The following is a 52,077-nucleotide window of genomic DNA, read 5'->3' on the forward strand; positions in this document are numbered from 1 at the left end:
AGCGGCCTCCCGACGCAGGGAGATCAGAGCGAATCGGATGGGGAGCGGGATTGCCTCGACTGCCTCGACTGTTTCGATTTTCTCCAAGGGGCCGGGCCGAAGGGAACGGGTGATGAACCCCATTGATGCCGCTGCGGTGGCGAACATGAATCAGACGGCGGAGGCGAACAAGCTGATCCGGCTCCGCTACGAACTCCTCAAGCTCGGCATTGTCGCGGAACTGCGCGACAACAACACCGCGCTCATGGTGAGTCCCCCTGGCGGTCGTGGGCTGCCGGTGTGGGTGTTCGTCGGGTACGGCGGGGCGTACTTCTCCTGGCAGTCGGCTGAGAAGCGGCACCCGGTCTCCGACGTGGAGGGCGCGGCGCAGGTGTTGGCCGCCTACGTGCGGCGCTGAGATCGGCGCGGCGGGGCAGTGAGCCGACTGGCGGGGTAGGGGCCGGTTGGCGTACATGAATCCTGCTCCGTCGCGCCTTTCCCCGGCAGGGCCGCGTACGCCCGCAAGCCCCCGTGGTCCGTGCGTGGCCCTGCCGTCTTCCCTCCTTGACCCCCACTCCCTCTCTTCGTGCGGCCGGTGCCGGATCGGGTGGAGGAAGTGACAGAACCGCTGAGCCGGTCTAGGCTCAAACTTGGTAAAACAACCTGTCGGCTGCTGGACGGTCGTGATGTCTCTAGAGTCCGTGCCCCCGAAGTATGCACAGCTTGTGCAGACGCTTCAGCGGCGTATCGAGGCGGGACACTACCCTCCCGGATCGCTTCTCCCCAGTGAGAACCAGTTGATCCAAGAGTTCGGCGTGTCTCGGCCGACTGTCGTTGCCGCCTTGCGCGTGCTCCGCGAACAGGGGTGGATCGAATCCCAGCAAGGCAAGGGCCGGTTCGTGCGGGGCCGTCCTGCGCTCGCCTCGGTCGAGCAAGCTCGCCCCGGTCACGCCTACTTGACCACCCCGGAAACAGGGTTGCCCGGTGAGCTCCTGGAGGCCGGGGCGGTAGCCGTACCCAACCGGGTTGCCGCGCTGCTCGACCTGCCGCCCAAGAGCAAGGCATTCCTTCGCCGGCGCCTCGTATCGCGCGGGGATGAGCCGTCTGAGATCGTGTCACTGTGGCTGCCGCTGGACCTGTCGGAGGGCACCGACCTGACGAGCGCCCAACCCCTCGCGCAAGGGGCACGCGATCACGTCCAGGCACGCAAGGGCGTCCGCTTTGATCACGTAGTCGAGCAGATCACCGCGCGCATGCCGAGCACGGAGGAAGTCAAGCAGCTTGGCATGCCAAAGAACACGCCGGTTCTCGACGTGTATGCGGCCGTACGCGATCCCGGCGGGCGTCCCCTCGCCGTGCTCGCCGTGGTGCTCCCCGCCGACCGTCATGAGCTGGAAGACGCCTATCCGCTCAGCTGATCATGTGAAGTACGCCGTTAATGTGGCGATCACCCATCGGCGTTCGGCATCTGCACGCGCTTCCGGTATCCCTCTGGCACCATTTGTCCCATGGAGATCCTCCCGGGCATTGGCGTGGCGCTCGTCAAGATCGGAGAATCCCGGTCGGAGGTGGAGCGTCGAATCGGCCCTCCGGTCCATGAGCGGCCCAGCCAGAGGGACGTCTACGCCACCACGCCCATGCTCGTCGTCCATTACACCCCGGAGGATCTCGTGGAACTCGTCGAGATCGGATACTCCGGCGACGGGCAGGAGGAAGTCTTCCTCGATGGCGTCCAGCTGACCTTCCGCTTCCTCGATGACGTTGTGCATGACCTGACAGCGAAGGGCTACACCAGCACCCCTTCGGACATCGGTTTCGATTTCCACGCCGGGTTCGCCGTCTGGTCGATGGACTCGCGATGGGCTCGTGACCTTGATCCGAATGCCGACGAGGACGACGAGCGCAAGGTGTCCGAGGGTGTGTCGGTCGCTCCGTACGCCTACTTCACTCAAGAGATCTAGCCTCAAGAGTGAGGGCACTCCCCGGCCGAACGGAGATAGATGGCTCCTCATCGTCTGACAGCGCTTCGTCGGCTCCCGCGTCCGGAATGACTTCTGGAACTCCTACCTCTTTCGCTCGTTTCGCTCCTAGGCACTTGACCTAGCAAGTGGGCTCTCTTATTGTCGAACCCTTGATAGGTTAAGTGCCTATCAGTCGAGAGAGTAGGAACCACCATGGCTCTTCAAGGTCCCATCCCCGTCACCTTCGACAAGGTGTTTCCGCACGGCTGCTACCTCGTGGGCGCGGTCGAGCAGGTCAAGGACTTCGACGCCTCGACCAACGGCAGGTTCGTCCAGGCGCGCGACAAGGAGACGGGGGAGCTCGTCTGGCAGATCGCCGTCATGGACGCCGACCCGGAGGTCAAGCCCGCTCAGAAGACGGTCGCCGTGAAGATCGTGGCCCCGGTTCAGCCGGTTCCCCCGGCCCAGATGCCGGGCCTGCCCTTCACGCCGGTCGAGTTCGACGGCATCTCGGTCACCCCGTACGTCAACGGAAACGGACGGCTGGCCTACTCCATCCGAGTCCGCGAGATGCGCGCTCCCCGCTCCGCTGCCGTCGCCGCGAAGAACGGCAACGCCAGTAGCAAGGACGGGGCGGCGGCGTGACCCGAGATCCCTACACCTACGCTCCACGGGTGAGCTGGTGCTCGGTCCACCCAAGTCCAAAGCGGGGCTTCGGGTCGTCGGCATCCCGCAGGCCATCGTTCCCGCGCTACGTGAGCACCTGAGCACGTACGTCAAGGACGAACCGGGCGCGCTGCTCTTCCCTGGTGCCAAGGGCGGGCCGCTGCGGCGTAGCGGCTTCAACACCCGTACGCGCTGGGTGGACGTGGTCAAGGACATGGGCATGCCTGGCCTGCACTTCCATGATCTTCGCCACACTGGAAACATGCTGGCGGCTGAATCCGGCGCGGGCCTCAAGGATCTGATGGCGCGGATGGGTCACGACAACGTGCGGGCAGCGATGATCTATCAGCACGCAGTCCGCGGTGCCGACAAGGCGATCACGGACGCGATCGACCGGCACATCGGCGCGGCCGACGACCCTGGCGGCGAGGACGACGACGGCGCGGCCGGGGTGTTGGCTCCGGTGGGCTGATCAACGGCTAATGGCACGCTAATGGCACACGAAGATCAAAGAGCCACAGGAACAGTCAAGGCCCGGGTGGGGATGTACTCCCTGACCTGGGCCTTTGCTCTTGGAGCGGGTGACGGGAATCGAACCGGACCGGTAATAGGGTTCTCACCTGCGGGTTTGCTGTTAACGCTGGTCGCGCCTATCGGGTTGAGCCGGGTTCTGCGGCGTTCTACCCACTCCTGCCAGTCTGGTGTGCCCAAGTGGGCACACCGATGATCTCGCTCGATGGGGATTCAAGTCGGTGGGCGGAGGCGAGCCACAAGAAGAGCAGAAGGAGGACGCCGACTTGCCTGCCGAGCACGACGGGAACGGCCGGGTGCTGCAGCGAGAGGCCTGGCGATGGGCGCAGCAGAACCGCCATGCCGACGGAGACCTACCGAGCGGTGTGGCCATCGCCCAGGCCTTCGCCCGCAGTTCCCGATGGGGCCGCATGGTCAAGAAGGCCGGACTCACCGGTGAATTGGGCTGATGCCCGCATATGATCGGGATGAACCCGCTGGATCCTACGTAAGAACCGCCGCCAAGCTCGATATCCAGGGATAGCCAGGGTGACTACTGCCCCATTGGATCCAGCGGGCGTGGAACTGGTCCGTACGATGCCGAGTTTCCGTGACACCTGACCGGCTCCGGGCGCCTGCTGATCCCGATGCCGCGCCCCACCTCTCGACGTACAGTGCTCCTCTTCAGGGCTTTTGTGGAACCTTCCAGATCGAGGTGATTTGACCGGTCGTCACCAGGTTCTGCTCCGGCAAGAATGCCGCATAGTGTGGTGCCCAGGAGTGCCCCGGCTGATCGGTCGCGTTGGCGATCGCATCGAAGGCCACAATCGGGTGGAAGTCGAGCTCGAACGCATCGCGTGCCGTGTATTCGACGCACCCGTTGGCTGCGAGACCCGTGACGATCACCGATCGTACGCCTGCCTTCCGCAACGACTGCTCCAGCCGCGTGCCGCGGAAGGAGCTGCGTCGCCTCTTGACGTGCACATGATCGCCCGGCAGTGGACTCAGTTCGTCGACGATCTGAGCACCCCACGTACCGGCGATGCATTGCCTGGGCTCGTATCCCTTCCCGAGCGCCTCCGAGATCCACACCGCTGATGCGCTGGAGCCATCGGCCTCCTGCTCGATGCGGATGAAGTGGACACCGGCACCTGCTGCACGGGCTGCTACGGTCAGATCCCGAATTGGCTCGACGATTGCCTGCAACGCTGGGCTGCCACCGAAATAGCCGTCCGGGTGTACGAAATCGTTCTGCACGTCCACGACCACCACTGCGGTCTGCCGGGGTGTGATCTTCTCTTCGATAGTGGCGGGCAGAAGGTGCCCGAGGTACTCGCGGTTCATGTCAGACCCTCAGCGGGTGGCCGCCGCCGACGATAAGCGTCTCGCCGGTGATGAAGGACCCGGTGTCCGAGCAGAGGAAGCGCATCGCTTGGACCAGGTCGGCGCGTGTTCCTTGCCGTTTGATGAGCTGTTTGACCTGGATCAGGTCAGTGAGCAGATCCGACGGCAACTCGTCCATGGCGTTCTCCGAGTCGATCGCGCCGGGTGCGAGCGCGTTGACACGAATGCCGTCCTCTGCGAGTTCTTTGGCCAGCGCGGTGGTCAGCCCGCGCACGGCGAGCTTGCTGACCCCATAGGCGTTGTACGATTCGAATCCGGCGATCGAGGATATGTTCAAAACCGCCGCTCCGGGCCGCTGGGCGAGGTACGGGCGACAAGCCCGGGCACAGTTCACGATTCCGAGCACGTTGACGTCCATGAGTTGACGCCACTCGTCGACGGTCAGGGTCGTGACCGGACGATTCCACGTCATAAGGTGCAGGGCGGCGTTGTTGATCAGCACGTCCAGTCCGCCGAAGGCGGCCACCGCAATCTTGACCGCAGCCTCGACCGACGTGACGTTGCTGACGTCGCATTCCACCGCGAGGGCACGATCCGCGGGTAGCCCGCGGACCGTGCCCTCAGCGGCTGCCAGGTCGATGTCTGCGATCACGACGCTACCGCCGGCGGTGACGATGTCGGTCGCCATCGCTTTGCCGATGCCGCGGGCCGCACCGGTAATGAAAGCGATTCTGTTAGTGAAGGCCATGTGTTCTAAACTCTCCTGACTGGGACATGTCGGGCTGCGTTACTTACGGTCACTGATGGGCTTCTTACCCTTGGTGATGTAGACGCCGTCGAATTTGAGATCGGCGCGTGTGGCACCGACCTTCACCCCGCCCACATAGTCGGCGTAGGCGGTCACACCCGGCACGAAGTACAGCGGAATGCCGCCGGCCAGTTCGTCGTTGACCAGCTTCGCTGCCTTCTGGAACAGCTCGGCGCGCTTTTGTTCGTCCTCGGTGCCGTCGGCTTCCTCCACCAGCTCCTTCAGTCCGGAGAGCTCCTTCTTAGACGGGTTAAGGGTGCCATCGGCGTACAGGTACTTGATGAAGCGCTCCGACGGCTGATCCACAGCGGCGACCGCCAGTGGCGAGGAGCCGACCTTGATCTCGGCGCCACCGACGCCGTAGAGCCGCCCCACCATCGCGTTGCGATCAACGAGTTGCAGATCCATCTCGATGCCGACCTTGGCCAGCTCGGACTGGATGATCTCTCCCATCCGCTGGTATGTGGCGACGCCGGTGCCGATCTCGGAGCGGAAGCTGAGCTTCTCGGTGTCCGTGTATCCGGCTTCGGTCAGCAGTTTCTTGGCCTTCTCCGGGTCGTAGTTGTACTGCGAGTCCAGGGACTTGTCATAGGGAAGCTGGCCCTCGCGGAACCACTGGTAGGCCGGCTCGGCAAGCCCGTTCGTCATCACGCTCGCGAGGGTCTTGCGGTCCAGTGCGTACGCTATCGCCTGCCGCACCTTCAGATTGTCGAACGGAGCCCAGGCCATGTTCATCACGAACATGCGTAGTTCGTTGGTGGGCGAGATCGTGACCCGCATCCCGTCGTCGCCGCACAGCGTCGCGACCTCACCGGTGTCCACGATCTGCAGATCCAGGTCGCCGGACTTCAGGGCACCTACGCTCGCGTCGAAGGACAGCCGCTTGAAGTCGATGCCGCCGAGCAGGCGGTTGTCGGCGTTCCAGTAGCCATCCCAGGTCCGCACCTTGATCGATTCAACCGGGTGCCAGTCACCATCGACGCGGTACGGACCCGCACCGACTGGGTGCGCGTTGTAAGCCTCGGAACTGCCGGTCTTCTTGACCGCGGTGGGGGAGACCATCATGCCGGCCCGCCCGGCGAGAGTGATCGGCAGCGCACCCGGGTTCGGCGGCTGGAGGTCGAATTGGACCGTCAGCGGGTCGACGACCCTCACCTTCTGCACCGTCGCCAGCAGCGACTTGATGGTCGACGTGTCATCGGTCTTGGCCCGCTCTATGTTGAACTTGACCGCATCTGCATCGAACGCGGTGCCGTCCTGGAACTTCACTCCGCCACGGAGCTTGAACTCCATCGTGTCGTCGTCGATCATCTTCCAGGACGTTGCCAACTCGGGCACCGGCTTACCGGTGTCATCCAGCTTCACCAGCGCGTCGTAGATAGTGTGCAGGACGGTTATCTCACTGCCCTCGACCTGGCGGATCGGGTCCAGCGAGCTGGCGGGGGCATCACCGTAGTGCAGGATGGCGCTGCGGTCCGCGTCGGCCTTCCCCGCGTCGGGATTGGCCGTGGGGCAGCCAGCAACCTTGTCCCGTTCACCACTCGAGGATGGCGATGACTTCGAACTGCAGGCGGAAACGGTCAGGCAGGCTGCCAGGGCAGCGGCGCCGAATGTCACGTGCATGCGTTTCATGCGCGAAACCAGCTTTCTAGGGGGCGGGCACGGGCTCCACTGACGGGCCTTGTGGAGGTTCGGCTGACTTGTTGCACAGACGCTAAGATGTGGCGTGAGCGGCGCCACGAGGCCACGCTCGACATTCTCGGCTGCAGAAGGTCAGCGGCTAACGGTGTTAGGCAGCAGGCGATCGTTGGGCAATCGGGCGACCTGATCGCGTAGGACCTGCTTGGCGACCTTACCTCCGCTCGACATCGGCAGGTCATCCATCACCAGCATCCGCTCGGGAAGCCACTCCACGCTGACTTCGCGCTCACGTAGGTGCGTGAGCAGCTCGTCGAAGGACAACTGCGCGCCGTCGTGGAGCACCACGCAGATACATACGCGCTCGCCGAAGGTCTCGTCCGGTACGGCGACCGCCGCACAGCGAGCTACCGCTGGGTGGGTGGCGACCTCTGCCTCGACGGCTGGTGCGGAGATGTTCTTGCCGCCGCGGATGATGACGTCCGAGGTGCGCCCCACGACGGTCAGGTAGCCCTCGTTATCGACGGTGACCAGATCTCCCATGAGCATCCAGCCGTCCGGCGTGTACAGCTCGGAGTTGGCCTCGGGATCGTCCAGGTACCCTAGGGATCGGATGTCGCCATTGTTCGCCGGCTGAGCGGTCGTTCCGGTGAGGGGGACCTCGTTCCGGTGTGCGTCGAACATGCGCACTCGGACCTCCAGGATCACCTTTCCGGCTGTAGTCAGCCGCTTCTCTTGCGGGTCGTCAATCGTGGTGTAGCTGAGCGCGCCAGATTCGTTGGAGCCGTAGAACTGGACGACCGTGCAGCCGGTCTGTTCCTCGAAGAGTTTGGCCTTGTAGGGTGGAATGGCCTCACCGCCGGTGAACATGGCGCGGAGCCGGCTGAGATCGGTCGAGGCGAAGCGCGGGTGCCCGAGCAGCATGATGAACTGCGTGGAGACCGCCATCAGAACGGTGACCCGGTGCTGTTCCAGCATGGTCAGCGTCTGCTCGACGTCGAAGCGCGGCAGCACCAGGCAGGGTGTCCCGAGGAACGACGGTGTGTAGTGTGCGCTCCACAGCCCGAAGCCGTAGGGCGCTGGCACGACGCTCATGCAGACGTCGTCCGGCGTCAACCGCGCGGAGTCGACGGAATACTCGTGGAACTTGTGCCAACGCAGTTCGTCGTGTGCCACGCACTTGGGCAGGCCGGTCGTGCCGGAGGTCGAGTTGACGAGGACCAACTCGCCCGGACGGCACGGCCGAGGTGGGAAGAGTTCGTTGGTGCTGCGCACCAGATCCTCTGGTCCTGCATCGGTGAGCGTGCCGTTCAGCGGCGACAGCGCGTCGTCGATCAGCACGTGCTCGGCCAGGTCCGGCAGAGTGTTGCGTAACCGTGCGAAGACGTCGTGTGCATCCACTCCGCGCAGTTCACGCGGCGTGATCAGCGCCCGCGCCCGGCTTCGCCTCAACACGTGCTCAAGCTCTCGCTCGCCCGAGCGGGCCCCTAGGCCGACGGCGACCAGCCTGGCGCGGTTGCAGGCGGCCAGCGCGACGTGCACGGCCGCGCCGTCGTGCATCCAGACACCGACGCGATCGCCGGGCCCGAGCCCCCGCTCCAGCAGTTCCTTGCCGAGCAGGCTGATGAACCCGTCGTACGCGCGCCAGGTCAGGCTGCCGCCTGGTTCGATGTAGGCCGGTGACAGGGGCGCAGCTACGGCGTTCTCCCGGATAGCATCGTCGATGCTGCGCGTTGCGGGTGGTACCTGCTCGCGCACATGTCCTCCTGGTGGCAGTGGGATGGGTTCAGATAAGGATGTTCGCGTGGGTCTCCGGGGCGAACAGGTCCTCCGGCTGCAACACGTGCGGTGAGAGACCCTGCTCGTAGGAGTAGCGCAAGAACGTCTCCAGTACATGCCGGTTGGGTTCCAGGCCGTACGCCCAGAAGTCCGGTCCCATGAGTTGGCGCACCTCCTCGGCCTGCTGCACCCCCCACGGCAGCATGTGCTTCAGTGCAGTGACCTCATTCAGTTCGGCGTATGCGAGATCGCGTGCCTGGCAGAACGCGTTGAACAGTTCCCGTGCGACCCACGGATGCGCTTCGTACACCTCTCGCTTGATCACTACCGTGTGCATGATCGGGAAGATCCGGGTCTTCTCGAAGAACTTCTGTTCCTCGCGCATCGGATCCTTGATCAACCGCCGGATCGAGTCCGCACCGGTCGCGTCGTAGGGACGGAAGGCGCGCGGGGCGCGTGCGCTGTAGAGCGCATCCAACTCGCCGGCGAGCAGCATCTGCTCCAATGTCCGGTCTTCTGGTGCGGGGCGGACGTCGAGGTGATCAGGCAACTGCAGTCGAACCTTCTCCGTTCGCCCCGCGTCGTGCAGTCCGCCAGTGCGGTAGGAGATGGACTCGACGGGCACACCGTAGTGCTCGGCGAGGATGCCGCGGATCCAGACGGATGCCGTCATCTGGTACTCGGGGATGCCGACAGTCGCGCCGACGAGTTCATTGGGTTGGGTCAGCGGCGAATCGCCGCGAACGTAGATCGCCCCGTGCCGGAACGCACGAGAGGGAAACACCGGGATCGCCACGAAGGGCTTCGGGTCGCTGAAGACGGACATCACGTAGGAGGAGAGTGACATCTCCGAAATGTCGAACTCGCGCCATCGCAGCATCCGGAAGAACGTCTCCTCCACTGGGTGGATCAGCGCCTGTAGTGTGACTCCCGGGACGCTGACCTGGCCGTCGAGCAAACGGCGGGTGCGGTCGTAGTCCCAGCAGGCCAGGCTCAGCACCAGCGGCGTGGCCGTCATCTGAACACGCTCCCGCCGTCTACCGTGAGCGTCTGCCCCGTGATGAAGTCGCTGTCGGCGGAAACCAGGAAGGACACCGCACCGACAACGTCATCGCTCACCTGGCGCCGATGGATGGCCTGCCGGGCGATGATCTGCTGCACCTGGTCGGGCGTGACGGTCGAGCGTGGCACCTCCGTCTCGGTCGACCCGGGTGCCACTGCGTTGACAGTGATGCCGTCATTGCCCACTTCGGACGCCAGTGCCCCGGTCAACCCGATGAGCGCTGCCTTCGAGGAGACGTAGTGTAGGTAGTTGGGCCGCCCCTGGAAGACCGCCGCGGACGCGACGTTTACGATCTTGCCGCGGCCCAGCTTCCGCATTGCGGGGACCGCGGCCCGGCAGCAGAGGAAGGCACCGCGCACGTTGACCGCCATCACCATGTCCCACTCCGCGACCGGGATCTCCCCGAACGGCTTCATCGACAGCGAGGAGAACACCGCGGCGTTGTTGACCAGCACATCCCATCGTCCGGCGTCGCGCTGGACCTGCTCGGCCAGCGCACCGACGCTGTCCTCGTCGGAGACGTCCACCGGTGCCGCCACGGCGGCACCGGTGCCGTGCAACCGACACAGCTCATCGGCGACTGCTGCCGCGGCATCGGCTTGCACGTCGGCGACCACGATGCGGAAGCCATCGGCTGCCAGTCGCTGCGCGAAGGCGCGACCCAGGCCCTGCCCGCTGCCGGTCACGACCGCGACAGCGCGTTGTGCCTCAGCCATCGGTCAAGCCTGCCAACTCGGTCTCGGCATTGAGGGGGGTCCACCACGGCTGCAGCCCCAGATCGTTGGCGATGATGCCGGCGGTGATGTAGCCGGCGCCGCCGGTGATCGCGCCGTTCGGGTGCGCGCCCGAACCGGCGTAGTAGACGTTGGGAACCGGCGTCCGGTAGCCGAAGTGGTTGTGCAGTACCTGGTCGCTGGTCAAGGCGCCCATGAAGATGTCGCCGTTGCGCATGTTGGGCAGGTGCACGCTGTAATCGGCAGCGGTGTAGGTGTACGAGGCGATCACATTGTCGGGCGTCATATTCGGCGCGTACTCACGCCACTTCGCCATGATCGCATCGGTCATCTCCGTCTCCGCGGCCTTGAGGTTGGCGGGGTCACCGTCCGGCGCGAAGGGTGCGATGTGCCAGGCATAGGCGGTGTGCCGTCCGTCCGGCGCCTGTTTCGGGTCCAGCACGGACAGCGCGCCGGCACCGAACTGCACCTCTCGTGGAATACGACCATCGATGACGTCCTGGTGGGCGGCGTTCAGGCTGGCCAGCGTCTCGGACCCGATGTTGTACTTCAGGGCCTGATTGACGTTCGGATCGAACTCCGCGGACCGGTACTGCGGCGCCTCCTTCAGTGCGAGATGCACCCCCACCAGCGTCCAAGCCGTGTCCTTGAAGTCGTTGACCTTCTGGACGAACGGTGCGGGCTGATGTTGGCTGCCGAGCAGATTCTGGAAGGTCTGATGCACGTCCAGGGCGCTCGCCACGAAACCGCGCACCGCGACGGCGGGGCGGTTGCGGAACTCCACGGTGGTGGCGCGCCCGTTCTCGACCACAATGTGGTCGACCTCGGTCTGGTTCACGTAGTGCCCGCCGTGCTCGAGGAAGGTCTCCATGAGCCCGCGGGCTAGGTTGAAGCTGCCTCCCTCGCACAGCTCGTAGCCCGTGGCCAGATCAAAAGCGCGAATGAGTGACCCGAGGGGGCTCGGTGCGCCGAGGGCCTCGTGCAGCACGGTGCCGAACAGTGACAGCTTGAACAGGAACAGCACCTTGACGCGCTCATCCTCGAACAGTTCCTCAACCACGTCACCAGGCTGACGCCCGGTGAGGGCGAGGAACTCCGAACCCAGCGTCGTCTTGCTGAGCAGCTCAGCCCGTGCGGCCTCGCTCAACGGCTCACTGAAGCGTTCCTTCAAGAAGATTCGACGCGTCATCTCCTCCGCCTTGACGTTCCATTCCTTGAACGTGGCGGCGTCCTTCTGGGAGAAGCGGGCGATGTTGTGCACCGTCTCGTCTAGATCACGCGAGAAGACCAGTGCGGTGCCGTCAGTGTGCGGCTGCGCGAACTCGTAGCGCGGCGTAATGTAACGCGTCTTCGCCTGCAGGTTCAGGTCACGGAACCACGGCGTGGAGCTGATGCTGAAATGGTTGATGGAGTGTAGATTGTGGTAAAAACCAGGTGCTGTGACCTCTTCCGTGGAGAGGCCACCGCCGTAATTCAGCCGCCTCTCAACGAGGAGGATCTTCAATCCCTGACGGGCCAGATAGCTGCTCAGGACCAGACCATGCTGTCCCGCGCCGATCACGACACCGTCGTATACCTGCTTGCTCACTTCCCTATCGACCCTTTCGTTTCAGCTGCCAACCCGGACAGTCACCGACTTGGTTTCGGTGAACGAGTGCAGCTCGTCGACGCTCTCTTCTCGCCCCAGACCGGAGTTCTTCACTCCGCCGAATGGCAGGCCCGCAAAATGCTGAGACGCGGTGTTGACCCAGACGTAGCCGGCCTCCACCTGTCGTGCCATGTGGTGTGCGCGGCCCAGATCCTGCGTCCAGATGCTCGCGGTGAGTCCGAATTCGGTGCCGTTGGCGGCATGAAGCGCTTTCTCCTCGTCGGAGAAGCGGGAGATGGCGAGCACCGGGCCGAAGATCTCCTCCGAGGCGAGCACCGAATCGGCGGGGACGTCGAGGAATGCGGTGGGTGCAACGAAGGCACCTCTACCGTCCACCTCCTGCCCGCCGTCGATGCGCACCAGCCCAGCAGCGTCACCCCGCTCGATGTAGGAGAGCACATGCGCGCGATGCTGCTGGCTGACAAGGCAGCCCATCTCGGTGCTCTCGTCCAGCGGATCTCCCATGCGCAACGCGCGTATGCCTTCGGCCACTCGCTCGATGATCTCGTCGGCGACCGAGTCGTGGACTAGCAGCCGTGAGGTCGAACCGCAGGACTGGCCTGCGGTCCAGGCGAAGTTCATTCCGGCCACGGCACCCGCGCCAGCCGCGTTCACGTCCGCGTCCGACAGAATGATCATGGGGTTTTTTCCGCCGAGTTCGAGCGAGACCGATTTGATTCCCGTTGCCGCAGCCGATCGCAGGACAGCCTGGCCGGTGGCCACGCTACCGGTGAAGGCGATGCGACGGACGCCCGGGTGCGCGACCAGGTCGGCACCGACCTCGCGCCCGTGCCCGGTCAGGATGCTCAGCAGTCCCGTAGGTATAACACCTGCCACCAGTTCACCGAGTCGCAAGGCCGACAGGGGCGCCTGGTCGGACGCCTTGAGAATCACTGCGTTGCCCGCCATCAGCGGCGCTGCGATCTTCGTTGCAGCGAACATGATCGGGTGGTTGTACGGCACGATGCGGGCTACTACGCCGAACGGCTCACGCACCGTGTAGTGCAGATGTTGAGAATCGGAGACCGGGCTGATACCGGAAAGGTGATCTGCCCAGTTGGCGAAATGCTGGAGAGTGGACGCGGCCTCCATCACATCGCGATACATGGCCGTGATCGGATTACCGCAATCCAGTGCATCCAGCCTGCTCAGCTCGTGTGCGTTGTCGATGACAATCGTGGCTACCTGGCGGAGTACGTCAGCGCGCTCTCGCGGGGCGACCCGGCGCCATTGACGCTGCGCCTTCTGGGCAGCTTGCACGGCGATCTGGACGTCTCGTCCGTCCGCTGCGGGTACCTTCGCCAGTGGTTTACCTGTGGACGGTGAAGTCGTGAGATAGGTATTTCCGCCGACAGCTCCGGTGAGCTGCCCACCGAGCAGCATCCGCCAGTCCCTGCCAAGGTTCACGCCAGCCACAGTTCCTCTTCCACTGCCGTCAGGTTGGGTTCGCCCGAAGCCTAAGAGAGTGGCAAGCGGCGAACCGATACAACAGCGGCAGATTCTGCAAGTCGGAAGTTGGGATTCGGATGGGGCCAGATCCAGTGGCAGTCACGGCCTGGTGGTGAACAGCCGGCGGAGCGAGTGGGGCGCGCTGATGCCCTATTTGGCGGCGGTGGACAGGCAGGACTGGACGATCGCAGTCGCCGGAGGTACGCAGCTTTACCTTGATGAGGCGGATCGATCGCATTCCCCCAGCCTTTCGCCAACCCGGGCGAACGCGGCGTAGATCACTGGAGAGCCTCGTGCCGGAAACTGGCCCGCGGGGTTCGGAGGGGAGCCACGCGCAACAGGATCTGTCCAACAGGCACCTCGACGCGTGGCTTACCCGGTTCAATCAGCTGAACCCTTCGGCAGTGAGAATCACGGCTGCCTCGGGGGAGGGCGTGTTGAGATGGCATGCCGACCATCCGCCGCCCGGCATCGGCATGGGTTGCGGTGTCTCGGCCGCGCAGATGTCCACCGCGAACTGGCACCGGGTCCGGAACCGGCACCCCGACGGCGGATCGATCGGGCTGGGAATCTCGCCGATCGCTCTGTGGCCGGAGTCCTCGTTGTGTTCGCCTGGCCGCAGGACGGAGGCGAGCAGGGCCCGGGTGTAGGGGTGCGCGGGCGCCAGATATACACGGTCTGCCGGGCCGTACTCGACCACTCTGCCCAGGTACATCACCGCGATGTCGTCGCTGACGTGGTGCACGGTCGCGAGGTCGTGGGCGATGAAGACGAAAGCGATACCTTCGCGCTCCTTGAGTCCCTGGATCAGATTGATGATCTGCGCGCGCGTGGAGACGTCGAGTGCGCTGACCGCCTCGTCACAGACGATCAGGGTCGGGTTCAGCGCCAGCGCCCGCGCAATCGCCACGCGTTGCCGCTGTCCACCGGAGAGCGCCGCAGGGCGCCGGTCTGCCACGGACGGGTCGAGCCCTACCCTGTCGAGCAGCTCGAACACCCGATCACGGCGCTTGGCCGCGGACATTGAGAAGTGGACGAGCATCGGCTCGGCGATGCTCTGACCCACGTTCATGAGCGGATCGAGCGTGCCGTACGGGTCCTGGAAGACCATCTGCATGTGCTTGCGTTGTTTGCGCAGGAGGTTGCGCTTCAACCGAGCCAGATCCTCACCCATGACGACCACTCGGCCGCCGGAGGGATCGATCAGCCGCAGCAACAGCCGCGCCACCGTCGACTTGCCCGATCCGCTCTCGCCGACCAAGCCTAGGATTCGACCCGGCCTGAGGCTGAGATTCACGTCGTCGACAGCGTGCACGACCTGGCGGCGCCCGCGAGACGAGCGGACGGCGAAGTGCTTGACGAGCTGGTGGACGTCCAGCGCGGCATCGCCGACCGACTCGCTGCTCGCCGCTGCCAGGTCTGGCTCCGCCGTTGAGGCGGCGTCCGGCTCGCGCAGCCCGGGCAGCTCCAGTTCCGCGACGCGTCGGCAACGGGTGCCCCGGTCTTCGCGGATGGGAGTCCACGCCGGCGCCTCCGCCACACAGGCGGGCTCGGCATGTGCACAGCGGTTGGCGAAGCGGCAGGCCGAGGTCGGGAAGTCCCGCGGTCGCGGCACCTGCCCCGGGATCGCCGTCAGCGAGGTGCCCTTGGCCACGTTCACCGCGCTCGAGGAAATCAGAGCGGAGGTGTACGGGTGAGCCGGCTGTGCGAACAACTCGTTCGTGGCCCCGGATTCGACGATTTGTCCGGCGTACATGACCGCGACCCGGTCACACATGCGGGTGATGACCCCGAGGTCGTGGGAGACCAGGATCAGCGCCATACCGAGCTCGTCCCGGAGAGAGGCCAGCAGATCCAGGATCTGCAACTGGATGGTTACGTCGAGAGCGGTGGTCGGCTCGTCGGCCACCAGCAGGTCTGGCTCGCACGCGATCGCCATCGCGATCAACGCCCGCTGAGCCATGCCACCGGACATCTCATGTGGGTAGTTCTTGACCCGCAAGTGTGGCGCCGGGATCCGCACGACGTCGAGCAGCTCGACAGCGCGCTGCCAGGCACGCTTGCGAGACAGTCCCTTGTGTACCCGCAGGCCCTCGGCGATCTGGTGTCCCACTGTCAACGCCGGGTTCAGGCTGCTCAGCGGGTTCTGGAACACCACTCCGATGCGCCGCCCACGGATATGGTTGAGTCGGCGGTTGTCGAGGTGTGTGAGTTCGGTGTCGTCGAAGACGACTCGTCCGGCCGTGACCTCCAGTGCAGAGGGCAGGATACCCAGCGCGGCCTGGCAGCTGATGCTCTTGCCGGAGCCGCTCTCACCGACGATGCCCAACGTCTCGCCTCGGCCGACCGAGAGGTTGATGTCTTCCACGAGGTGCAGCGCGGAGGCGCCGCGCGTGCTGATCCGCAGCCCGGAAATTTCGAGCAGCGGCATGGGTGAGGTGTTCATGTCACGTCTCACTACGGGTGTCGAGGGCGAAGGAACGGTTCAGGCCATCACCGATCACCTGGAACGCCAGCACCGTCAAGGTCATTAGCGCCCCGGGGATGAAGATCAGCCACGGCGCCTCGTTGATCGTTGAGAAGGATCGTTGCAGCATGTTTCCCCAGCTCGCCTCCGGGGGCTGGATGCTCATTCCCAGGTAGCTCATGGCACCCTCGGCGACGATCGCGACGCCCAGGGTGATGAAGATTTGCACGATGAGCGGTGCCGCGGTGTTGGGCAACAGGTGGCGCAGCACGGATCGACGGTGTGTCAAACCGATAGAGCGGGAGGCCTCCATGTACGGCTCCTGGTTCACGGCCGCAGCCTGGATCCGGGTGATCCGCGCGAAGACCGGGACGAAGATGATGCTGAGCGCGAAGGAGGCGTTTACCAGCCCCGGGCCTAGCGCGCCGACAAGGGCCAGCGCAAGCAGCAGGCCGGGAATCGCGAGCAGGCTGTCGATTACGATCATGAGCAGGCGGTCGATCCAGCCCCCGAAGTATCCGGCAAGCAGACCGATGATCACACCGACGAAAACCGCGAGCCCCACCGCTTGCAGGCAGGCGAGCAGCGAAGCGCGGGTCGCGTACAGCATTCTGCTGAGGATGTCCCGGCCGAGGTCATCGGTACCCAGCAGGTGCGCCGGGGACGGCGTCTGCAGGATGGCGAAGTAGTCGGTGTCGTGCGGTCTGTAGGGGCTCAGCACCGGGGCGAGTAGCGCTGCCAGGCCGAGCATGGCGATGAACAGCACAGCAGCCATCGTCATTGGTTGACGCCGCAGCTTACCGAGGACGGTCTGCCCGCGGGGCACCTGCGGACTGCGCGGCGGGGAGATCGTGGCAGCAGTCATGACAGCCGCACCTTCGGGTTGAGGAAGCAATAGACCACGTCGATGGCCATGTTGATGATTACGACGAACATCGCGGAGAACAGGATCAGCACCTGGATCGACGGAAAGTCGTGCGACCGGATGGATTCGATCGCGAATTTGCCGATGCCCGGTGCACCAAAGATCTCCTCGACGATCACCGTTCCGGAAATCAGGTGACTCAAGCGAATGCCGAGGACTGTGATGGCCGGCGCGGCGGCGTTCTTCATAATGTGCTTCCCGACGAGGGACCTCGCCGGGATTCCCTTGGCGATGGCGGTCTGGATGTAGGGCTGCTCTTGGACGTGTAGATAGCTGGTGCGTACCTGGCGTGCCATCTCTGCGGCGGCGAACACCCCGAGGGTGAGGCACGGAAGCACCAGATGCTTCATCCAGGGCACGACGCCGCTGCTGATCGGTGTATATCCCAAGGCGGGGAGCCAGCCTAGCTGGACGGAGAAGGTGCCTGTCAGGATGGTGGCCAGCCAGAAGTTGGGAATCGCCAACCCGACCGCGGTAGCCAGCAGCGCCGCGCGGTCGAAAGAACGCCTAGCGCGCATTCCCTGCAGCAAACCGATCGGCACGCCGAGAAGCACCGCGATCAGTAGGGTGCCTGCGGCGATGCTCGCCGTCACCGGGAGGCGCCGCAGCAGTTCTGAGCTGACCGACTGGCCGGTTACCCAAGAGGTTCCCAGGTCTCCGGTGAGCAGTCCCCCAAGCCAGCTCACGTAGCGGCTCACGAAGCCCTGGTCGAGGCCGATCTGCTGGCGGATCGCCTCGACGCGCTCGGCATTGGCACCTTCGCCTGCGATCGCTGTCGCCGTATCACCAGGCAGTAGATAGCTGAGAGAGAAGGCCATCAGCGTGACCAGAAACAGCATCGGCAGTGACGTCAGCAACCGCCGGGTGACCAATGCAGTCACAAGTGAACTCCTCCGGGCTCCTGCACGCGTACCGCCGAGGGTACTGTCGGTGCGCCACGATCGGGATGCGGTCCCGCTACCCGAGATGGTGTACGAGCGGGGCTGTTGTCCAGCGCCGTGACAGAGTGCTTTCTGCAGTGGAGAACGGGCAGGTCGGTCGGCGTGGGTCCTGTGTAAACGGTCACGAGAAACTGGCTCTGGCACAAAGAGCGTGACGCCCAAGACGGTGACGTTGAGCACATCGCCAAGATGGCGGTCCGTTACCTGCTGATGGTCGAACTGGGCCAGCATTACGGGTGCGTGGCGACAGGTGCATACCTACGAGCGTCCGACCCCGAATCCAAGGGCGGGGTGGAGAACACCGTGAAGATCGCCAAAGAGGACCTGATACCCACGGCCACCAACCTGCGCGCGGTCTGTGGAAGCTTTGCCGAGCTGGAGGAGGCCTGCGCGGCCGGCCTGGTGAGAGCCGGTCAACACCCGTCGGCACCGCGCCCCCATCGAGATCCTCGCCGAGGAAGGCGCACGCCTGCACCTGGTCCCGCTCCTGTCATCCTGATCGCCAGAAACATGGCGTCCATTCCAGCAGGCGAAGAGCCTCGGCTGGTCCGCAGGCGGAACTCAGTCGAAACACCTGACGGAGGCGCGTTGCCTAGACTTTGTGCCCCGCGTCCACTGCGATTACCTGCCCGGTGATGGCCGAGGCTCCGACGTCCGAAGCGAGAAGCACCGCCATCGCCCCCATCTCGTCCGGTTGCACGATTCGTTGCTGCAGGTTCTGGGAGGTCGCGCTGTGTAGATATTCGGCGATCGTCGTTCCCTCGCGCGAGGCGAGCTCCGCCCAGTCGTGCGTCTCGGTCCATCCCGGGCAGAGGCAGTTCACGTTGATGCCCCACCGGGCGCAACTCGCTGCCAGCGAGCGCGTGAGTCCCACCAGACCGTGCTTTGCCGCGGTGTATCCTGCACGCGATCCGCTGCGTCGAGACGCCCCCGAGCCGATGTTGATAATGCGTCCGTAACGGTTTTCCTTCATGTGTGGCAGCGCAGCCCGGGTCGCCCACCATGCCGACATCAGGTTCAGCACTAACTCGGCATGAAACACCTCGACGTCGCCGGAGAACGGGTCGTGGTCGCCGGCGATCCGTCCACCCACGTTGTTCACGAGCACATCCAGCCTGCCGTATTTATCAATCGCCGCCTGGACGGGCGCTGCAGCACCATCGGCGGTGGTGGCATCGGCGACCACGATCGAACCCGTCGACCCAGCCCGCTGCACCAGGGCGAGCGTCTCCTCCAGATCCGAGCGGGTGCGCGAGGACAGGACGACGGTCGCCCCTTCGCATGCGAAGGCCACGGCCAGGGCGCGTCCGATTCCCTTCCCTGAACCGGTGATCACGCCGACGCGGCCCGAGAGCGCCCCGGCGGAGCGGGACCCCGTTTCGTTGGTGCTCAGGACTGGTCTCCGATCTGGGCAAAGAGCCGCCGTGATGCCTCGCGGCCGTCAAGCGGCCGGTTCACCCGGGAGACGACGCGCCAGCCCTCGCCGTTACGAACGAAGCGCCAATGGTTCGCGGAGATGCGCGCGATCCGGTAAATGCCCGCTTCGTGAGCGATCAGGAGAGCGTGGTTGAACGCCTCTGCCTCATCGCCCTGCACCGAGATCCGCGGCGTCGTCAGAACGTGCCCGGCACCCTCACGGATGAGCGCCTGATGCATGGGCGAATGCACCATCTGCGCGATCTGCTCGCGGCCCTGCATGCCGAGGACGCCGTCGACCTCGTACCGGCCGGACTCGGTCCACAGCTGTGCCGTGCCCTCGGCGTCGCCCGCATCGACGAGCGGACCGTAGCTCATCACCAGCCGCGTGATCTCGTGCGCGTCTGCGACGCAGCGCAGGCGAGCCAGCTCGTCGCGCAGTACCGCGAGCTCGCGCAGCACCTCGCCGCCGAACGAATCGGTCGAAGTAGCCACCTCAGACCTGCCCGGCGGGCGCGGCGTAGCTGATGATCGGCAGGATGCGGTCTCGGTCGAGCGCGTGCCGGAGGGCGATGTCACCTTGCTCGAACGGCAGCACAGGATCGCACAGTGCCCGCGCGTCCAGGTGACCGGACTCGATCAGCTTCGCCAGACGCGGGATGTCACGCAGCACGTTGCCGCCGCCGTAGGACGCGGACAGGTATTGCTTGGCGTGGTAGTCGAATGGCCCTGGGGCGGGGTCCCATACTGCCGGGTCGCTCGTGGGCGCCGTCCATCCCGTGTGCACGAAGGTCCCCCCGCGACGCGTCGCGGCGACGCCCCACGACACCGGGGCCGAGCCAGTGGGGTCGCGAGGTTGCCCGGTGGACGGGGCACCGAAGGTGCGGCCGGTCGCCTCGAAAACGTGGTCGGCGCCGCGACCGTGGTAGAAGCCGGTGTACGGCTTGCCGCCGGCTGCCATGTTCTCGCTGGTTGGCCCGCACAGTTCACGGATCCGCTCGACCACGTCGGCGTCGAGTTCATCCGCATCGAGGACGACGTGCGCCCCCGCCTCCTTGGCGGCGGTCATCCGGTGCGGAATGCGCTCGACGGCGATGATCAGCCGGGCACCCATCATCCGCGCCGCCTGGATGATCGCCAGGCCGAGCGGGCCGGTGCCGATGACGGCTACGCTCGACGCGATCGTGATCGGCATGCCGATCAGGCCGAAGCTCCAGCCAGAGCCCGGAGCGCAGGACAGCGCCGAGAGTTCGACGTCCGACAGCGGCGAGTCGTTGACGGGCACGACCCACGCCTCCTGGCACACCGAGAGCTCGGCGAATCCACCCGTGTGATCCTGCCAGACCGGCGTGCCGTCGAGCAGGGTCGCGAAAGCGGGGTTATCGCGATCTGCCCACTGGATGTCGTTCTTGTGCCCACACGCGTACCACTCACCGCGCACGCAGCTGTAGCAAGTCCCGCAACTCGGCAGCACCGTCGTTACCACGCGATCGCCCACGGCCACCCGCCGCACCTGCGATCCGACCGCCACCACCACGCCCGCAGCGCCGTGCCCAGGAGCCTTGGCCCGCCCGTCAGTGAAGTCGTGCCCGCCGCGGGGGGTGAGGGTGGCGTCGCTGGCTGCGTCGGTGTGCAGGCCGTCCGGCAAGAACTCCGCCAGCGTGTAGCAGGCCTGTGCAGCGCGGTTATGCACGACGACGTCCGTCGGCCCGATCGGTTCGAGCTGCAACTGTTCGATCGCGAACCGGTCCCGGTATCGCACCCAGCCCCGGAACGGGGATGTCAGGTCGGGCGAGGTCTTGGCGACCATTGCTTCTCCTTCTCGCGGGTCTGACCGGCTGGACCTGGTCACTGAGCGTAAGCCTAGGTCAGCTTGTGAGGCGGGCCCGCGACCGCGCTAGCACCTTCTGGACACAAGAACGGCCGCGTCCACGTCCATGACCGCCCGGAATCGCTTCTAGATTGCAGACAGCTGAAACCCGGACGGAAGGACGGCGAGAGTGCAGACCGAGGCGGCGGGAACGCCGGAGACGATGCGCGGCTGGGTCCGCTACCAGAACTGGTTCGAGATCCGGCAGCTGCGGCTGCGGGACCGGCGCCCGACCGATGTCGTGATCAAGAACCTCGCCGCTCAAGCGTGCTACACGCTGGTACCCAACGTCGCCGTCCCGAACGAGCGACGCGAGAAGGCGGTCAGCCCAGGCCACGGCGCGATGGGAGTCGTGGTAGAGGTCGGAGAGCAGGTGCGCCGGGTGAAGGTCGGCGACCGCGTTGTCACCCCGGTCACCCCTAGCTGTGGCACCTGCTACAGCTGCGTGCGCGGTGAGTGGGCGGCGTGCGGGCACAAGAGCGACATCGACTGGACCGACCCGACCTATCCGGCCAATCCGCCGTTCGCCACCCTGGAAGACGGCACGCCCGTCTGGCAGGACCACACCGGTGGTTTCGCCGAGTACTCCATCTGCCCGGAGCCTTGGGTCATTCCGGTCAACGACTCGCCGCTGTCGGACGTGGAACTGGCCACGCTGGCTTGCGTGCCGGGACCGGGCTGGACGTTCGGCCTGGTCGGCATGCCGATCAGCATCGCCTCCAGCGTCGCGGTGATCGGCGCCGGCCCGCTCGGGCTGTCGATCATCCAGGCCGCCAAGATGATGGGCGCGCGGCCGATCATCTCGGTGGAGCGCATCCTGCACCGCGTGGAAGCCGCCAAGGCGGCCGGCGCCACCGTGGTGCTCGATCCCGACGAACTCGGGGACGGCGTCATCGACCGCATCCGCGAGCTGTGCGCTCCGGACACCGAGAACATGGCTGCCGGTGGCAAGCCGCACACTGGCTTCTACAACGGGCGCGGCGCCGACCATGTCTTCGAGGCAACCGGCCGCACGCTCGGCGAGCCGAGCACTGGGCAGCCGCAGGACCGGACTGGCGCGCAAGCGGTGAGCTGGGGATTCCGGGCGACGCGCCGCGGGGGCACTTTCGTGCACACCGGCTGGACGGCACCCACCTCCGATCCCGCGGTGTGGGAGTCGGCACCTGGGCCGTTCGACTACCACGCCAAGCGGTACCTGTCCGCCGCCTATGGCGGGGGCAACGTGCTACGCGACATTCCGCGCCTCGCGAAGCTCATCGAAATGGGCTACCTCGATGCGAAGGCACTAGTCGATCCGGTGCTGCCATTCGAGGAGGGTGACGTGGCGCTGCGCCACGCTCTCGACCGTGACCGCCTGCTGCCGATCATCACCTACGGAGGCTGACCGTGCGGCCACTGCACATCGGACTCATCAGCCCGATCGTCTCACGTGTGCCCGCAGTCAGCTGCGAGTGGGAGGACGAGGCGGGGATCGAGGAGCTCGCACGCATCGCGGAGACCGCGGACCGGCTTGGCTTCCACCACCTCACCTGCAGCGAGCACATCGCCGTGCCGACTGGAGGCACGACGACGCGCGGTGCCGTCTTCTGGGACCCGCTACCCACCCTGGGATTCCTTGCTGCTCGTACTCGGCGGCTGCGCTTGGCTACTCAGGTCGTCGCGCTCGGGTTGCACCACCCGCTGGCCGTCGCCAAGCGCTACGGCACGTTAGACCGGGTCTCAGACGGCCGGCTCATCCTCGGGGTCGGCATCGGCAGTATCGAAGAGGAGTTCGAACTCCTCGAGGTGCCGTTCCGCAGCAGGGCCAAACGCACCAACGAAGCGATGCGCGCGCTGCGTTGCTCTTTGGGGCGCCGTGAGCCGCAGTTCACGGGGGAGTTCTTCAGCTATTCAGACGTGATCGTCGAGCCGCACGCAGTGCAGGAACATGTACCGATGTGGGTGGGCGGGCGCAGTGGCGCCTCGCTCGATCGGGCACTGGGCCTGGGGGACGGTTGGGTGCCCACCGATCTTGGTCACGAGGTGGTCGCCGGCATGCTCGCCGAGCGTGAGGTGCCGGACGGCTTCGACGTCGTGCTCGGCACCGGACTGTGCGACCCGATTGGGCAGGCCGCGCGCACCGTGGCAGCCATCGAGGCCGCATCCGCAGCCGGGGCGACCGTCGTGAACGTCACCATCCGGTCTCGATCGGCTGGTCATTACTGCGAACAGGTCGAGGCCCTGCATGCCCTGGTCGCGGATCGGCTGCTGGTCGCCTGATATCCCGTCGCGGGCCGACTGCCGGTCCGCCGCACAGCGAAGGAGAGCTGATAATGGTGGACCCAGGCAAGTACGGGCCGTGGGCGGTCATAGCCGGCGGTTCTGAAGGCGTCGGCGCAGCGTTCGGCCGACTGCTCGCCGACGCCGGGATCAACCTGGTGCTGCTCGCACGCAAGCCTGGGCCGCTCGAGCGCACCGCGGCCGAACTGGCGGGTCGGGGGGTCGAGGTCCGTACGGTCTCGGTGGACCTGACCGACGCGGGCGCGATGGAGCAGATCGCCGCGGCCACCGCCGATCTTGAGGTGGGGCTGCTGATCTGCAACGCCGGCGCGAACACCAATCACGTGCCCTTCCTGGAAAGTGCGCCGGGGAACGTGCAACGCGTGATCGACCTCAGCATCACCTCGCCGCTGGCGCTGTGCCGGCACTTCGGCCCGCCCATGCGGGAGCGCAAGCGGGGCGGCATCATCCTTGTCGGCTCGCTCGCCGGCTATATGGGGCAACCGGAGATCAGTATCTACTCCGGTGCCAAGGCGTTCAGCCGGGTGTTCGCCGAGGGGCTCTGGCTGGAGCTACGCGAGCACGGTGTCGCCGTGCTCGAGCTCGTGCTGGGCGTGACCCGGACCCCGGCAATGGAACGGCTCGGGCTGCGCTTCGACCTACCCGGACTGATCGTGGCTGAGCCCGAGGACGTGGCCCGCGAAGGTCTGGAGCATATCGAGCACGGGCCGCTGCACATCGCGGGTGGCAACGAGGAACTCGCGGCACGGCGCAACGGGCTAAATCGAGCCGAGATCATCGCCAGCGCCCACCAGCAGTCACGGCAACTGATCGGTCAGGGCTGAAAGCCCGGACCGATCAGGCGGCGCGGGTCGCTTCCGACGGCGGCGGTGCCGGTCAGCCGACGGCGACCTAGCGCCGGGTGGTGTCACCGCCACGCAGTGCCCCCAACTGGCTCAATAGGGGGCGGGCGGCTGCTGCAGCATCCAGGAGATGTTGGGCTAGCTCGGGCAGGCGGCTGTTGGGACACCGCGCGCTCGCGACGCCGACCGCCAGCGCACCGCGTAGCCGGCCTTCCTGGTCGCGCAGGGACACGGCCGTTCCCACGACGCTGCGTTCGTGCTCCTCCCGGCTGACTGCAAACCCGGCGCGACGCACCGACGCCAACTGCCGCTTCAGAGTCGGCAAATCCGCCGGGGCAGGCCCGTAGACGTCGGGCAGGCCGCGCGGGTAGAGCGCGTCGATCTCGGCCGGGGAGAGGTGCCCAAGCATCGCCTTACCGGCTGCGGTGCAGTGGGCCGGCATGGTGAGCCCGGCGCGGGAGATGACGCGCAACGGGTGCTCGGCCTCGACACCCTCGACGAAGAATGCGGCCGTCCCGCGGAGGACGACGAAGTGGACGGTCTCGTCGAGCGCACGCATCACATTGGTAAGCAGTGGTCGCAGCACTGCGGCCTGGTCGCTGAGAGCAGGTTCGGTGCGAGTTCGCCGCAGGTGATCCGGCACCGGCTCATACGTGCGGCGGGCGTTCTGCACCGCGAAGCCGCGAAAGACCAACATCGCGAACAGCCGGTGCGCGGTGGACGGTGCGACGCCGAGCAGCCGCGCCGCCGCAGTGACGCCGAGTTCGTCATGCTCGTGCAGCAACTGCAAGAGCCGCAGGGCATTGTCGACCGACTCGATGGGGTAGGGAACTGACGCCGTGCCAATACTGTGCGACACGGTCACCTCCTCGTGACGCAACGACCCCGGGCATAGCTGCCGCTGCGAACATTAGGCAAGTAGTGCCGGGTAGGGTCAAGGTTATACCAGCGATGTGCAACGCCCCGTGATCGCACTCGCTCACTCACCCATGCAGCCAGTCGATGTGGGTGTAGTCGTCGATCGCGCGGGCCCGCAGTGTAACGGTGTGGGGAAGCCACCTCGCCTCGGCCGAGATACTGGATGGCCGCCCACAGCATCGGCGTCGCGAACGGGCGGCCACCCAGGCCCGGGTTGGCGAGCGCGATCGCACGGCGTTCACCGCCCCGGCCCACCGCCGCCAGTTCGCCGGCGCTCTCGGCCAGCGGCAGCAGGGATCCCCAGCTCCACCGGTGCGGGCGGGCCGTCGGATGCGGTTTGGTGGGCATGAGATTGCCGATCTCGGTCCACAGCGGGACGAGACCCTCGCGTCGAAAACCCGCGTACAGCTCCTCCAGCGCGGGGTTCTCTGCTGCCTCGGTTCGGGCCACCATCAGACCTTTCTACGTTCCCTGAACCAGACATATGCCGGTAGCGGGGACGCAGGGCGGCGCGCCGGACCGCTTTCTGGCCTGAGGAACTCCTCCGGGTCTTCAGGGTGCGGTGCCCTTCTGCAGAGGGGAAAACGCATTGGTCGCCGACTGGTGCGAACACGGGCTGACTAGATTGGCCGGAGCGTCGCCGATGTGCCGGCGCTGTGTGAACCGTTGAGGGAGAACGCGGATGATCTCAGGCACGCACACGGTCGAGATCGACACCTCGCCGGAGGCTCTGTGGGACTACCTGATGGAGTTCGACAACTGGGCGCAGTTCGTCGTCGGCTTCCAGAAGTTCCGCATCGTGGACGAGCGCACCTCGGTGTGGACGTTGCGTGGTGACGTCGGTGTCCTCGCGCGCGAGGTCGACCTGGAGGTCGTCATGCTCGAGCAGGAGCCGGGGCGCCGCGCGACATACTCGATCACCGGGATCACCGAGCGACTGGAGGGCACCGGCACGTTCGAGATCTCGCCGCGCGGTGCCAGCGGCGCGCAGGCCGCCAGCGCGGCGAGGCAGGCTGCCGATGCCGAGCCGTCGACGATGGAGCGCCGGAAGCGGCAGAGCTGGTGGCGGCGCCTGGTGCGCCGGTGGGCACTGGCCACGTTGCGGCGGCAGCACGGGGAGTATGCGCGGGCACAGCGGGCGGAATCATCGGCCTCCCGGTCGAGTGGGCCGGCCGGTAGCGCCAGCGCGCAGACCGGGGCGGCAGTGGGCTTGGGCGCGGTGTTCACCTTCGCCCTTGAGGTCACGCCCGGGGGCCCCATGGCACCCATGGTGGAGATGCTGATGCGCCCGCTGCTGGCGCCGTCTGCGGAGGACTTCAGCACCCGGATCCGAGAGCAATTGGAAGGAACGTCACATGCCCGAGACTGACGTCATTATCATCGGCTCCGGAGCTGCGGGACTCACCGCCGCGCTCACCGCGGCCGGTGCCGACCTAGAGGTCACGGTGCTCGAGAAGTCCGGCCTGATCGGTGGCACCAGCGCCGTCTCGGGCGGCTCGATCTGGGCCCCCGTCAACCGCTGGCTTCTCAAGCAGGGCGGGCACGACAGCCGCGAGGACGCCCTCGCCTACCTCGAGGCGATCACGCTCGGCAACGGAGACCCGGACCTGCTGGTCGCCTTCACCGACAATGTCAATCCCATGCTCGAGTTCGTCGTGAAGCACACGGGTATCGAGTTCGAGGTCAATCCGGATCACCCGGACTACCAACCTCACCTGCCGGGCGCTCACACCGGCGGACGCACCATCCAAGGCGGGCTCTTCGACTCCTCCCAGCTGCCGGAACCGCTGCGCGACCGGCTGCGCAAGTCCTCCTCCGGCGTGCCGATCACCCGCCTTGAGGTGGACACGTGGGGAATGGACACCCTCGAGAACTGGGACTGGACGCTGCTCGCCGACCGGATGAGCAAGGGCATCGTCGGCATGGGTTCGGCCTTGATTGGTGAGCTGCTCCACGGCGCGGTGCAGCGTGGCGCTGTGGTACGGACCGCTGCGCCGGCGCGCGAGCTGGTCCGCGACACGGCCGGGCGGGTCTGCGGGGTCGCCGTCGACGGCGAGAGTGGGACGCGGGACATCCTGCACGCGCGACGCGGGGTGGTGCTCGCCAGCGGCGGCTTCGAGTGGAACCCTGACTTCGTGCAGCGCTTCCTCGGGCGGCCGATGGTCGCGCCGGCCAGCCCGCCCGCCAATACTGGTGACGGCCTGGCGATGAGCATCGCGATCGGTGCCGGACTGGGCAACATGAGCGAGGCCTGGTGGGGCCCGATGATCCAGCCCACCGGAGACAGCTACGACAACGCACCGCTGTTCCGGCCCACCAGCAGCCTGCGCACGCTTCCCGGCGGCCTGATCGTCAATGCGCGGGGGCGACGCTTCGTGAACGAAGCCATGAACTACAACGACATGGCGAAAGCGTTGGCGAACTTCGACCCGGTTGCCTACAGCTACCCCAACCAGCCGTGTTGGCTCGTCTTCGACGAGCGCTTCCGCAAGTCCTACTCGGTGGCCACCTGCACACCCGACTCGCCGACTCCGAACTGGATGGCAACGGCCTCAACGCTCGCGGAATTGGCCCGCACAGTCGGCATCGATCCCGACGGGCTCGAGCATCAGGTTCGCGAGTTCAACAGCCATGCGGTGCGCGGCGAGGATCCGGAGTTCCATCGCGGGGAGTCGGTGTACGACACGTACCGCGGCGATGCTCGGGTGATCCCGAACCGCACGCTGCGCCCGCTGGAGGAGGGACCCTACTACGCGGTCCCGCTGCTGCTGGGCTGCCTGGGCACCAAGGGCGGTCCGCTGACCGACGCGTCGGGTCAGGTGATCGACATCTGGGGTACGCCGATCCCCGGTCTGTTCGCGTGCGGCAACGTCGCCGCGAGCGCATTCGGGACCGGCTACCCCGGCGCCGGTGCCACCCTGGCTGCCGGGATGACCTTCGGCTATCTTGCCGGGCAGGCATTGGCCGCCAGTTGACGCGCTGGCGCGGCGCAGCGATGGTTCGTGGTGTTTCAGGAGGGAATGAGGGTCTGTAGGGCGAGACCCATCCCGCCGTCGACCGTCAGCACCTGGCCCGTCAGGTATCGAGACATCTCGCTGAGCAGGAACAGACACACCGGCGCGATGTCCTCAGCGCTGCCGGTCCGTCGTAACGGGATGACCGCGCTGCGGCGTTCGGCCAGCTCGGCATTGTTGCTGGTGGCGGAGAAGTTGGTACCGCTGACGATTCCGGGCGCGATCGCGTTGACGCGGACGCCCTGTGGACCCCACTCCAGCGCCGACTGTTGGGTCAAGGTGATCAGGGCTGCCTTCGCGGCGTTGTATGCACCGGCGCCCGGCGCGGGGAACGCCGCGCACAGTGATGAGATGTTGACGATCGCGCCGCCGGATTCGAGCAGATGCGGATAGGCCCGCTGGCTCATGTACAGCGCGCTGGAGCAATCGATGCGCATGATGTGGTCCCACTCCGCGGGAGCGAGCGTGGCGAGCGCTCCACCACGGGCGACACCAACGTTGTTGACCAGCCCCGTCAGTGTGCCGACTGACCGGACCGCCTCGTCGATCACATGCTCCGCGCCGTCTGGAGTGGCCACATCGCCCGGCACGCACCAGGCATGGCCGCCCGCGTCATTGATGCGCTGACAGGTCTGCGCAGCGGCGGCCTCGTCGAGATCATTGACCGCCACCACACCGCCGGAAGCTGCGATCGCCGATGCGGTGGCTGCGCCGATTCCGGAACCGGCGCCGGTCACCAGCACGGTGCGTTCCCTCAAGAGTCTGTCCATGAGCGAGACGTAACTGCACCGAGCGCCCGACCACGCGCAGCGCGGCGGTCTTTTCTTCTATCGAGAACGAACCGGCGAACTTCCAGGTACCAGGTGCCGGCGCGGATAACGTCTCGCTCTCGACGACCAGGACGTGTGATGCGTCGTGGGAGAGGAAGGACTGCGCAGCATGAACCTGCAACGCCCCACCAATCCGACCACAGTGCTCGAACCGGGGATCCTCGTCGGCGGTGAATGGTTCGACCGGGGCAGCGCGGGGACGCGCGAGCACACCGATCCCACGACTGAGTCCGTGCAACAAGCGTTCCCATTGGCCGGCCGGAAGGAGGTCGACGCTGCCGTGCGTGCCGCGCGGGCAGCCATGCCCGCCTGGCGTGCGATGGCGCTCGATCACCGTCAGGCGATCTTGTGCCGGCTCGGCGAGTTGATCCGCGCCCACGCGGAAGAACTCGCGGTCATCAACGCTTTGGAGGTTGGCACTCCGGCTGCGCTGTCGCACTCCCGCTACGTCAACGGCCACACGTTCTTCGACTACTATGCGGGCTGGCTGGACAAGGCAATGGGCGATACCTTGCGGCTGCCCGGCGCGCTCGACTTCACGCTCTTGGAACCGCTCGGCGTCATCGGCGCAATCCTCACCTGGAACCATCCACTGGCGAACATCCAGACCACCGTGGCGCCGGCGCTGGCCGCCGGATGCGCGGTCGTGATCAAGCCGCCGGAACAGGCACCCTTCGCCGCGCTTCGGTTCGGCCGCTTGTGCGCCGAGGCCGGGCTACCCGACGGCTTGGTCAACGTCTTGCCCGGCGACGGGACGGTAGGTGCCGAGATCGTTGGCCATCCGGGCGTGGACAAGGTGGCGTTCGTCGGCGGTCTGAAGACCGCGCGGCACATCCAGCGTGCAGCCGCAGAGACCCTCAAGCCGCTGGTGCTGGAGTTGGGCGGCAAGAGCGCAAACGTCGTCTTCGCCGACGCGGACCTTGACGCAGCTGTCACCTTCGCCCTGCGTTTCACCTCGAACTCGGGGCAGGGCTGCTCGCTGCCGAGCCGGCTACTGGTCGAGGGCGCGGTTTTCGATGAGGTGGCGGCACGGGTCGCAGCCCTTGTCGAGCAGGTGCCGATCGGCGACCCGTTCACGCCGGGTGTGCAGATGGGTCCGGTCATCGACCACGGGGCCTGTGACCGGATCCTCGCCGTCATCGACCGAGCAGTGACGCAGCGTAGCGGGCGTCTGGTCACTGGAGGTCACCGCCTCGATCGGACCGGCTACTTCCTCGCCCCGACCGTGTTCGCGGACGTTCCCGCGGGGAGCGAGCTCGACACGGAGGAGATCTTCGGCCCGGTGCTCGTCGTGCAGCGCTTCGATACCGAGGCTGAGGCGATCGAACTGGCGAATGCCAGCATGTACGGCCTCGCCGGGTACGTGCACACCGCCAACGTCGACCGGGCGATGCGGGTCGCCGGCGCCTTGGAGGTCGGCAGCGTCGGGATCAACGGCGGCGGGGCACCGGCCGGGCCGTTCGCCCCGTTCGGCGGGGTGAAGCAGAGCGGATACGGCAAGGCCGGCGGGCTGGCCGGACTGATGGAGTACCTGCGCGTCAAGAACGTCCTTTTCAACGTCTCTGAGGTGCCCACGCCGAACGTCGGACAAGGCTCCCTCCAATGAGCGTGCTGGCGGACTCGGTGCCGGTCGGTGACCGGGTACTGCGCAATCGCCTGGTGGCGGTTCTTCTCCTTCCTACGGCTGCTCGACCCCGTCCTTCCGGGCGATACTTGTCGGCCCGCTGCGCGCCACGCGTCATCCACCCCCTGGTAGAGGGACTGGCTCGACAGGCAGGAAGCCATGGCGAACCGGGAAGGATGGGTGGCCGTGTTCCATAAGCCAGAAAAGCCGACACGCTCCACGGTCGGACGATCGATCGGCGCCTACGGTCTGTGCCTAAGCAAACCCCGCGCCGAGATGCCATCTCGGGTGGCCATCGGCTGAGGAGGGACGGGGACACGGTTGAACCGCGAGACGATTGCCGACCTGCTGCTGGATCGCGTGGGTGACCATCGTCCCGGTCTTCGCACGCGTGAGCGGACGTGGACCTGGAACGAGGTGGTCGCCGAGAGCGCCGCCCGCGCTCATCTGGCAAGGTCAATGCACAGCGAAGGGCACGGCGAAGGGCCGTTCCACGTGGGCGTGCTCCTGAACAACGTGCCCGAGTACGTGTTCTGGTTGGGCGCATCGGCGCTGAGCGGTGCCGTCATCGTGGGGATCAATCCCACCCGGTCAGGTGCTTACCTGGAGCAAGAGGTGCGGAACACCGATTGCCAGATGGTGGTTACCGACACCGCCAGCCGCATGCTGATCGACGGACTGGACATCGGCGTGCCAGCCGAGCGTTTCCTGCTCGTGGACACGGACGCCTACGCCGAGCAGGTGCACGCGCACGCGACGCGGCCCTGGCGCGACCCTGCGATCATCGCGCAAACCCGGATGCTGCTGCTGCTCACATCCGGCACCACAGGGACGTCGAAGGCGGCGATCTGCTCCCAGGGAAGGCTCACCAGTCTCGGATACCTCAACAGGGATCGGTTCGGCATCACCCCCGACGACACCTGTTACTGCTGTATGCCGCTGTTTCACGGGAACGCGCTGATGGCGCTGTGGGCGCCTGCCCTTGTCGCAGGAGCGTGCGTGGCGCTGGCGGAGAAGTTCAGCGCATCACGGTTCCTCGACGACGTACGTCTGCACCGCGCCACCTTCTTCACCTATGTGGGCAAGGCGATCGGGTACGTGCTGGCGACCCCAGAGCGGCCGGGTGACGCATGCACCACCCTGACGCGGGGGTTTGGGACGGAGGCCTCCCCTGAGGACAAGGCCGAGTTCGACCGCCGTTTCGGCTGCCGGCTCATCGAAGGGTACGGATCGAGCGAGGCTGGTGGACTGATCCGGCTCGACCAGGACGGACCTGCGGGGGCGCTCGGGAGGCCGGCCTCGGACAGCGTGATCGTGGTGAACTCGGAGACCCGCCAGGTCTGCCCTCCTGCCCAACTGGATGAGTATGGCCGCGTGACCAACGCGGAAGAAGCTGTCGGCGAAATCGTCGACATCCTGGGCGCGGCGAAGTTCGAGGGCTACTACAACAATCCCGAGGCCAATGCCGAGCGGGTACGGCACGGCTGGTACTGGACCGGGGACCTCGGCTACCTCGACGCAGCGGGATACCTGTACTTCGCGGGTCGTTCCGGTGACTGGATCAGGGTGGACGGCGAGAACATCTCGGCTCTGCTGACCGAACGCATCCTCCGGCGGCACCCGAAGATTGTCGCGGCAGGTGTGTTCGCAGTCCCTGATCCGCGGTCCGGAGACCAGGTTATGGCCGCGGTGGAGGTACCGGACGGAAACTCCTTCGACGACCTCGACCTGTCGACGTTTCTGACCCGGCAGACGGATCTCGGCACCAAGGGCGCGCCTCGATACGTGCGCTTCTCCCATCGGCTGCCGACAACGGGATCAAACAAATTGCGCAAAAAGGAGATGCAGCTCGAAGGCTGGCAGACTTCCGATCCCGTGTACCACTGGGTGGGCCGGGGGCGGCCGGTCTACAAGGTGATGATGGGTGACGACAAGTCCGCGTTGCGTGCCGACTTCCTGGCTCACGGCCGCGGTCGGTTCCTGCCCTGAACTTCACCGTGTCGCGCTTCCTGTCGGATGTCCGTGCCTATGGCGCGACCTTCTTTACCTACGTCGGCAAGGCGGTCGGCTACCTGTTGGCGACCCCGGCTGCCGACGATGATGCCGGCAACCCGCTGGTCCGCGGCTTCGACACCGAGGCTGCCCCGGCGGACCGGGCGGAGCTCGGGCGCCGGTTCGCCTGCCGCCTGATCGAGGGGTTCGGGTGCAGCGAGGCCGGCGGACTGATCGTGCCGAGCCCCGACGGACCGCCGACCGCAGTGGGCCGTCCCGCGGGAGCGAACGTGCGGGTCCTCGACCCCAGTCGGCACCATGGAGCAGTGCCCGGCCGCGGTGCTCGACGACCACGGTCGCGTCCTCAACGCCGAGCAGGCGGTCGGTGCGATCATCGACGTCGAGGGTGCCGCGAAGTTCGAGGGCTATTGCAACAACCCCGAGGCCGACGCCGAGAACATCCGGCGCGGCGCCTACTGGACCGGCGACATCAGCTACGTCGACGCGGACAGGTACCTCTTCTTCGCCGAATGCGAGGGCGACTGGATCCGGGCAGACAGCAAGAACATCTCGGCCCTCCACGTCGAGCGAGTCCTCCAGCGCCACCCGGGCGTGGTCGCCGCGAGCGTCTTCGCCGTACCGGACCCACGTTCAGGCGATCAGGTGATGGCCGCACTCGAGGTCGCGCCGGGGACGGTGTTCGCCGACCTGCGCCTGGAGGAGTTCCTCGCCGCCCAGCAGGACCTGGGCACCAAGGATGCCCCGCACTACGTGCGGGTGTCCCACGGCCTGCCCACCACCGGCTCGGGCAAGGTCGCGAAGAAGGACGTGAAGGTGCAGGGATGGCGCACCGACGACTCCGTCTTCTGGTGGGTCGGCTGGACCGGTCCCACGTACACGCAGATGAGCCTGAGTGACCGCGAACGCATCCGCGAGGAGTTCCGCGCCCACGGCCGACTCCGCTTCCTTCCCTGTCAACCCCTAAGGAGCAAGCTGTCGTGGACCTGCACGAGACCCCTGCCCAGCTCGAGCTCCGGAGTGAGCTTCGGGCGTACTTCTCCTCGTTCGCGCCGCCGGACGAGCGCCGCCGACTCGGTGAGGAGGGCGCCGGCGGCGACCGGTTCCGCGAGGTGGTCAGCCGACTCGGCCGGGACGGCTGGCTCGGCATCGGCTTCCCGATCGAGTACGGCGGCCAGGGCCGCTCGTTCGAGGACCAGTACGTCTTCTTCGACGAGCTGCACCGGGCCGGTCTGCCCTTCCCGTTCGTCACGGTCAACACCGTCGGCCCGACGCTGCTCGCCTACGGGACCGAGCAGCAGAAGAAGGACTTCCTGCCCGGTATCGTCAGTGGCGACATCGTCTTCGCGATCGGCTACACCGAGCCCGGCGCCGGGACCGACCTGGCCTCGCTCACCACCCGCGCCGTCCCCGACGGTGACAGCCTGGTGATCAACGGTAACAAGATCTTCACCACCGGCGGCAACACCGCCGACTACGTTTGGCTCGCCTGCCGCACGAACCCCGATGTCCCCAAGCATGAGGGCATCTCGATCGTGATCGTGCCGACCTCCGATCCCGGCTTCTCCTGGACTCCCATCCACACGGTGGGCGGCATGAGCATCACCGCAACCTACTACTCCGACATCCGGGTGCCCCTGGCCAACGTCGTCGGCCAGGTCGACAGAGGGTGGCAACTCATCACCACACAGCTCAACCATGAGCGGATCGGCCTGGCCGCCCAGGGCGGCCGGATGCAGCAGCTGTGGGAGGACACCGTCGCGTGGGCCCGGGAGACCGGAGCCGACGAGCAGCCGTGGGTGCGCGAGGAGCTCGCCCGGCTGTACGCGCGGCTCGAGGCGATGCGACTGCTGAACTGGCGGATGACCTGCGCCGTCGCGGACGGCTCGCTGAACGGCCCCGAGGCGGGCGTGGTCAAGACCTATGGCTCCGAGGTGCAGATCGATGTGCAGCGCACCCTCAGCACCATCGTCGGCGCGGGCGCGCGGCTGCGGCCCCACGGTGACGGCGCGGTTCTGGGCGGGCAGATCGAGCAGCACTCGCGGACCGGCCTCGTCTACACCTTCGGCGGTGGTGTCAACGATGTCCTGCGCGACATGATCGCCGTCAAGGGTCTCGGTCTGCCGCGAAGGGGTCGTGGCGCATGAACAACATGACGCCGGCGACGTCGGAGACCTCCGCGGCACTCGACGCAGCCCTGGTGGGCTTCGTCGGACGCACCCTGCTGCCGCGGACCCGCGCTCAGGATCCCGTCAATCTCCCGATGATCCGGCACTGGGTCGAGGCAATGGGCGACACCAACCCGATTCACACCGACGAGGGTGCCGCGCTGGCGACCGGTCGATCGGGTCTCGTCGCCCCGGCGACGATGGCGCAGGCGTGGACGATGCGCGGCTACGCGGCGCACCGACGCCGGATCGCGGGCGACCTACCCGCAGACAGCGAGGAGCAGAGGCTGACGACACTTCTGGCATCTGTCGGCTACACGGCCATCGTCGCGACCGACTCCGAGTTCGAGTTCGTCCGCGAGCTCGTCGTCGGAGACCACCTGAGCGTCGAGGAGGTGATTGAGTCGATCTCCGCGGAGAAGGTCACCGCGCTCGGCACCGGCCGGTTCCTGCGCACCGTGCGGACCTACACCAACCAGGACGGTGAGGTTGTGGCACGCCAGCGCTGGACCACCCTCCGGTTCCGGCCCAAAGTCCGCGAGCCGGAGCTCGCACCGCGCCCGCGCCCGGCCCTCAACGAGGACAACGCGTGGTGGTTCGACGCCGCGCGAGAGCACCGCCTGCTCGTGCAGCGTTGCGCCGACTGCGGCACCCTGCGGCACCCGCCCGGGCCGTGCTGCCCGCACTGCCAGTCCTTCACCTGGGACACAGTGGAGGCCAGCGGTCGCGGCACGGTCTACAGCTACACGGTGGCCCACCACCCGCGGCACCCCGCCTTCGATTACCCGCTCCTGATCGGCGTCATCGCGCTGGAGGAGGGGACCCGCCTGATCGCCAACATTCTAGTCGATGCTGCCGGCGCCGAACCGGACGCCGTCGGTGATTACGTCCACGTCGACGCACCCGTCGCGCTGGAGTGGCTCGATCTGGACGACGAGCTCACCCTGCCGGCGTTCCGCGTCGTGACCGAGGAGAAGCACTGATGGACTTCACCCCCGACGAGGAGACCCGGAGCGTCCGGATTCTCGCCGCACAGATCATCGCCGACCAGGTCGGCACCAGTGGCGCGGAGGCCGAGGGCCGGCTGCACGGAGCGCTCGGTCAGGCAGGCCTGCTCGGCGTGCACCTGCCGGTCGGGTACGGCGGCAGCGACCTCGGCGTGACTGCCGTGGCTGCCGTGCTCGAGGAGCAGGGACGAGCGAGTGCTGCAGCCCCGCTGTGGCCGGTGTACGCCGCGTCGTACGCCGTGGCCCGGTTCGGTCCGGCCGAACTCCGCCAGGCCTGGCTGCCCGGCGTCGCGGCCGGGACGCCCGCCCTCACCGTGGCGCTGGAGGAGTTCGGTCCGGGTGACCCGGCCGCTCCGGCGACGACGGCGACGGCCGCGGCCGAAGGCTGGGTCCTCACCGGGGCCAAGGCCGCCGTCCCGGTCCTCGGCGAGCGCGGAGCCGTGGTCGTCTCGGCGTCCGGTGCGGAGGGCCCGGCCCTGTTCCTCGTCGACGCCGGCGATCCCGGCGTGACCTGGGAGCCGACGCTGAGCACCGACACGGCGCCGACCGCGAACCTGGTCCTCGACGGTGCACCGGGCACTTGGCTCGGTGCGGCCGACGCCCTGCGCGAGACGCTCGACGTCGCCGCGCTCGGCGTGTGCGCCACCCAGTTGGGTGTCATGCAGGGAGCGCTGCGCCTGGCCGCCGACCATGTCTCCGAGCGGCACCAGTTCGGCAGGCCGCTGGCCACCTTCCAGGCGGTGCAGCACAAGCTCGCCGACTGCTACATCGACGTCGAGGCCACCCGGGTGAGCCTGTGGCAGGCGTTGTCCGACGTCACTGAGGGCTCCGAGCGGGCCCTGGCCAGCGTGCCGGTCGCCCAGTGGTGGGCGGCGCGGACCGGGCTCGACGTCGTGCACCGCACCCAGCACCTGCACGGCGGCACCGGGGTCGACCGCGACTACCCCGCGCACCGGTTCTTCCTGTGGGCCCGCCAGCTCGCCGGCACCCTGGGCAGCGAGCACGTCATGCTGAGCCGTCTCGGCGACCTGATCGCCGCCAGCTCCGTGGCGATCCAGGACGTGGCGGGATGACGGCACTCCCGCCGCAGGTCCGTGTCGGTGCGCGGCTGCCCGACCTCGTCGTACCCCTTGACCGGGGCTTCGTGGTCGCCACGGCGATCGCGAGCCGCGATTACCAGGACGTGCACCACGACCCGGACGTCGCCCGCGCCAGCGGTGCGGCGGACGTGTTCATGAACATCCTGACCAGCAACGCGATGGTCGAGCGCTTCGTGCGCGCGTGGGGGGGACCCTCCGCCGAGCTGCGCGCACTGCGGATCCGGCTCGGCGTGCCGAACAGCGCCGGCGACCGGATGGTGCTGCGCGGCACCGTCCGTGAGGTGGGCGAGGACCACGCCGTCGTCGACGTCACCGGAGAGAACTCGCTGGGCGCCCACATCACCGGAAGCGCGACGCTCGCCTGGCCCGACCGAGGAGTGACCCCATGAGCTGGCGAGCAGTCATCGCGGGCATCGGTGCCACCGAGTTCTCCAAGAGCTCTGGGCGCAGCGAGCTGCAGTTGGCGTGCGAGGCGGTCGTGGCCGCGCTCGCCGACGCCGGCCTCACGCCGGCCGACGTCGACGGGCTGGTGACCTTCGTCAAGGACAGCAATCCCGAGATCGAGGTCGCCCGGTCGACCGGGATGGGGGAGCTGTCGTTCTTCTCCCGGATCGGCTACGGCGGCGGGGCGGGCTGCGGCACCATCCAGCAGGCGATGCTGGCCGTCGAGCACGGCGTCGCCGCCGTCGTGGTGTGCTACCGCGCCTTCAACGAGCGCTCGGGTGTGCGCTTCGGGCTCGGGCACGCCGACCAGCCGATGTCGGCGACCGCCGAGCGTGCGGCGTACTCCTGGCTAACGCCGTACGGGCTCAACACTCCGGCCCAGGAGGTCGCGCTCTTCGCGCGGCGCTACATGCACGAGTACGGCGCCACGAGTGAGGACTTCGGCCGGGTCGCGGTGGTCGACCGGCGACACGCGGCGACCAACCCGAAGGCCTGGTTCTACGGCCGGCCGATCACTCTGGAGGAGCACCAGGCCTCCCGCTGGATCGCTGAGCCGCTGCACCTTCTCGACTGCTGTCAGGAGACCGACGGCGGCCAGGCCATCGTGGTCGTCGCCGAGGACCGCGTCGCGGACCTCCCGCACATCCCGGTGCGGATCCTCGGCGCGGCCCAGGGCAGCGGGGCCGACCAGCACCTGATGACCAGCTACTACCGGTCCGAGATCACCGGTATCCCGGAGATGGGGCTCGTGGGCCGGCAGCTGTACGCCCAGAGCGGCCTGCGACCCGACGACATCGACGCGGCGATCATCTACGACCACTTCACTCCGTTGGTGCTGCCGCAGCTCGAGGAGCTCGGCTTCTGCGGTCGCGGTGAGGCGGCCGGCTTCATCGCCGACGGCAACCTCGAGCTCGACGGCCGGCTGCCCATGAACACCCACGGCGGCCAGCTCGGCGAGGCATACCTGCACGGGATGAACGGGATCGCCGAGGCGGTGCGGCTGGTGCGCGGGACGTCGGTGAACCAGCCGGCCTCCGTCGAGCGTGTGCTCGTCACCGCCGGGACCGCGGTCCCGACCAGCGGCCTGATCCTCGGTGCCTGAGCCCGCTCTCGTGCCACCCACCACCAGACCCCTGGGCAGCAGGCCCTCGAAGGGAGCAAGCATGAACACGGCACAGCCACTCGCCGGCAAGGTCGCCGCCGTGACCGGCGCCGGCGCTGGGCTCGGCCGGGCCAAGGCGCTGAGCCTGGCGGCAGCCGGTGCCGCCATCGTGGTGAACGACGTCGGACCGGCGGCCCACGAGGTGGTCGAGGAGATCACCGGGGCCGACGGACGGGCGCACGCCGTCCTCGGCGACGTCTCGGCGAAGGCCGGCATCATCGCGCTCACCGTGTCGGCGGCGCGCGGTTGCGAACGGTACGGCGTGACCGCCAACGCGATCTGCCCGCGCGCCCGGACCGCGATGACCCAGGACGTCTTCGGCGACGCGCCTGGTGACGGAGCCGACCTGCTCTCGGTCGACCAGGTGGTGCCGCTGGTGACCTACCTCGCGAGCCCCGGCGCCGCGAACGTCAACGGCCAGGTGTTCGTCGTGCACAGCGGGAAGATCGCACTGCTCGCACCGGCCACCGTCGAGGCCACGTTCACCACGGACTCCACCTGGACCCTCGAGGAGGTCGCCGACCGGCTCGGCACCCACTTCACCGACCGGGACCCGGCTCGTACCTTCTCGGCGAAGGCGGCCATGGATCGTGTCTGAGCCCACCACGATTGCGCAGCTGATCACCGGGCTGGCCGACGACGACCGTACCGGCCTCCGGTTCGAGGACCGCGAGTGGAGCTGGCGCGAGGTCGTCGAGGAGAGCCGGCGCCGCGGTGAGCTGGCGCGCAGGCTGCACACCAACGGACCGTTGCACGTCGGGCTGCTGCTCGACAACACCCCCGAGTTCGTGTTCTGGACGCTCGGGCTGGCCGCGGTCGGCGGCACCGTGGTCGGACTCAACTCGACCCGGCGTGGGGCCGACCTCGAGCGCGACATCCACTTCACCGACTGCGCGCTGGTCGTCACCGAGCAGGCGCACCGGCTCCTGCTGGACGGGGTCGACGTGCCCGGCGGTCGGCTGGTCGACGTCGACGCGGTGGGGTACGCAGCAACGCTGCCGCCCGCACCGGATCCCGCGGAGGCCGAGGCATGTGAGGCCGCCGTACCACCCGACGCGGTGATCACGCTCGTCTTCACCTCGGGCACCACCTCGGCACCCAAGGCGGTCGTGTGCTCCCACCGGCGACTGCTGGGGCTCGCGCAGGCGCAGATCGCCCGGCGGCCCCTGTTCACCGATGATGTCTTCTACATCGCGATGCCGCTGTTCCACTCGAACTCTCTGATGGCCGCACTCGCGCCGGCGGTCATGCTCGGCTCGTGTGTCGTGCTGCGCCGGAAGTTCTCGGCCTCCGGGTTCCTCGCCGACGTGCGGGCCTTCCGGGCGACGTGCTTCAACTACGTCGGTAAGCCGCTGCGCTACGTCCTGGCCACGCCCGAGGGTGAGGATGACGCAGACAACCCGCTGCGGCTGGCGTTCGGCAACGAGGCCGACCAACGCGACGTCCGCCGCTTCGCCGAGCGGTTCGGCTGCCAGGTGCAGGAGCAGTACGGGTCGAGCGAGGGCGGCGTCCGGATCGCCCCGGTGCCCGATATGCCGCCGGGCTCGATGGGCCGGGCCGACGACGGCACCGTCGTCATGAACGCGGTCACCCTCGAGGAGTGCCCGCCGGCGCGGTTCGACGCCGAGGGCCGGCTGCTCAACGCGGGAGAGGCGATCGGCGAGATCGTCGGACTCCACTCGGCCGACCAGTTCGAGGGCTACTACAAGAACCCCGAGGCCGACGCCCAGCGGAAGCGCCACGGCATGCTGTGGACCGGCGACCTGGCCTACCGCGACGAGCAGGGCTTCTGGTACTTCGCCGGCCGCACCGACGACTGGCTGCGGGTGGACGGCGAGAACCTCGCGGCTGCGCCCATCGAGCGGCTGCTCATGCGCCATCCCGCGATCGCCCATGCCGCTGTCTACGCGGTGCCGGACCCCGACGGCGGGGACCAGGTCGTAGCCGCTCTCGAACTGGCGCCGGGCGGTGCCTTCGACCCGGACGATTTCGGCCGGTTCCTCGACGAGCAGCCGGACTTAGGCACCAAGTGGGCGCCGCGCTACATCCGCCTGGTCAACGTCCTCCCGAAGACCGCGACCAACAAGATCACCAAGACTTCGCTGCGCGCCGACGGTGTGCAGTGCGCTGACCCCTTGTGGATCCGGCGCGGACGAGCCCACGTGTTCGAGTCGCTGACCGGCGACCGACCCACCCGAGAAGGAGACCGAGAAGATGACTGACGCACGAGGATTCGAGAACCGGGTGGCGTTCGTGACCGGCGCCGGCAACGGCATCGGCCGGGAGATGGCGCGCGACGTTGTACGCCAGGGCGGCAAGGTGGCCATCGCCGACGTCGACCTGGCCGCGGCCGAGGGGCTCGGCGGCATCGACGTCCTGGTCAACAATGCCGGCCTGCACCTGATGAAGTGGAACGTCCCGGTTACCTCGGTCACGGCCAAGCAGTGGCACCAGATCCTCGGCGTCAATGGGTGGGCGTCGTCAACTGAGCGAGGTCTGCTCGGCCGTACCTCGTCCAGGGGAAGGGCCCGGCGATCCGCAACATCTCGTCGATCGCCGGCTACCTGTCGAACACCGTGTACGGAATCACCTAGCTCGGCGTCCGGGGCCTGACCGTCACGCTCGCCGAGGAGTTCGCGCCCGACGGCATCCGGGTCAACGCCACCGAGCCGGGCGCGATCGGCTCGGACAACACGATCGACGAGATGCAGCAGATCCACCGCATGGCAACGATGGCCGACATCGTCAACGCCATGAACTACCTGTGCACCGACGCTGCCGGCATGGTCACCGGACAGACCCTGCCGGTCTCCGGCGGCTACCCTCTCCAGCCCTCCTGAGCACGACGAAAGAAGCAGACCGATGAGCAACGCCGTCATCGTCGACGCCGCCCGCACGCCCTTTGGCCGCCGCAACGGGACCCTCACCGGGTACCATCCTGCGGAACTGCTCGGTCATGCCCAGCGCGGCGTCCTCGATCGCAACGCCGTCGACCCCGCCCTGATCGAGCAGGCGATCGGAGGATGTGTCTCCCAGGCGGGTGAGCAGGCCAGCAACGTGACCCGGACGTCGTGGCTGCACGCCGGCCTGCCCGAGGGCACGGGCTGCACCACGATCGACTGCCAGTGCGGGTCGGCCCAGCAGGCGATCCACCTGGTCTCCGCACTCGTCACCGCCGGCGCCATCCGCGCCGGCATCGCCTGCGGCGTGGAGTCGATGAGCCGGATCCCGCTCCTGGCCAACGTGCCTGGCCCGACCGGCAAGCCCCGTCCGGACACCTGGACGATCGACCTGCCTAACCAGTTCATCGGTGCCGACCGCATCGCGGCCCGGCGCGGCCTGACCCGCGAGGACATCGACGCGTTCGGTGTGCGCTCCCAGAAGCTCGCCCGCCATGCCACCGACGAGGGGCGCCTGCGCCGGCAGATCCTGCCGATCGCGGTGCCCGACGAGGCCGGCGGGACCCGCGAGATGGCCGTGGATGAGGGCCTTCGCGACACGTCGCTGGAGGCACTGGCCGGCCTGCGGCCGGTAATGGAGGACGGTCTGCACACCGCGGGCACCGCGTCGCAGATCTCCGACGGCGCGAGCGCCGCCCTGATCATGGCCGAGGACCTCGCGGTCTCCCTCGGGCTGACGCCGCGCGCGCGGATCGTCAGCCAGGCACTGGTCGGTGGCGAGACCTACTACCAGCTCGACGGACCGGTCCAGGCCACGACCAAGGTTCTCGACCAGGCCAGCCTCACGATCGGTGACATTGACCTGTTCGAGGTCAACGAGGCGTTCGCCGCGGTCGTCCTGTCGTGGCAGCAGACCCACAAGGTCGACCAGGAGAAGGTCAACGTCAACGGCGGTGCGATCGCGCTGGGCCACCCCGTCGGCGCGACGGGCGTACGCCTTCTCGCGACGGCGCTCGACGAGCTCGAGCGCACCGGCGGACGACGTGCGCTGATCGCGACGTGTGCCGGTGGTGCGCTGGCGGCCGGAACGATCATCGAACGATTGTGACCGACTCCGCGGCCTACTCGGCTGCCCTCCCGGACCTGGTCGCCGCGACCCGTAAGCTGATGGTCGCCGTCGGTTCGACCGACATCGACACTGCCCGCGCCACGGCGACCATCCGGGAGACGACCACCGAGCTGCGGGCCCGCAGCCGGGAGCGCCTGCTGCACCTGTGGGAGGACAGTCCGGACGGGACCCCTGCCCTCCACTCCACCCGCGAGGCGGTCTCCGGCACCCTCAACCCCCTGACCGCACCGGTCCTGGTGCGGTTGTCGGGGGCGGGGCGGATGACCGCATCCGCCAGGCTCAGTCCGCTCGTCGAGGGTCCGCCCGACGCGGTGCACGGCGGCTACCTCGCCAGGATCATCGACAGCCTGATGGGGCAGCACCGGCGTGCGGGCGGTCCCCCCGGCACTCACCTCGGCGGTGACAGGGAGCGACCGACGCAGCCACCGGCCAGGCGCGCCGCCCGCTCGACCGGGCGCTCGGGCGACGTGTCGGCGATCACCTCGGCGTCGAAGAAGTCGACGATCTCCGCGGCCGTCAGGGGCACGGCATAGCGGGCCGGTACCCGGGCAGGACTCCCGGTGATGCACGGTTGTCACGCAGCCCGGCTAGGAATCGCTGACGACCAGGTCGGCCGCGGCCAGCGGGATCGGCTCGAACATGGGCGGCTCGTCCTCGGGGAACAGGGCTGTGGGCCCGTAGACCCAGTCGGTGAACGAATAGTCGTCGATCGCCCGGTGCCGGAGGAGAAGGTTGCGCTGCTCGCGAGCACGCCCGTCGAGGTGCCACAGCTCGCCCCAGGCGCGGGCTGTCAGCACTACCCGGCGGCAGTGCTCGGGGCGCACGGCCTCGTACGCCGCGAGGGCATCGTCCCAGTCCGGCGTGCCGTCACCCGGACGCAGCCGCTTGAGGTGCTCGGCCAGCACCCAGCCGTCCTCGATCGCCATGATCGCACCCTGCGCCATGTACTGCAGCGGCGGGTGGGCGGCATCGCCGAGCAACGTGATCCGACCCTGGACCCAGGTGCTGATCGGGTCGCGGTCGAACATCCGCCACCACTTGTCGCGCCACATGTGCTGCATTCCGGAGCGGACGTCGTCGCACGTGGCCGCGAACGCGGTGTCGAGCTCGTCCGGCGTGCCCCAGTCCTCGAGCCCGGCCAGTGCCTTCGGCGACTCGAACACGGCGACCTGGTTGAGGAGGTCTCCGCCGCGCAGCCCGTAGTGCACGAAATGGCAGCGCGGGCCGACGTACACGACGACCTCGGAGAGGTCCACCGGACGCGTGAGCTCGGGGACGGGGACCGTGCCGCGGTAGGCGACGTAGGAGGAGGAGACTGGTTCGTCGTCGACGAGCAGCTTGCGGGCAACCGAGTGCAGGCCGTCGGCGGCGATCACGAGCGGGGCGACCCGGGTGGTGCCGTGCTCGGTGACGACGGTGGCGCTGCCCTCGGCCTGGGTGTACGCCGTGACCCGCTGCTCGGTGAGCAGCTCGACACCGGCGGTACGGCAGGCCTCAAGGAAGAGGCCGTGCAGGTCGCTGCGGTGGATGACCATGTAGGGATAGCCGTAGGTCCGCTCAAGGTCGCGCAGGTCGAGCGAGGTCAGCTCGCTGCCGTCGATCGCGTCACGCATCACCATCCGGTCGGGGACGACGCCGAGAGACTTCGCCTTGTCGAGCAGTCCGTAGTCGTCGAGGATCCGGGTGCAGTTCGGTGCGAGCTGCAGGCCGGCTCCAACCTCCCCAAACTCGGGTGCCTGCTCCAGGACCTGAACCTTCAGGCCGAGCCGGGTGAGGGCAAAGGCTGTACTCAACCCGCCGATGCCGCCACCGACGATGATCACGTCCACGTTGCTCATGGTGCGGGCCTCCTCACAGCCAGGGGCCGAGCTCGGGAACCCCGGCGAGGAAGTGGGGACGCCCGGAGAGGTAGCTCACGACTTCGGGAAGGGGACCGGTGGGCAGTTCGTCGAGGCCGCGCTTGGCCTTGATGTCGACGACCAGCGCAGTCAGGAAGTCCTCGGGGAGATCGGCGAAGGTCAGGCCGGTCCCGAGGTCGACGACGTGCACGCACACCTCGCGTGCCCGCAGCCACGGGATCTCGGTGGCCGGAACGGTGCGGCCCTGGGCGGTGACGACCTCCGCGGACCACTGGTCCGCGGTGAGGGCCTCCATCGCCGCCGCCAGGGACCGGGCCGATCCGTCGACCCAGGTCGCGAGTTCGTTGGCCGGGCGCTGGGAGCCGTTGCGGATGTCGGCGTCGCGCTGCTCCAGCGAGGCGTACATGGGCGTCGGCACACCGGTCCGGGCCCACGCCGCCAGGTTGCCGAGGGCGTCGGCGTTGGCGGCGACATGGGCGAGGAGGTGCTTGCGCGTCCAGCCGGGCAGCTGGCTCGGCTCGGTCATCCCCGCCTCGTCCAGCGCGGTGACCTGGGCGACGAGCAGCTCGGTGCCGCGGGCGAGCCAGCCCAGCGCGTCGGCATGGGTGCGCACGTCAGGACTCCTTGACGACGAGGTTGGTGCAGGCCCCGAGCCCGGCGATCTCGGTGACGACGGTCTCGCCGCCGACCAGGTAGACCTTCGGGTCGCGGGCGTGCCCGACACCGGCCGGTGTGCCGGTCGCGATCAGGTCGCCCGGGTTGAGCCGGACCACGGTGGAGATGTACTGCACCAGCTGGACCGGGTCGAAGAGCAGGGTGCCGGTGTCGTCGCTCTGCATGACCTGGCCATCGACGACCGTCTTGACGGCGAGTGCCGGCCGGACGCCGCCGACCTCGTCGGGGGTGACCACGTAGGGGCCGACCGGGGTGGAGGAATCCCAGATCTTGCCCTGGGTCCACTCTATGGTGCGGAACTGCCAGTCCCGCATGGAGACGTCGTTCATCACGGTGAAGCCCGCGATGGCGGCGGCAGCCTCGTCCTCGGTGGCACGTCGCACCTGCTTGCCGATGACCACGACCAGCTCGACCTCCCAGTCGAGGGCTTCGGTCTCGGCCGGCTTGACGATCGGGTCGTTCGGCCCGATCAGCGTGTCGGCGAACTTGGGGAACAGGGTCGGGTACGACGGAAGCTCGCGACCCATCTCCTTGATGTGGTTGGTGTAGTTGTGCCCGACGCAGATCACCTTCGACGGGTTCGGCACCACAGGGGCGAGGTCAGCGCCCTCCAACGGCCAGGACTCACCGTCGGCCGCCGCGGCGGCCTGTTCCCAGTTCTCGCGGGCGAACAGCGCACCGAGGTCGTCGTGGCCGAGGTCGACCAGCCGATCGTCCTCGACACGGACGGCGCGGGTGCCGCCGCCGACACGAAGGGTTGCGAGCTTCATCGGGTGGTCTCCTGACGGTTGAGTCGAAGCGTTTCGAAGACGGGCGCGTCAGTGAATCGGAAGAGGTCGAGGGCCTGCGAGTCGGAGTCGGTGATGCCGGCCTCGGAGCGGACCGAGAAGGGCTCCCAGGACGGGACGACGAACAGGTCGCCGCGGGTCACCGACCAGGTGTGGTCGCCGACGGTCACGGTGCCCGAGCCGTCGAAGACCTGGTAGACACTGGAGCCGGTCTCGCGCACGGTCGCGGTCTCAATCCCGCGGGCGACGCGGTGGACCTCCACACGGATGGTCGGGAGCACGTCCCGGCCGTCGGTGGGGTTTGAGTAGCGGACCGCGGCGTGGCCGGGTTCGACGGTGCCGGCGTAGCCCTCCTTCTCGAGGAGTAGCTGGTCGCTCAGCGCACGGTCGGTGTACTCCCACTTGTAGGACAGCAGCGGCGAGCCGGGGGTGGTGTGCGTGACGGCGATCGGCGTCAGGCCGGGGTGGGCCCAGAGCCGCTCGGAGCGGGAACGCTCAGGGGTGATCCGCTCGGCATCGGAGATCTCGTCGCGGCCGAACTCGAAGAACTGGGCCTCGGTGACGTACTGGAACGGGATGTCGAGCCCGTCGATCCAGGCCATCGGCTCCGACGTGGCGTTGTGGTGGGCGTGCCAGTTCCAGCCGGCCTGGGGCAGGAAGTCGCCGCGGTTCATCGGGACGGCGTCACCGCCGACGACGGTCCAGACGCCCGAGCCCTCGACGACGAACCGGAACGCGTGCTGGGTGTGCCGGTGTTCCGGCGCGTTCTCCCCGGGCATGAGGTACTGGATCGCTGTCCACAGGGTGGGCGTGGCGAACGGCCGTCCTCCGAGGGTCGGGTTCGCCAAGGCGATCGCGCGCCGCTCGCCGCCACGTCCGACCGGCACGATGTCGCCGGCCTGTGCGGCCAGCCGCAGCAGGTTCTCCCACCGCCACAGGTGCGGCACGGCCCGCGACTGCGGGTGGGCGGGCATGAGGTCGCCGATCTCGGTCCAAAGGGGCACCAACAGTTCCTGCTCGAAGCCCCGGTAGAGCTCTCTAAGGGCAGGTGTCACGTCGGGCTGGTCGGGCGCGGAGACCGCCCGCAGACGGACCGGGCTGTCTGTCGTCGTCATGTCGCCTACAGTTGCAGGCGTCACCGGTACAGAACATGAGATTCTGCATTACGGAACCGATCGGAGAAACAGCGTGGACCTGAAGACCCCACCGGCCTACGTGGTGACCAGTGCCGACCACGCGCTGCGCGCCGCGGTCATGCTGCAACTGGAGGGCGGCCTCACGGTGAGCCAGGTCGCCGAGCGGCTCGGTGTCGCCCGCTCGACCGCCCACCGGCTCCTGCAGACGCTCGTCTATCGCGACTTCGCCGTCCAGGACGACCGCCGCACGTACCACCCCGGCCCGGTGCTGGAGCTGGCGACGTACTCGCAGTCGAGCGTGTCGCGCCTGCGCAGCCAGGCGCTGGGACACCTGCAACGTCTCGTCGACGTCGTGGGGGAGTCGGCGAACCTGACGATCCGGACGGGGGACCGAACCCGGTTCATCGCCAGCGTCGAGTGCCAGCACGCGCTGCGGGTGGGCTCTCGCGAGGGGATGGTGTTCCCCGCGTACCGCACCACGGGCGGACTCGTGCTGCTCGCCGAGCTCTCGCCGTCGGAGGTCGACGGCCTCTACGCCCCGGAGCGCTACGCGGAGCGCCCGGAGGAGCGGCCCGACCTGGCGAGCCTCCGGGCGCAGCTGGCCCGGGTCCGCCGGTCCGGTTTCGCGCTCAACGACCAGCTCTCGGAGCGCGGGGTCGTCGCGGTCGGTGTCCCGGTCCGCGACGCGGAGGGGCGGGCGGTTGCGGGGCTCTCCGTCTCCATGCCGTCGGTGCGCTACGACCGGCACGAGCTGCCCGACCTGGTCGCCACCCTGCACCGTGCGGCCGGCGCCATCGAGGCAGGAGGTCTGGCTCCGTTGCATTGAGCGTTGGGTGCAGCTCTTCTGCAGCGGAGCGACACGGGCGAAGGTGTCCCGGACGGTGAAGAAGTAGGGGAAGACGAGGACGCCCCACTCGTAGCGCTGGTGATCGGAGACGTAGTCGACGTCACCGACGAAGATCTCCCCGAAGGTCGGCTTGCCCATGGCGGTCTCGAAGGTCTGCCCGGGTTTCGCAGTTGGTGGTCACACGGGATCACGAATATGGGTGATGACCTGGGAGAACGCGTGGAACGCCGATCAGGGTCGTGTGTCCACACCCTGATATCAGAATGAGTCGTCAGATGCTGGGGTTAAGGCAGGTTCGAAGGCTGATACCCGATCTGGGGGGTTGATCCCGAGCGCCTTGAAGATAGTGGTCTGGGTGGATGTGATCGGCGTGGTCTGAATGACGGTCCCGGCCGGTCCGGTGAGGGTGAGGCGGAGTTCGCGGTTGACGCGGGGCCAGCGCTGGCCGGTGCCGCGTTCGGCTACGCGGGTCAGCAACAGGGCCAGCCAGCAGATCAGCACGTGGGCGCGGATGCGGCGCTCCAGCGCGGTGGAAGACCGGCCGCAGCTGCAAGGTCGCTTTCATGTCGCGGAAGCCGCGCTCGGCTTCGAGGAGATTTTTGTACCCGAGTGCGGCGTCTTCGGCGGAGATGTCGTGGTCGGAGGTGGCCAGCAGGTACTTGCCGTCCCGGCGTTCCTCGGCCTTGATCTTGGCCCGGTCGATGACTAGGCGTCCGTTCTTCTGCTGGCGGATCCATCGCTTGAGCGTGGGGTGATCGCGCAGTGCGCACTCGGCGCGTACGTGCGCGGCTTCGGCCTTGGCGCGGGCCTTGTCGCCCAGATCACGCTGGCGCTCGCGGGCGCGCTGGGCCGCGATGCGCTCCAGTTCGGCCTCGATCCGCTCGATCGCCTGCTCGCGGGCGGCCTTGTCCCTTATGGCTTGGGCTGGATTGTGGCAGATGATGAACGCGCTCGACATCAGTCGAACCTCCTTCCGTGCATTCCACTCATTCCATGCGACTTCGTGTCGCACTGCCTGCCGTATCCAGGTGCGAAGGGCCTCACGGTGAATGCCGAGTCGGTCGGCCACCCGGGCGATCGTCCCGGTCTTCTCTCCGGTTTCCTGGCGCAGATCGAAGACCATCTTGACGGCTCGATCACGCAGGTCTTGGGGGTATTTCCGCTGTGCGGGCATGGCTCCCAGCCTTCCAGTGTTAGGAGCCTCCAACCAACCCGGGGCACCTCAGCTCCTCGACGAGCCGTACACCAGGCAGCTGTACGGCAAGCTCCGCGAGCTTCGATTCCATCTCGCCCGCGAGGCCGTACGCATCAGCTACTGGATCGCACCGGGCAGGCGCATCATCCTGCTCACGGTCTTCCGTAAGCAGCGAATGCGTGAGACGGCCGAGATCGAACGTGCGGTGCGAGCAATGAAGCGATGTATCGCGAAGGCTCACACGGCGGAGGAGGAGTGAGTGCCATGGCCGAGCGCAGGACGTGGTCTGACAGGCGTACCGAGATCATGAGCCGGCCCGGTGCCGGGGCCGCCTACGAGGCCGCGCGAATCCGTTTCGAGCTCGGCGAGGTGGTCCGGCGTCGTCGTGAAGAGCTCGGTCTCACCCAGGCCGAGCTCGCCGAGCGGGCCGGGCTCAAGCAGCCGGCGGTGGCCCGCTTCGAGGCGGGTGGCACCATGCCCACGATCCCCATGCTGTGTCGACGAGCCTTGAATACTGGATCTGGCCCATATCTCGTGATCGTAACGACCCCCTGTGAGCCTCACGCGGTGAGGAGCACACGCTTGCGGAGCAGGTCGAAGGCGGCACGGCCGTAGGTCTGCCGCTTGAGCATCTTGAGGCGGTTGACGTTGCCTTCGACGGCGCCGGAGCTGTGCGGCAGGGTCAGCGCGTTGAGGACAGCGGCGTGATCGCGCCGTATTCCGAGGGTGAAAGAGCGCAGGTGGGGCAGGTCGTCGGCGTCGACCTCGGTCATCCATTCCTCAAGCCGGTCACCCTGGCGTTGGAGCATCATCTCGGCGAAGCTCCGAACGTGGCCGGCGAGGGCGGTGAGGTGCGGACAGTCGGCCAGCACATTGTTGAGTGCGGCCTCCTCGTCGCTGTCCAGGTCATCGGGGCAGGTCATGATCCAGCGGGTGATGGTGCGGACCTTGGGCGGCTTGGCGGCCGCGGGCGGTGCGGCACCTGTCTCGCGGAAGGGGGCCAGGTAGTCGCGGACCAAGCCGTAGCTGCCGCGATAGCCCTGCGAGGCGATCTCGCGGTGCAGTTCCAGGACATTGGTGCAGCCATCGTTCCAGCGTTGGTGCAGGTAGGGCTTGTAGGGGTCGAGCTTGCTCGGCCGCCCGGCCAGGCTGGTGGCCAGGACCTCCTCAATGGCGTGGGCCCGATAGAACTTGCGGACGGTCTCCTTGGCCAGGCCAAGCTCCCGCATGATCGGCTTGATGCCTTTGCCCGCGGCTTTCAGCGCCTGGACCTGCTCATAGCGTTTGCGGGTGCGCACCACGATGGTGCTGGTCTCAGCGCGGGCTGCGGCCGCTTCGGCGGCCAGTTGTTGCAGGTCGCGGCTCGACTGGTCGGGTGCCGGCGGCGCGGAGACAGGTTCGGGGCGTTGCACGCAGTGATGGTGCGCGGCGATCGTCTTTTCCACGTAACGGCCCAGGTTGTCCCACAGATGCCACCGGTCGGCGACCTGAATGGCCTCGGGCGCCCCCTGGCGGGCGCCCTCGGCATAGGCCCCGGCCCGGTCCCGGCAGATCACCTCGACTCCAGGATGGTCGCGTAGCCAGGCGGCCAACGTGTCGGCTTCGCGGTCGGGGAGCAGGTCGACCGGGCGATGGGTGTCCATGTTGATCAAGATCGTGCCGTAGACGTGGCCGCGGCGCAGCGCGAAGTCGTCCACGCCGAGCACCGTGATCTGGCCGATCTCGGGGTCGGGCATCGCCCGGATCCGGCGCAGTAGCGTGTTGCGGCCGACCGACAGGCCGAGTACGGCGGCCAGGCGTGCTCCGGCGCGGCCCGCCAAGGCCAGCGCGATCGCATCCAGCATCGATGCCCGCAGGGAGCTTTGTCGGGCGTACGGCCTGGTCAGGCCGGGAATCTGCTCGGTGAACGTCTTTGCGGGGCAGTCGTCGTTGTCGCAGAAGAACCGGCGGCTCCTCACGCGGAGCAGCACCCGGCGACCGCCGAGGGCTGCATCTGCGAGCCTTCGTTCGTACTGACTATGGACATGAACGGACACGGATCCGCACCTGCGGCACGAGGCCTGCTCGGCACGGGGGCGAACCCAGATCGCTACGTGCGCCGCGGCTACGTCCACGCGCTCCACGACGACGGCGGCCAGGTGAGGAAGGAGGACTCCAAGCCCAGGCTGATCACACCCGGGTAATGATCACAGAAACCGGATCCGCACAAAGGGGTCGTTACGATCACGAGATGTGGGCCAGATCCAGTTTTGAGGCGGTGTTGACATGCTGGAACGCCTCGCCGAAGCGCTGGAACTCCGGCTCAGCGTCCAACTCCAGCCGCTTCCCAATGCGAGCTGACCTTCGCTCCTGGAAGCCTTGACCGATCCATCGGCATGCGGCAGGTGGTGTTGAAAAGGCGATCACCGACGTGATTGACCGGCATACCGGCGCGGCCGACGAGCAGAGCGACGGCTCGGCGGGCGTGCTCGCTCTGCACCGGAGATCGAAAAGAGGCTGAAAACGATCAAGGCTCAGGGTTCGGAGATTCCGTCCTACCTGGGCCTTCGCTCGTGGAGCGGGTGACGGGAATCGAACCCGCGCTGTCAGCTTGGGAATCGCATGGATCACACCTCGTAGGGCGGCTGACCTGGGCTTCGAGCGGGTCATGAGTGACCGTGATTGCCCCCTCGTCACCCTGCTTAATGGCCCGCTAATGGCCCGACGATCAGCCCATGACCTGGCCTTTCCTTGCGCAGTGCGCACGCTCCGCCTGCCTGATCATCCTGACCCCCTGGCCCTGGTCTGCTCGGCTTGTCCCGGGTCGATGGCGATGGGATGATCAGGCCCCTACCTCAGCCCCCTACGGTCTTCGGCAATGCGCGGGCGATCATCCTGGAGCCGGAGCGCCCCCGCCGGAGGCACTTGGCGACTTACGTTCAAAACGAGCCGGGCGCGTTGCTCTTCCCCGG

General features: G+C 67.4%; 50 protein-coding genes and 4 pseudogenes. 30 read left to right on the forward strand and 24 right to left on the reverse strand.

Features of this window, described 5'->3' with window-relative positions; genetic code table 11:
• Nucleotides 1-112: 112 nt before the first annotated feature.
• The 6 genes from Mth01_RS23275 to Mth01_RS23300 all read left to right on the forward strand — a co-directional run bounded on the left by Mth01_RS23275 (nt 113) and on the right by Mth01_RS23300 (nt 3,586).
• On the forward strand, nt 113-397 hold the full coding sequence (locus Mth01_RS23275; RefSeq protein WP_204018059.1) for a hypothetical protein: 285 nt from the start codon (nt 113-115) through the stop codon (nt 395-397).
• Nucleotides 398-665: 268 nt separating this feature from the next.
• Nucleotides 666-1,397 (forward strand): GntR family transcriptional regulator, encoded by a 732-nt coding sequence (locus tag Mth01_RS23280; protein WP_239089940.1) that lies wholly within the window; start codon nt 666-668, stop codon nt 1,395-1,397.
• A gap of 90 nt (nt 1,398-1,487) precedes the next feature.
• Nucleotides 1,488-1,940 carry a hypothetical protein gene (locus Mth01_RS23285; RefSeq protein WP_204018061.1) on the forward strand — a complete coding sequence of 151 codons (453 nt, stop codon included), beginning with the start codon at nt 1,488-1,490 and terminating at the stop codon, nt 1,938-1,940.
• 213 nt (nt 1,941-2,153) lie between these two features.
• Nucleotides 2,154-2,585 (forward strand): plasmid replication, integration and excision activator, encoded by a 432-nt coding sequence (locus Mth01_RS23290; RefSeq protein ID WP_204018062.1) that lies wholly within the window; start codon nt 2,154-2,156, stop codon nt 2,583-2,585.
• Between the two features lie 37 nt (nt 2,586-2,622).
• Nucleotides 2,623-3,078: a tyrosine-type recombinase/integrase gene (locus Mth01_RS23295; protein ID WP_204018063.1), complete on the forward strand. Its 456-nt coding sequence runs from the start codon at nt 2,623-2,625 to the stop codon at nt 3,076-3,078.
• Between the two features lie 325 nt (nt 3,079-3,403).
• Nucleotides 3,404-3,586 (forward strand): hypothetical protein, encoded by a 183-nt coding sequence (locus Mth01_RS23300; RefSeq protein ID WP_204018064.1) that lies wholly within the window; start codon nt 3,404-3,406, stop codon nt 3,584-3,586.
• A gap of 214 nt (nt 3,587-3,800) precedes the next feature.
• Here Mth01_RS23300 and Mth01_RS23305 read toward each other — a convergent pair whose 3' ends face one another.
• From Mth01_RS23305 to Mth01_RS23370, 14 genes are all read right to left on the reverse strand, one after another.
• Nucleotides 3,801-4,460: a cysteine hydrolase family protein gene (locus tag Mth01_RS23305; RefSeq protein ID WP_204018065.1), complete on the reverse strand. Its 660-nt coding sequence runs from the start codon at nt 4,458-4,460 to the stop codon at nt 3,801-3,803.
• 1 nt (nt 4,461) lies between these two features.
• Complete coding sequence (locus Mth01_RS23310) at nt 4,462-5,208, reverse strand: SDR family NAD(P)-dependent oxidoreductase (RefSeq protein ID WP_275409012.1); 747 nt, start codon at nt 5,206-5,208, stop codon at nt 4,462-4,464.
• Nucleotides 5,209-5,247: 39 nt separating this feature from the next.
• Entirely contained in the window at nt 5,248-6,900 is a 1,653-nt protein-coding gene (locus Mth01_RS23315) for an ABC transporter substrate-binding protein (protein WP_204018067.1), read from the reverse strand.
• Between the two features lie 141 nt (nt 6,901-7,041).
• A complete protein-coding gene (locus tag Mth01_RS23320) occupies nt 7,042-8,664 on the reverse strand; it encodes a class I adenylate-forming enzyme family protein (RefSeq protein WP_204018068.1) in 1,623 nt (540 codons plus the stop codon).
• Nucleotides 8,665-8,692: 28 nt separating this feature from the next.
• Nucleotides 8,693-9,703: a substrate-binding domain-containing protein gene (locus Mth01_RS23325; RefSeq protein ID WP_204018069.1), complete on the reverse strand. Its 1,011-nt coding sequence runs from the start codon at nt 9,701-9,703 to the stop codon at nt 8,693-8,695.
• Complete coding sequence (locus tag Mth01_RS23330; protein WP_204018070.1) at nt 9,700-10,434, reverse strand: SDR family NAD(P)-dependent oxidoreductase; 735 nt, start codon at nt 10,432-10,434, stop codon at nt 9,700-9,702. The genes Mth01_RS23325 and Mth01_RS23330 overlap by 4 nt, the downstream gene beginning before the upstream one ends.
• 22 nt (nt 10,435-10,456) lie before the next feature.
• Nucleotides 10,457-12,070, reverse strand: a complete 1,614-nt coding sequence (locus tag Mth01_RS23335) for a phytoene desaturase family protein (RefSeq protein ID WP_204018071.1) — start codon at nt 12,068-12,070, stop codon at nt 10,457-10,459.
• 21 nt (nt 12,071-12,091) lie between these two features.
• Entirely contained in the window at nt 12,092-13,546 is a 1,455-nt protein-coding gene (locus Mth01_RS23340; protein WP_239089932.1) for an aldehyde dehydrogenase family protein, read from the reverse strand.
• A 418-nt stretch (nt 13,547-13,964) separates the two neighbouring features.
• Nucleotides 13,965-16,025 (reverse strand): dipeptide ABC transporter ATP-binding protein, encoded by a 2,061-nt coding sequence (locus Mth01_RS23345; RefSeq protein WP_204018072.1) that lies wholly within the window; start codon nt 16,023-16,025, stop codon nt 13,965-13,967.
• A gap of 1 nt (nt 16,026) precedes the next feature.
• Nucleotides 16,027-16,911: an ABC transporter permease gene (locus tag Mth01_RS23350; RefSeq protein ID WP_204018073.1), complete on the reverse strand. Its 885-nt coding sequence runs from the start codon at nt 16,909-16,911 to the stop codon at nt 16,027-16,029.
• Nucleotides 16,908-17,852: an ABC transporter permease gene (locus Mth01_RS23355; RefSeq protein ID WP_204018074.1), complete on the reverse strand. Its 945-nt coding sequence runs from the start codon at nt 17,850-17,852 to the stop codon at nt 16,908-16,910. Before Mth01_RS23355 ends, Mth01_RS23350 begins: the two co-directional genes overlap by 4 nt.
• Before the next feature lie 652 nt (nt 17,853-18,504).
• A complete protein-coding gene (locus Mth01_RS23360) occupies nt 18,505-19,248 on the reverse strand; it encodes an SDR family NAD(P)-dependent oxidoreductase (RefSeq protein ID WP_204018075.1) in 744 nt (247 codons plus the stop codon).
• A gap of 53 nt (nt 19,249-19,301) precedes the next feature.
• Entirely contained in the window at nt 19,302-19,823 is a 522-nt protein-coding gene (locus Mth01_RS23365) for a nuclear transport factor 2 family protein (RefSeq protein ID WP_204018076.1), read from the reverse strand.
• Nucleotide 19,824: 1 nt separating this feature from the next.
• Entirely contained in the window at nt 19,825-21,138 is a 1,314-nt protein-coding gene (locus Mth01_RS23370) for a zinc-binding dehydrogenase (protein ID WP_204018077.1), read from the reverse strand.
• 190 nt (nt 21,139-21,328) lie between these two features.
• On the opposite strand from Mth01_RS23370, the gene Mth01_RS23375 reads away from it, so the two are divergent.
• The 3 genes from Mth01_RS23375 to Mth01_RS23385 are packed head-to-tail and all read left to right on the forward strand — an operon-like array spanning nt 21,329 to nt 24,302.
• On the forward strand, nt 21,329-22,582 hold the full coding sequence (locus Mth01_RS23375) for an alcohol dehydrogenase catalytic domain-containing protein (protein ID WP_204018078.1): 1,254 nt from the start codon (nt 21,329-21,331) through the stop codon (nt 22,580-22,582).
• 2 nt (nt 22,583-22,584) lie between these two features.
• Nucleotides 22,585-23,457, forward strand: a complete 873-nt coding sequence (locus tag Mth01_RS23380) for a TIGR03619 family F420-dependent LLM class oxidoreductase (protein WP_239089933.1) — start codon at nt 22,585-22,587, stop codon at nt 23,455-23,457.
• 53 nt (nt 23,458-23,510) lie between these two features.
• Entirely contained in the window at nt 23,511-24,302 is a 792-nt protein-coding gene (locus tag Mth01_RS23385) for an SDR family NAD(P)-dependent oxidoreductase (RefSeq protein WP_204018079.1), read from the forward strand.
• 67 nt (nt 24,303-24,369) lie between these two features.
• Here Mth01_RS23385 and Mth01_RS23390 read toward each other — a convergent pair whose 3' ends face one another.
• The gene (locus tag Mth01_RS23390) at nt 24,370-25,185 is read right to left on the reverse strand and encodes an IclR family transcriptional regulator (RefSeq protein WP_204018080.1); all 816 of its coding nucleotides are present in this window, start codon (nt 25,183-25,185) and stop codon (nt 24,370-24,372) included.
• Nucleotides 25,186-25,920: 735 nt separating this feature from the next.
• Between Mth01_RS23390 and Mth01_RS23395 the strand changes: the two genes are divergently transcribed.
• Together Mth01_RS23395 and Mth01_RS23400 are read left to right on the forward strand one after the other, a co-directional pair.
• A complete protein-coding gene (locus Mth01_RS23395; protein WP_204018081.1) occupies nt 25,921-26,607 on the forward strand; it encodes an SRPBCC family protein in 687 nt (228 codons plus the stop codon).
• Entirely contained in the window at nt 26,594-28,213 is a 1,620-nt protein-coding gene (locus tag Mth01_RS23400; RefSeq protein ID WP_204018082.1) for an FAD-dependent oxidoreductase, read from the forward strand. The genes Mth01_RS23395 and Mth01_RS23400 overlap by 14 nt, the downstream gene beginning before the upstream one ends.
• Before the next feature lie 35 nt (nt 28,214-28,248).
• Here the strand turns inward: Mth01_RS23400 and Mth01_RS23405 are convergent, their stop codons facing one another.
• Nucleotides 28,249-29,022 (reverse strand): SDR family NAD(P)-dependent oxidoreductase, encoded by a 774-nt coding sequence (locus tag Mth01_RS23405; protein WP_275409013.1) that lies wholly within the window; start codon nt 29,020-29,022, stop codon nt 28,249-28,251.
• A 169-nt stretch (nt 29,023-29,191) separates the two neighbouring features.
• Here Mth01_RS23405 and Mth01_RS23410 point away from each other — a divergent pair, with 169 nt between their 5' ends.
• The 4 genes and pseudogenes from Mth01_RS23410 to Mth01_RS29905 form a co-directional block, all read left to right on the forward strand.
• Nucleotides 29,192-30,688, forward strand: a complete 1,497-nt coding sequence (locus Mth01_RS23410; protein WP_204018084.1) for an aldehyde dehydrogenase family protein — start codon at nt 29,192-29,194, stop codon at nt 30,686-30,688.
• Nucleotides 30,689-31,027: 339 nt separating this feature from the next.
• Complete coding sequence (locus tag Mth01_RS23415; RefSeq protein ID WP_204018085.1) at nt 31,028-32,695, forward strand: AMP-binding protein; 1,668 nt, start codon at nt 31,028-31,030, stop codon at nt 32,693-32,695.
• 8 nt (nt 32,696-32,703) lie between these two features.
• Nucleotides 32,704-32,949, forward strand: a pseudogene (locus tag Mth01_RS30470) (acyl-CoA synthetase); the annotation flags it as partial.
• A 67-nt stretch (nt 32,950-33,016) separates the two neighbouring features.
• Nucleotides 33,017-33,451, forward strand: a pseudogene (locus Mth01_RS29905) (AMP-binding enzyme); the annotation flags it as partial.
• Between the two features lie 14 nt (nt 33,452-33,465).
• On the opposite strand, the gene Mth01_RS30200 reads toward Mth01_RS29905, so the two are convergent.
• On the reverse strand, nt 33,466-33,597 hold the full coding sequence (locus Mth01_RS30200) for a hypothetical protein (RefSeq protein WP_275409016.1): 132 nt from the start codon (nt 33,595-33,597) through the stop codon (nt 33,466-33,468).
• Between the two features lie 99 nt (nt 33,598-33,696).
• On the opposite strand from Mth01_RS30200, the gene Mth01_RS29910 reads away from it, so the two are divergent.
• From Mth01_RS29910 to Mth01_RS23470, 11 genes are all read left to right on the forward strand, one after another.
• A complete protein-coding gene (locus Mth01_RS29910; protein ID WP_239089934.1) occupies nt 33,697-34,863 on the forward strand; it encodes an acyl-CoA dehydrogenase family protein in 1,167 nt (388 codons plus the stop codon).
• Entirely contained in the window at nt 34,860-35,867 is a 1,008-nt protein-coding gene (locus tag Mth01_RS23425) for a bifunctional MaoC family dehydratase N-terminal/OB-fold nucleic acid binding domain-containing protein (RefSeq protein ID WP_239089935.1), read from the forward strand. The genes Mth01_RS29910 and Mth01_RS23425 overlap by 4 nt, the downstream gene beginning before the upstream one ends.
• Complete coding sequence (locus Mth01_RS23430; RefSeq protein ID WP_204018087.1) at nt 35,867-36,964, forward strand: acyl-CoA dehydrogenase family protein; 1,098 nt, start codon at nt 35,867-35,869, stop codon at nt 36,962-36,964. Before Mth01_RS23425 ends, Mth01_RS23430 begins: the two co-directional genes overlap by 1 nt.
• A complete protein-coding gene (locus Mth01_RS23435; RefSeq protein WP_204018088.1) occupies nt 36,961-37,380 on the forward strand; it encodes a hotdog family protein in 420 nt (139 codons plus the stop codon). The genes Mth01_RS23430 and Mth01_RS23435 overlap by 4 nt, the downstream gene beginning before the upstream one ends.
• Complete coding sequence (locus Mth01_RS23440; RefSeq protein WP_204018089.1) at nt 37,377-38,537, forward strand: lipid-transfer protein; 1,161 nt, start codon at nt 37,377-37,379, stop codon at nt 38,535-38,537. The genes Mth01_RS23435 and Mth01_RS23440 overlap by 4 nt, the downstream gene beginning before the upstream one ends.
• Nucleotides 38,538-38,598: 61 nt before the next feature.
• On the forward strand, nt 38,599-39,195 hold the full coding sequence (locus Mth01_RS23445) for an SDR family NAD(P)-dependent oxidoreductase (protein ID WP_204018090.1): 597 nt from the start codon (nt 38,599-38,601) through the stop codon (nt 39,193-39,195).
• Nucleotides 39,188-40,819 carry an AMP-binding protein gene (locus Mth01_RS23450; protein ID WP_239089936.1) on the forward strand — a complete coding sequence of 544 codons (1,632 nt, stop codon included), beginning with the start codon at nt 39,188-39,190 and terminating at the stop codon, nt 40,817-40,819. Before Mth01_RS23445 ends, Mth01_RS23450 begins: the two co-directional genes overlap by 8 nt.
• The gene (locus tag Mth01_RS23455) at nt 40,812-41,210 is read left to right on the forward strand and encodes an SDR family NAD(P)-dependent oxidoreductase (RefSeq protein WP_204018091.1); all 399 of its coding nucleotides are present in this window, start codon (nt 40,812-40,814) and stop codon (nt 41,208-41,210) included. The genes Mth01_RS23450 and Mth01_RS23455 overlap by 8 nt, the downstream gene beginning before the upstream one ends.
• A 35-nt stretch (nt 41,211-41,245) precedes the next feature.
• Nucleotides 41,246-41,437 carry an SDR family oxidoreductase gene (locus tag Mth01_RS23460; protein WP_239089941.1) on the forward strand — a complete coding sequence of 64 codons (192 nt, stop codon included), beginning with the start codon at nt 41,246-41,248 and terminating at the stop codon, nt 41,435-41,437.
• A 22-nt stretch (nt 41,438-41,459) separates the two neighbouring features.
• Nucleotides 41,460-42,605 (forward strand): steroid 3-ketoacyl-CoA thiolase, encoded by a 1,146-nt coding sequence (locus Mth01_RS23465; protein ID WP_204018092.1) that lies wholly within the window; start codon nt 41,460-41,462, stop codon nt 42,603-42,605.
• Entirely contained in the window at nt 42,602-43,159 is a 558-nt protein-coding gene (locus Mth01_RS23470; protein ID WP_204018093.1) for a hypothetical protein, read from the forward strand. Before Mth01_RS23465 ends, Mth01_RS23470 begins: the two co-directional genes overlap by 4 nt.
• Before the next feature lie 54 nt (nt 43,160-43,213).
• Here Mth01_RS23470 and Mth01_RS23475 read toward each other — a convergent pair whose 3' ends face one another.
• The 4 genes from Mth01_RS23475 to Mth01_RS23490 are packed head-to-tail and all read right to left on the reverse strand — an operon-like array spanning nt 43,214 to nt 47,063.
• On the reverse strand, nt 43,214-44,464 hold the full coding sequence (locus Mth01_RS23475; protein WP_239089937.1) for an FAD-dependent oxidoreductase: 1,251 nt from the start codon (nt 44,462-44,464) through the stop codon (nt 43,214-43,216).
• Between the two features lie 13 nt (nt 44,465-44,477).
• Nucleotides 44,478-45,098, reverse strand: a complete 621-nt coding sequence (locus tag Mth01_RS23480) for a maleylpyruvate isomerase family mycothiol-dependent enzyme (RefSeq protein ID WP_204018094.1) — start codon at nt 45,096-45,098, stop codon at nt 44,478-44,480.
• A 1-nt stretch (nt 45,099) separates the two neighbouring features.
• Complete coding sequence (locus Mth01_RS23485) at nt 45,100-45,930, reverse strand: fumarylacetoacetate hydrolase family protein (protein ID WP_204018095.1); 831 nt, start codon at nt 45,928-45,930, stop codon at nt 45,100-45,102.
• Entirely contained in the window at nt 45,927-47,063 is a 1,137-nt protein-coding gene (locus tag Mth01_RS23490) for a cupin domain-containing protein (RefSeq protein WP_204018096.1), read from the reverse strand. Before Mth01_RS23490 ends, Mth01_RS23485 begins: the two co-directional genes overlap by 4 nt.
• A 73-nt stretch (nt 47,064-47,136) precedes the next feature.
• Between Mth01_RS23490 and Mth01_RS23495 the strand changes: the two genes are divergently transcribed.
• Nucleotides 47,137-47,910: an IclR family transcriptional regulator gene (locus Mth01_RS23495; RefSeq protein ID WP_204018097.1), complete on the forward strand. Its 774-nt coding sequence runs from the start codon at nt 47,137-47,139 to the stop codon at nt 47,908-47,910.
• A gap of 279 nt (nt 47,911-48,189) precedes the next feature.
• Here Mth01_RS23495 and Mth01_RS23500 read toward each other — a convergent pair.
• Nucleotides 48,190-48,904, reverse strand: a pseudogene (locus Mth01_RS23500) (IS1634 family transposase); the annotation flags it as partial.
• A gap of 51 nt (nt 48,905-48,955) precedes the next feature.
• Nucleotides 48,956-49,105: pseudogene (locus Mth01_RS30535) on the reverse strand (IS3 family transposase); the annotation flags it as partial.
• Here Mth01_RS30535 and Mth01_RS23505 point away from each other — a divergent pair.
• Nucleotides 49,104-49,385: a type II toxin-antitoxin system RelE/ParE family toxin gene (locus tag Mth01_RS23505; protein ID WP_204018099.1), complete on the forward strand. Its 282-nt coding sequence runs from the start codon at nt 49,104-49,106 to the stop codon at nt 49,383-49,385. The pseudogene Mth01_RS30535 and the gene Mth01_RS23505 sit on opposite strands and share 2 nt — an antisense overlap.
• A gap of 47 nt (nt 49,386-49,432) precedes the next feature.
• Entirely contained in the window at nt 49,433-49,741 is a 309-nt protein-coding gene (locus tag Mth01_RS23510; RefSeq protein WP_239089942.1) for a helix-turn-helix domain-containing protein, read from the forward strand.
• Here the strand turns inward: Mth01_RS23510 and Mth01_RS23515 are convergent.
• Nucleotides 49,687-51,162, reverse strand: a complete 1,476-nt coding sequence (locus tag Mth01_RS23515; RefSeq protein ID WP_239089938.1) for an ISL3 family transposase — start codon at nt 51,160-51,162, stop codon at nt 49,687-49,689. The two genes, Mth01_RS23510 and Mth01_RS23515, sit on opposite strands and share 55 nt — an antisense overlap.
• Between Mth01_RS23515 and Mth01_RS29915 the strand changes: the two genes are divergently transcribed.
• Entirely contained in the window at nt 51,151-51,309 is a 159-nt protein-coding gene (locus Mth01_RS29915) for a hypothetical protein (protein WP_239089939.1), read from the forward strand. The two genes, Mth01_RS23515 and Mth01_RS29915, sit on opposite strands and share 12 nt — an antisense overlap.
• The last annotated feature ends 768 nt before the right edge of the window (nt 51,310-52,077 follow it).

Source organism: Sphaerimonospora thailandensis, from assembly GCF_016863115.1.
Classification (GTDB): domain Bacteria; phylum Actinomycetota; class Actinomycetes; order Streptosporangiales; family Streptosporangiaceae; genus Sphaerimonospora; species Sphaerimonospora cavernae.

What these genes read in the sequence shown, in the direction of transcription:
- Mth01_RS23275 (WP_204018059.1), top strand. Translation starts at nt 113, where the DNA reads ATGAACCCCATTGATGCCGCTGCGGTGGCGAACATGAATCAGACGGCG.
- Mth01_RS23280 (WP_239089940.1), top strand. Translation starts at nt 666, where the DNA reads ATGTCTCTAGAGTCCGTGCCCCCGAAGTATGCACAGCTTGTGCAGACG.
- Mth01_RS23285 (WP_204018061.1), top strand. Translation starts at nt 1,488, where the DNA reads ATGGAGATCCTCCCGGGCATTGGCGTGGCGCTCGTCAAGATCGGAGAA.
- Mth01_RS23290 (WP_204018062.1), top strand. Translation starts at nt 2,154, where the DNA reads ATGGCTCTTCAAGGTCCCATCCCCGTCACCTTCGACAAGGTGTTTCCG.
- Mth01_RS23305 (WP_204018065.1), bottom strand. Translation starts at nt 4,460, where the DNA reads ATGAACCGCGAGTACCTCGGGCACCTTCTGCCCGCCACTATCGAAGAG.
- Mth01_RS23310 (WP_275409012.1), bottom strand. Translation starts at nt 5,208, where the DNA reads ATGGCCTTCACTAACAGAATCGCTTTCATTACCGGTGCGGCCCGCGGC.
- Mth01_RS23315 (WP_204018067.1), bottom strand. Translation starts at nt 6,900, where the DNA reads ATGAAACGCATGCACGTGACATTCGGCGCCGCTGCCCTGGCAGCCTGC.
- Mth01_RS23325 (WP_204018069.1), bottom strand. Translation starts at nt 9,703, where the DNA reads ATGACGGCCACGCCGCTGGTGCTGAGCCTGGCCTGCTGGGACTACGAC.
- Mth01_RS23345 (WP_204018072.1), bottom strand. Translation starts at nt 16,025, where the DNA reads ATGAACACCTCACCCATGCCGCTGCTCGAAATTTCCGGGCTGCGGATC.
- Mth01_RS23350 (WP_204018073.1), bottom strand. Translation starts at nt 16,911, where the DNA reads ATGACTGCTGCCACGATCTCCCCGCCGCGCAGTCCGCAGGTGCCCCGC.
- Mth01_RS23370 (WP_204018077.1), bottom strand. Translation starts at nt 21,138, where the DNA reads ATGGTCGCCAAGACCTCGCCCGACCTGACATCCCCGTTCCGGGGCTGG.
- Mth01_RS23385 (WP_204018079.1), top strand. Translation starts at nt 23,511, where the DNA reads ATGGTGGACCCAGGCAAGTACGGGCCGTGGGCGGTCATAGCCGGCGGT.
- Mth01_RS23395 (WP_204018081.1), top strand. Translation starts at nt 25,921, where the DNA reads ATGATCTCAGGCACGCACACGGTCGAGATCGACACCTCGCCGGAGGCT.
- Mth01_RS23400 (WP_204018082.1), top strand. Translation starts at nt 26,594, where the DNA reads ATGCCCGAGACTGACGTCATTATCATCGGCTCCGGAGCTGCGGGACTC.
- Mth01_RS23405 (WP_275409013.1), bottom strand. Translation starts at nt 29,022, where the DNA reads ATGGACAGACTCTTGAGGGAACGCACCGTGCTGGTGACCGGCGCCGGT.
- Mth01_RS23410 (WP_204018084.1), top strand. Translation starts at nt 29,192, where the DNA reads ATGAACCTGCAACGCCCCACCAATCCGACCACAGTGCTCGAACCGGGG.
- Mth01_RS23425 (WP_239089935.1), top strand. Translation starts at nt 34,860, where the DNA reads ATGAACAACATGACGCCGGCGACGTCGGAGACCTCCGCGGCACTCGAC.
- Mth01_RS23430 (WP_204018087.1), top strand. Translation starts at nt 35,867, where the DNA reads ATGGACTTCACCCCCGACGAGGAGACCCGGAGCGTCCGGATTCTCGCC.
- Mth01_RS23435 (WP_204018088.1), top strand. Translation starts at nt 36,961, where the DNA reads ATGACGGCACTCCCGCCGCAGGTCCGTGTCGGTGCGCGGCTGCCCGAC.
- Mth01_RS23440 (WP_204018089.1), top strand. Translation starts at nt 37,377, where the DNA reads ATGAGCTGGCGAGCAGTCATCGCGGGCATCGGTGCCACCGAGTTCTCC.
- Mth01_RS23445 (WP_204018090.1), top strand. Translation starts at nt 38,599, where the DNA reads ATGAACACGGCACAGCCACTCGCCGGCAAGGTCGCCGCCGTGACCGGC.
- Mth01_RS23455 (WP_204018091.1), top strand. Translation starts at nt 40,812, where the DNA reads ATGACTGACGCACGAGGATTCGAGAACCGGGTGGCGTTCGTGACCGGC.
- Mth01_RS23465 (WP_204018092.1), top strand. Translation starts at nt 41,460, where the DNA reads ATGAGCAACGCCGTCATCGTCGACGCCGCCCGCACGCCCTTTGGCCGC.
- Mth01_RS23475 (WP_239089937.1), bottom strand. Translation starts at nt 44,464, where the DNA reads ATGAGCAACGTGGACGTGATCATCGTCGGTGGCGGCATCGGCGGGTTG.
- Mth01_RS23485 (WP_204018095.1), bottom strand. Translation starts at nt 45,930, where the DNA reads ATGAAGCTCGCAACCCTTCGTGTCGGCGGCGGCACCCGCGCCGTCCGT.
- Mth01_RS23490 (WP_204018096.1), bottom strand. Translation starts at nt 47,063, where the DNA reads ATGACGACGACAGACAGCCCGGTCCGTCTGCGGGCGGTCTCCGCGCCC.
- Mth01_RS23505 (WP_204018099.1), top strand. Translation starts at nt 49,104, where the DNA reads ATGGCTCCCAGCCTTCCAGTGTTAGGAGCCTCCAACCAACCCGGGGCA.
- Mth01_RS23510 (WP_239089942.1), top strand. Translation starts at nt 49,433, where the DNA reads ATGAGCCGGCCCGGTGCCGGGGCCGCCTACGAGGCCGCGCGAATCCGT.
- Mth01_RS29915 (WP_239089939.1), top strand. Translation starts at nt 51,151, where the DNA reads ATGAACGGACACGGATCCGCACCTGCGGCACGAGGCCTGCTCGGCACG.